We start from the raw sequence: 57671 nt of genomic DNA, 5'->3' as shown, positions 1-57671 counted from the left end.
TTAACGAGATGCCCGAAAGAAGAAAAGAGGTATTTATTAAACGTAAACAACATGGAATACCTGTAAAACAAATTGCTGAAGAATTGGGTGTTTCTGCCAAAACTGTCGAAAACCAGATTACCGAAGCTATGAACTACCTAAAGAAACGGTTTGAAGAGGAGCTCCCTGGCGGATTACTCTTTTTTTCATTATTCCTTGAAAATTAAATTCATTCTCATCTTTTTATTGGTTGATTTCCCCCGTTTTAGTTCGTTATTCTACGATTCTTTTGAACCCATCTCAGATTTTTTTCGAAAAAAGATCAGTTTAGGAATAGGGGTTTTTGAGAATTTGGGATAAAACAAGCAAACAGGTATAAACAGAGGAATTATTTAAGTGCTGCATGGAGAATAAAAAAACGAATAAGAAACCACTGGATAATTTTGCAAACGGAGATTATAGCCGGAGCGATTATCGTCGAGTATCCCAAATGTTTTCTCATCCGGATGATACTTTGAAAGATCAGATGCAGCATCATTGGGAACGAATTCCTGCTGATCAAGCTCTGGATGATCGTATGTCCCGAATACTTCGTCTTTTGAAGATGCAGACACTGATATCGACTCAATTGATAAAAAGACGTTCATTTATAAACTACTATCAGAAGGTTGCGGCAGTATTGTTGATTCCGCTTCTGCTTGGATTTGGTTATTGGTTATTGCAAACACCTGTAATGCAGTCACAGGCAATGGCAACGATCCATTCGCCGATGGGAGCGAGGACGGAATTTGTTTTGCCTGACGGAACTTCCGGCTGGCTAAATAGCGGTTCTGATCTATCGTACTGTGTCGATTTTTCAAAGAATAGGGAGGTAAAGCTAAATGGTGAAGCCTATTTCGATGTTGTTCACCAGCAAGGGGCGCGGTTTCGTGTAAAAACCGCAGAAATTACTGTTCAGGTATGGGGCACCTCTTTCGATGTTTCTGCTTATGAAGATGATCCTCAGGTAAATGTCATATTAGAAAGAGGTGTTGTTAAGGTGTTGAATGCTAATGAAAAGAACCTGTACACCATGAAGCCCGATGAAATGTTTAGTTATGATATTCAAAAAAAGAAAGCTGCAATTCGTTCTGTTGATGCAGCCGACCAAACATCTTGGACAAAAGGGTTGCTTAAGTTTAGAGGTGAGCCTTTGTCTGATGTCGTGAAAGAACTTGCCCGATGGTACAATGTCGATTTTGAAATTAGGGACAAACAACTACGTGAGTATAATTTCAAAGCTACTTTTAAAGATGAAGAACTGGATGAGATTTTACGCATGATTTCGCTTACAACGCCAATGAAATATCGAATTGTAGAACGTAAAACAAATGAAAACGGAGTCTATGAAAAGAAAAAAGTAATAATAGAAGCTAATTAGATAAGGGAAGTGGTACCAGCACTTCCCTTATAAAACGTAGAGTCACACTAAATTAATTTATTAACCCTACAAATGTAAATTTATGAAAAAAACTAAGAAGGCAAAGGCCAGGAATTGGTCTGTGCTAAAAAAAACGTTATTGTTTATGAGAGTAACACTAACCCTTCTGCTAGTTGGAGTTTTTCAGGTTTCAGCGATCAATAGCTATTCGCAACAAACCCGGATCTCCATGGACTTCTCCGACACACGTATTTCAGAAGTACTGAATGAAATTGAGAATCAAACTAATTTCTATTTTCTCTATAATCAGGATTTGATCAATGTCAACCGAAAAGTTAGTTTGAGTGTAGATAACCAGGAGGTTGGGACTATTCTCGATCAGCTGTTTGTGCATACCAGTGTCAAATATGCGATCCAGGACAGACAGATTATCCTGTCCAATATTGATGAAAATAAGCTGTCATCGCAGCAAATCGACGTAAGTGGATCAGTCAGAAATAGTGATGGAGAGTCACTTCCCGGGGTTGCTGTAGTTATTAAAGGTACCACCATTGGAACAATAACCGATATCGATGGATATTTTGTGTTGAAGGATGTTCCTAACGATGCTGTTCTTCAATTTTCTTTTGTAGGAATGAAGATGCAGGAAGTGCCTGTTAATAATGAAACGACACTCAATATTATAATGGAAGAAGATGCCATCGGGATTGAAGAAGTCGTGGCTATTGGTTATGGGACAATGAAAAAGAAAGACTTAACCGGATCGGTTGTGTCAATGAAGAGTGAAGAAATTACCATTGCTCCAACAAGTAACGTAATGGAGGCCCTGCAAGGAAAAATTGCAGGTATGGATATTGTCAAAACCAGTGGCAGAGTTGGAGGTGATGTTGATATTCTTTTAAGAGGTAGTCGTTCCATTTATGGAGATAATTCACCGCTCTTTATTATTGATGGAATTCCAGGAAGCTATAGCGAGTTGAATCCTTCGGATATTGAGAGTGTCGATGTTTTAAAAGATGCTTCTTCAACAGCGATTTATGGTTCAGCGGGCTCAAATGGTGTGGTTATGATTACAACTAAACGTGGAAGCGAAGGAAAAACTGTTGTGAATTTCGATGCTTATTATGGTTTTAGTGGTGAGCCCGAATATTTTCACGGAATGATTGGTGATGAATGGACTGGCTATCAAAGAGAAGCTTATAGATATTTGAATGGTCAGTATCCGGCTGATATGTCAGCAATATTGACAGACGCCGATAAATTACAAGCTTATAATCAGGGGAAATGGATTGACTGGGTGGATGAAGTGGCCGGAAATGTGGCAACCGATGAGAAATACAGTTTGTCAATCAAAGGGGGAACCGAAAAGACAAAAGTCTTTACGTCATTTTCATACAATAAACAAGAAGGATTGTTAAGCAATGAAAATTTAAATAAATACGCTATTCGGTTAAATATTGACAAAGAGATTCTGCCTTTTGCAACAGTTGGGTTAACGTCTAATCTGACTTATACGATTCGTAATAATGGTGTGAATAATACCTTTACAAAGGCTTTAAGTTCATTTCCGCTGGGAGATGCTTATGATGCAAATGGAAACATTAATTACGAATATGCCACCAATGAATATACACCACTTGGTGACTTCATTCCCGACCAATTTGTCAATAATACGCGTAGCACTTATTTCACCACCAATGCCTTTATTGAAATCAGTCCAATCGAAGGACTAAGTTTCCGATCTGTCGTAAGTACGACTCTTTCAAATTTTAGGCAAGGACAATATTGGGGAGCCCAGTGTAATGCTAACAGACCTTCATATGCGGGGTCTCCTCACGCTGAAATTGATAACAACTATGGTTATGGCTATACGTGGGAAAATATTCTGAATTACAAAACATCAATTGGTCAAAATCATACCCTATCTGCGACTTTAGTTTCTTCGTGGAATAAAAGTCAGAGTGAGTTTAACACGGCTGGTGGCAGTGGTCAGAATCTTGACTCCTGGAGCTTTTATCGTTTGATGTCTGCTGCCGCACCCAATGTTGAATCAGGTTATACTCAAACGCAGAAAAAATCGTATGCCGCACGTGTGAACTATTCATTTAAAGGGAAATATCTGATTACATTCTCTAATCGCTATGATGGTGTTTCCTGGTTATCTGCCGGACATAAATGGGATAACTTTCCGGCAGGTGCTTTTGGGTGGCGTATGTCAGAAGAGACTTTCATGTTGAGGTATAAGAATTGGCTAGATAATCTGAAGTTGAGGGTTGGTTATGGTGTTACTGGTAACTCTGGTGGAGTAGGGGCTTATGGTACAACAACAACACCTTATGCCTACTCTTCTTGGGGAGTATCAGCAGACGGCCAAATCGCACCTTTTACGCAATATACAGGTACTTATGGAAATCCTGGGCTAGGTTGGGAAAAATCATACAACTTTAACTTCGGATTGGATTTTTCATTTAATAATAGTCGGGTCAGTGGAAGTATAGATTGGTTCAATACAAATACCGATGGATTATTGTTTAAACGGAAAATGCCTATCACTAGTGGTGTTACTGGATGGGGATCACCACTTATTAGCTGGCAGAATATTGCCGAAACCAGCAACAAAGGAATCGAACTATCTTTAAGTTCCAGAAATGTTGAAACCAAAGATTTTTCGTGGAATAGCACACTCTCTTTTACTTGGAGTAAAGAAAAAATTGAATCACTTCCCAGTGGTGATTTAATTTCAGAAAATTTGTTTGAAGGAAGTCCTATTCACTCTCTGTACGATTATAAGTATGAAGGTATCTGGAGCTCATCAACATCAAAGGAAACATCGGATGCTTATGGGGTTAAACCAGGTTGGATTATGGTTGAAACAGTACCTCAGGTAGATGAAGAAGGAATAAGTGATGATGGCATTCATAAGTACAGCGAAGGCGATAAGCAAATCTTGGGACATACGAATCCGGACTACATTGTGGGCCTTAATAACTCGTTTGCCTATAAAGACTTTGACCTGACTGTATTTGCGATGGCTCGTTATGGGCAAACGATTGAAAGTGACCTGCTAGGATGGTATACTGCTAAATTGAGCAACCAAATTGCAGGTGCTGACTACTGGACCGAGGATAATCAGAACGCTTATTACCCGGTGCCAGGCAGTGGTGATGAACAAAGTGTGATGAGCGCTTTGCGTTACAGAGATGGTTCATTCATCAAAATTAAAAATATCACGCTTGGTTACACCTTGCCCCAAAGAGCTGTTCGAATTCCTTATTTGGATAAATGTCGATTTTATGTAACAGCATATAATCCATTCCTTTATGTGAAGGATGACCAGCTAAAAGGAACGGATCCGGAGACTGGTGGGGCTGATTCGTTCCCGTTATACAAACAATATGTATTTGGTGTAAACATTACATTTTAATAGAAACTGAATAAGAAATATACAATGAAAGATATACTATATAAAGGAATCGCAACAATTGTAATTCTAAGCATGTTTTTCTCATCATGCTCACTTGAAGAAGAGAATCCAGGCGGATTTACAATGGAAATAACAGCTTCAACGCTGGATGGATACCAAACCCTGATTAATCAATGTTATTTTGCTATGGAACGCTACTTCTATGGGACAGATAACTGGATGACTTTAACGGAAGGGAATACTGACCTTTGGACTTATCAGGCCAATAAATCGACCTCATGGACACAATGGTTTTGGTTTTATGCTGGTGCCGCTCCAAACACAACATATACCAATAACTGGTGGAATGGGACTTATGATGGTATTGGCTCTTGTAACAATGCTATTGCTTTAGCCGACTTAGCTCCTTTTCGTTCGGAAGATGATCGAAATAAAGTGGTTGCAGAGGCTCACTTTTTGCGGGCAATTTACTATTTCAATGCCGTTGAGCAGTTTGGTGAAGTTACGCTAATAACGGAGCCTGTATCTGATATTGATTTTCATCCAGAACGTACTGATCCATTAACTGTTTATAAAGAGGTAATCATTCCTGATTTAGAATTTGCCTTTCAATGGCTGCCAGTGGGTGATTATAGTACAACTACTCGCCCAACACAAAAAGCGGCATTGGGATTTCTGGCTAAAGTATGCTTGCAAACTGTCGAGTATGATGAGTCAAAAGAATATGCAGCGAAAGCACTGGAATATGCTAAAATGTTGATTGAGGACTCGGAGGCTGGAGGCACGCAGTACAATGCTTACATGTACCCAACTTACGACGAAGTTTTTGCCGAAGAAAACAACTGGGCCAATAAAGAAGCTCTTTGGAAACACCGATGGTACTCTGGTGAAGACGGACATGGTTCAAGTAATGGTAATTACAAATTGAATCGTAATAATGAGTATTTCTATTGTAAAGTAACCAATTTTGGGGCTCGTGTTGATAATCAGGAAGCGCGTTTGGCTTGGGGAGGATATCCTTCAGGCATATTTATGCCTTCTCAGCACCTGTTAAACCTATATGTGCAAAGGGACGGTTCATTAGACCCCCGGTTCCATAAGTCATTTCAAACAGAATGGGATGCCAATAGCGAATATACTTGGGATGAAGCCGCTGTAAATAAATATGACCGAGAAAGCTCCGTGTTGGGACAAACACTTGAAGTGGGAGATAAGGCTATCAAGTTCATCATGCCTCAGGACGATAATTATGAGGATGAAGCTGCTTCAAAATTATCAAAACCATATCTGGTTGTCGATTATAAGGATGTGTATCATGATGAAAACAACAACATCAACATGACCTATGCTTACTCCAATCCGTCAGAAGGGTATACTGCAGATGGTGCTTCAGAGAACCTGTTCAACTATTTCTATCCTTCGTTAACCAAGCATAATAGCAGTAACTATTATGTAGCTAACGAATCAAAAAAACGCAATGGGAACCTGAATGCGACATTTATGATGCGAATGGCCGAAGTTTACTTGATTGCTGCAGAAGCTGATATTTATGTTAATGGCGGTTCGGGAGCCTTAGCTTATATTAATAAAACGAGAGAAAGAGCAGGTGCCGACTTGTTAAGTGGAACTCCGAACTTGCAAGATGTTTTAGATGAGAGAGGTCGTGAGCTGTGTGGTGAATATTGTCGTTTTTACGATTTAAAACGAACAGGTATGTTTGATGATAAAACTTATCTGGAAGAAACACACCCTGATTTGGCTCAATTCTTCAAACCCGAATACGCGTTAAGACCAATTCCAACGACTTATTCCGCAACGCTCGAAGATGGAGGTAGTTATTATCAGAATCCAGGCTATTGAGTGTCGCGAACAATGCAAGTTGGAGCTGTGTAAGCGATGGGAGCAGGCCTCCCGGAACCGGCGTGCAGGCGCTGGTTCCAAACCACCTTTGAGCTGCTGCGGTTAAATGCTGTGGTAGTGAGCGTTAAAGGAAAAGGAATTGCAAAACCCGGGTTATTAATATTCCGGTTGGCTGAGAGAGGTTTTCAAAAAGGCAGGAACAGTTTGATTTTGTAAAATCAATGTTCCTGCCTTTTAGGATGCCTCTTTTCTTTTTCGATACCTTCGGTGGGAATTTTGAATATTAACCTTCACAAATAAAAATGAGTATGAGACTTATCCCGTTTAAGAATTGGTTGAAAAAGCTTGCATTGGCCATTTTGGGTCTTCACTGCTTGGGTACTCAAGCTCAGGAAAAACCGGAAACTGATGTGACAACGCCCTTGCACTTGATGAAACCCGACTATCCGATTCCTTATGGAATTCCTGAGCAAGCCGAGGTGAAGGTCGTGCTTGACCGTGTTTTCAATTACCTGAATGAAGTGACACCGGCAAAGGTGATTGACCGCAATACTGGTCAGGAAGTTCAGAACTTCGACAAGATCACCCGTGATGCCATGTTGCAGCAGGGAGACTTTCGTCTGACCAGCTACGAGTGGGGGGTAACCTATGCCGGCATGACCTTGGTTGGCGAGATTCCCGGCGATAAACGTTACACTGACTACACCGAAACGCGCCTGAAGTTGCTGGCGGACCTCACCGCCTTTTATCGAGAAAATCCGGATTTGGATGTTGATCGCCGTTCACCGGTTCATTCGGTATTGCCCGCATGCCCTGGATGATGCCCGCGCCATGTGTGCTGCCATGATCAAGGCTGAACGTGCCAAACAAGATGGCAGTCTGCGGCCGATGATTGAAAACTTTATCGATTACATTCATACCAAAGAATTTCGACTGGAAGATGGAACGCTGGCCCGAAACCGCCCGCACCTGAATACTTTGTGGCTCGACGACCTGTTTATGAGCGTTCCGGCACTGGCTCAGATGGGAAAACTGACCGGCGATGTGAAATATTATGACGATGCCGTGAAGCAGGTACTCCAATTTTCACAACGCATGTTTAACGCTGAAAAAGGACTGTACATGCTTGGCTGGGTGCAGGGCATGGATGTTCATCCTCAGTTTCACTGGGCCCGGGCAAATGGCTGGGCGGTGATGACCTTGGTCGAATTATTGGAAGTGCTCCCCGAATCCCATCCCGGCTATGCCGATGTGCTTGCCCAACTGCAAGCTCACATCGCAGGGTTGGCTTCCTATCAGCATGGAACTGGCTTTTGGCACCAGCTGATCGACCGGAACGATACCTACCTCGAAACGTCGGCTACGGCCATCTATGCTTACTCCATTGCCCGAGCCATCAACCGGGGCTACATCGACAAACAAGCCTACTCGGGCATGGCCTTCGATCCGGCTTTCTATTATTTTCGACCGGTTAATCCGTATGCTACCCATGGTTACGGACCGGTACTACTGGCCGGTGCCGAAGTCATCAGCTTACTGAAAAACTCATTTCCCAAAATGAACGACAGTGCCGTGATGTTTTATCCCGAAGAAATAGAAACCGATCAGCCGATTTTTGGTGTGGAATAAGCGGGAAGTGCAGGAGCAAAAACTTCAAAAGTACATAAGTTGGCATCGAGTGGCTGCATCGCTTCGATGGAACTTATGCACTCATGTACTTCAACCAAATCGTATGAGTATGAGAACTATTTGCCTTCTGACGTTCGGTCTGTTGTTGACGCTGGTGATTCAGGCGCAGGAAAATCGGGGCTATAAAGTCTTTCAGTTTCCGGCTGACCTGATTCCGGGTATCGATGGAAATGCGGACGATTGGGCTTTGGTACCCGATGACTATACCGTGGGAATGGATCAGCTTTGGGATGACAGTCGCAAACATGACGCAGCTAATCCCGAAAACCTGGAGGCGAGCGTGAAAATTGGCTGGCTGAAAGGGACGAACCGCCTCTATTTTCTGTATGAAGCCTACGACGATTACTGGGACTCTTAAAAGTCAAAAGAATACCAATCATCAAACATCGAGTGGGCGTTGATAAAGAAAGCAATAATCCGAACTAAAAAAGCGGATAACAAAAATCGGATAAAACAAGAATCATTTTTTTGGTTTGGAAATGGGAAAGCTTTAATATTGGCTGTTTGTAATTTAGTTTTTTCCGATTATTAAACAGTTAAGGTCACGGACCTATCTATTATTTTTGTTATCACTTCTCTCATAGTTTATTAGAAGACAGAAATACGACAACAATTATTGCTTAATACTTATTTTATGGCTACCGATCGATTTACCGAAGAATATATAAAAAGACACATTAATTTTCACACGTCCAGCGCGGTAGCGAACCGTGGTCGGCAATTGTATAAAAACGACAAAGTGTTTTTCGATGATTACATCGAAAAAACAGATAGTTGGAAGCTTACAGTTCAAGGTTCTCAAAAATACCAGGTTTCGGTAAGAGGAGTGAAGAGCAAAAATATACAAACCAGTTGCACCTGTCCTTTTGACTGGGGAAGCATGTGCAAACATTCGGTGGCAGCCTTGCTTTTCGTGTCAGCCAATCTTGCTGATCAATCAATGTTGCGAACCCAAAATCAATCGACAATTACCTTGCCCGTCAGCAAAAGAAATCCCAAAAATTTAGGATATGAAATTCCGGATTATCAGCACATTGATTTCGACTTTGTAAAGAAAAATACTTCTGCAATCGTTTTGTCGCAGCTGATGTATCAGGTCAATTATATTTTTTACAATTCCGTTGAGATTACAGCAGAATCCGTGACTTTCATTGCCTCCAATGCTGATGCCAGCGTGAGGTTTTTTAAGGAAGATGGAAAAGTTTATGTGTCGTCGCCCCAGGCAACGAAATCGTCGAAATTATCAGCTAGCGAAGCGCACTGCCTGAGAATGATTGCCAATTCGCCGCTGCCCCAATTGTTGGATGAAGTGTTTAGTGGCAGAATCCCGGAAAAACAAAAGGAATGGATGAAAAACTATGGACTGAGAGAAACTGCCGATTTCAAAGAGTATTTCTCTTACGCCTTCAGTGAAGAACGGGGCTTGGTGTATTACCCGTCGAGAAAGGGAGATGGATTGGTTCCGGTAACCGAAAACACCAACACGTATATTTCGGGTTTACTTGGAATACTGAATAACGATGAATCGTTTTTGGATGAACTTCCGGACAAAAAAGAACAACGGGAGTTGGGCTTCGTGTTAATCAAGGGCACACGATTTATCGGAGGCTATCCGAATTACTACGATGATTTTCATGATGAACAAAATGAACCGTACGAAATCGTTCCGATTGTGGGCAAAACACGGAAGAACGATCCATCTGCGCTGGCCACGCACATCAAAGAATACGATGGAGCCATGGATTATCAATTTATCATCAATAAAAGCGAAAATGCAGCAAAACTTCTGCAATTGATTGATGAAATGGACGAGCATGAAGACCATGATTTCAACCGGATGAAAAAGGCTTTCGGTCGTTTGCAAAACGAAAAGTTTGTGTATGGACTGGTAGAAAATGCCCATCAAATCAGAAAAAAGGATTTGGTTGACATTACACTTTCACCCGAGCCTTTCGACGTGGTTTTTGAAGTGTCAAAAGACAAGGAGTTTTTAAGTCTGAAACTGAAGCTGAAAGTTGGTGAGGAGCTGTTAGATAGAAAATCGCTGAAGTCGGAACCAGCAGACCATTATTTATATGTAAATGGCAATACCTACCATTTGATAAAAAGCGAAAAGGCGGCGCAGATAATCGGTGGTTTTCCCGATAAAGTTAAAATGGTTGCCACACACAAAGACGAATTTTACAACAATGTTGTAGCGCCTATCTCCGAAAATTTTGAAATAAGGTATAAACAGGGAACGTTTAAAAGCGAAACCATTGAGCTGGATTTTCATAAGAAGCAGTTGTTTCTTTCGGAACAAAATGACTATGTGGTTTTTACACCCCGCGTTGAGTATGATAACGATGTTTCGGCAAGCTTGAATACCATCGGCAACAGGCTCGTAAAAAATGGCGATGTCATTACCGAATACCGCCGAAACTTCGAACTTGAAAATGATTTTTTGGATTTGCTTGCTGAATTGCACCCCGATTTTGAAAGCCAGAAAAGCAGGAAGCTGTTTTACCTGCATTACAGCGACTTCACTAAAGATATGTGGTTTTACCGGTTTTTCGATCAATTGCAGACGCTTAACGTGGAAGTGTTTGGCTTGAAAGAACTGAAGAACTTCCGGTATTCGCCATACAAAGGTAAAATCACCACGTCGGTAAGCTCGGGGCAAGACTGGTTTGAAGTGGATCTGTCCGTCAGTTTTGGTGATAACCGCGTTTCTCTGAACGACATTAAGAAAGCGGTACTAAACAAACAACGTTACATCCAGTTAAAAGATGGCTCGGCGGGTGTTTTGCCCTCGGAATGGTTTCATAAACTCGAAAAATATTTCAGGCATGGAGAAATCAGAAAAGACAAGCTGGAGATTTCCAAACTGCGGTTTTCGGTGATTGACGAACTGTTTGACAAGCTTGACGACCCCGGCGTTTTACAGGAAATAGCAGAAAAGCGGCAGCGCTTAAAAAACTTCAATAATATAAACGAAACCATGGTTCCCAAACAGATAAAAGCTAGTTTGCGGCACTATCAAAAAGAAGGGCTGAATTGGCTCAATTTTCTGGATGAGGTGCAGTGGGGAGGCATCTTGGCTGACGACATGGGCTTGGGAAAAACCTTGCAGATGTTGGCATTTTTGCAACACCAATCAAATAAGAACAGGGGTGTCAACCTGGTTGTGGTGCCAACCACCTTGCTATTTAATTGGGAAAACGAGTTGAAGAAATTCGCTCCCAAATTAAAAGCGCTCTATTACTATGGAGCTGACCGCACAAAAAATACCGAAGATTTTACAAACTACGACCTGGTTTTTACCACCTACGGAATTCTGGTACGCGACATTCAAATCTTGAGTCAGTTCCGGTTTAATTACGCGGTGCTTGACGAATCGCAAGCCATAAAAAATCCGGCATCACATCGCTACAAAGCGGCTTGCCTGATCAATGCCCAAAACAAGATCGCGCTTACGGGAACGCCGATCGAAAACAGCACCTTCGATTTATTCGCACAAATGAATTTTGTCAATCGTGGTTTTCTGGGCAGTGTTCAAAAATTCAAAGAGCACTATTCAACACCCATCGATAAAGATGGGAATGAGGCGATGGCTGGCGAACTGAACAAGATCATCAATCCCTTTATTCTGCGTCGTGCCAAAGAAAACGTCGCATCGGAGCTTCCCGATAAAACGGAAAACATCCTTTATTGCGAAATGGAAACGGGACAGCGCCGTGTATATGATGCCTACCGCAACGAATACCGCAACCGCTTGCTCAGTAAAATTGAAGAAGATGGAATAGAGAAATCGAAAATGATGGTGCTGGAAGCGCTGACCCGCTTGCGCCAGATTTGTGATTCCCCGGTACTTCTTAATTCGGATGAAGTGACTGAAAGCCAGTCGGTAAAAATTAAGGAGCTTGTACGGCACATTACCAATAAAACGGGGAAACATAAAATCCTTGTGTTTTCGCAGTTTGTAAAAATGCTGGGATTGATCCAGGACGAGCTGGCCAAGCTGAACATTGAATACGAATACCTGGACGGGCAAAGCAGCAGCAAGCAGCGTGAGCAGTCGGTCAATCGTTTTCAGGAAAACGAAAATCTGCGGGTGTTCCTCATTAGTTTGAAAGCGGGTGGAACGGGACTGAATTTAACTGCCGCCGATTATGTGTACCTGGTTGATCCTTGGTGGAACCCGGCGGTGGAGAACCAGGCCATTGACCGTTGTCACCGGATTGGACAAGATAAGAAGGTATTTGCCTATCGCATGATTTGCACAAATACGGTGGAAGAAAAGATCCTGACGCTTCAAAATAAAAAGAAAAAAATCGCCGGCGACATCATCCAAACCGATGAGAGCATTCTGAAAAAAATGAATCAGAACGACATTAACGAGTTGTTTTCATAAACTTCCGTTACGTGGGTAACTGTTGTTCGCGTAACAAAATCAACAAGCTTTTTCTAAAAACTGCTAAGACTGCAAGCTGTGGTGGGATGTCTGATTGCCGCGATCGTCCTCAGACTTCCGATTGAAAACTTGTGCCTTTTTTTTCTAAATTGCACGGCAGTTTGCGACACCATGATTGATCTATCTTTAAATACAGGCCTTAAAAACGGAGATGCATCCAGTTATGATGTGTTGTACTCACTGACGGCTGCTCGTTTAAAGAACTACTGCAAGATTTTTATCAAAGATCAGGTGCTCGTTGAAGACCTGGTTCAAAATGCCTACGTGCGGTTGTGGGAAAAGCGACTCCACATCAAGCCGGATCGATCGGTGGAAAGCCTGCTGTTCACCATCATCCGCAATCAATGTTTAAATCATATTCGCGATCAAAAATTGGTAGCGGAATCTTTCTCCCTCGATGAATACTCGTGGAGCGAATTGCAACATTTGTATCAAATTGACTTTTCGGGAAAAGAAGATAGCACCTTGGAGGAACAACTGTTTGAAGCCCTGAAAAACGCGATTGACCGGCTCCCGGAACGTCAAAACCAAATCCTGGTCAAATGTAAGCTGGAAGGACGCAGGCAGCAGGAAGTGGCCGACGAATTGGGGATCTCACTAAAAGCCGTCGAGAAAAACCTGGCTAAGGCCAGGACTCATCTGCGGCAGGATTTACTGGCCCGTTTCCCCGAACTGTCCTTACTCATTCTGATGATCCTCCGGTAAGCTGGGTGAAAATATTCGCCCTAAGGGGGTAGGGATTCTTGATGCCCGGTGTATTGATGATGAAAGGGTATTCATTTATGGAGAAGAAAATACAATCCTATTTAGAAGGAAAACTTCCGGAAAACGAACAGGCAGCCTTGCTCGAGTGGCTTCGGGAAGAAGAGCACAAGCAGACTTTTGATTCGGAGAAAGCCCGTTGGTGGAAAGAACGGAAATTGAGCCGCGAAGGACGAATAGCCGACTTGGGGCAAGTTCGCCTTCGTGAGCGATTAAAGGAAAAGCAACAACTGAAGCGGTCGGCGCGGTTGCTGAACTGGTACCGGTATGCGGCTATTGCCTTGTTGGTGATGGGCTTATCCGGGGCTGCATTCGTGTACAATAACTATTTCAATACCGAACTTCAACTCACCCAAATTCATACGGAACTGGGACAAATGTCAACGGTGATTCTACCAGATGGAAGCAAAATTTGGGTGAACGCCGACACCAAATTAACTTACAATAACCAGTACGGGATTCAAAATCGGGCGATCCAGGTTCAAGGCGAAGCTTATTTTGAGGTGGCCAGAAATCTGAAGGATCCGTTTATTGTCGATTTGGGGGCCATTCAAGTGAAGGTGACTGGCACCCAGTTTGGCATTTCCAATTACGACGATCTGAATGAGATGAACGTGGTGCTGGAGGAAGGGAGTGTGGAAATCCAATCGGCTTCAGATGAATTGATAGTCAAACTAAAACCGGAAGAGCTGGCGGTTTTCAATAAAAAGACAAACACCATCCATACGATGAAAGTAAAATCAGCGCATTATACTTCATGGAAGGATGGAATATTAAATATCTTCGAGTTGCCACTCGATCAACTGGTTGTTAAGCTTGAGCGGAGGTATAACCAGAAATTTGAAGTTGATCCTTTGGTGAAGGATCTTCCCTATACATTTAGCATTGAAGGTGAGTCGCTTGCTGAAGTGATTCATCTAATTGAGCGGATTTCACCAGTCAAGGCACAGCAAGAAGGAAATGTTATCAAATTCAAGTATATGAAGCACTAAACTATTCAAAAAAAACAGGAAAGTGCGGGAACACTTTCCTGTGGTTAACTCTGTCATTGGTAGATGACAATTTTATAAACCTTTTAATTCAGTTTAAAATTATGAAAAAAAAATTAGGAATCTGGGGATTCTTGTCTCCATTTGTTAAATCTCAAACGGGAAGAATTATGCGGTTAACGTTTCTCTTTCTTCTGGCCGGGCTCCTGCAGGTAACTGCAAGTTCATTTGGTCAAAACACGAAGCTCAGTTTCGAGTTGCAAAATGTAGCGGTCCGGGAAGTGATGCAGGCCATCGAAACCCAAAGCAAATTTCGATTCGCCTATAGCTCTGAAATTATTGATTTGGAGCGAAAAGTGGATCTTTCGTTGAAAGATCAAAGTATTGACCAAACGCTGAAGGCTTTGTTTGAAGGTTCAGGAATTACTTATGAGGTATCCGACCGGTTAGTCATGCTTTATGGCAAGACGGACCGCTTGAATGCACAACAGCAAAATGTAACGATGACGGGTAAAGTCACCGACTCCTCAGGGGAACCGCTTCCAGGTGTAGCGGTGATCATTAAAGGAACTACCCAAGGCACCATTACCGACCTTGATGGAAATTATTCGATTTCAAATGTTCCCGTTACCGGCACTTTGGTGTTTTCGTTTGTGGGGATGAGGAGCCAGGAGATATCCGTTTCAGGGAAAAGTACAATCAATGTGGTGATGGCGGAAGATGCCATCGGGATTGAAGAAGTGGTTGCCATTGCTTATGGTACCCAGAAGAAAAGGGATATAACAGGTTCTGTACAAAATGTAAATGCAGAAGAACTACAAAGTATTCCTGTTGGTCAGTTTGCTCAAAAACTTCAAGGTCAGGTAGCAGGTGTTCAAATTAACCAAACAACAGGTCAGCCTGGAGAAGGAATGCTCTTTCGTATTCGGGGAGCAACTTCAATAAATGCTGACAATCAGCCCTTATTTGTAGTGGATGGCTTCCCCATTGTAGGGGGTATTAATAATATTAACCCCGATGAAATTCAATCTTATACGGTGTTGAAGGATGCTTCTGCGACTTCATTATATGGATCTAGAGCAGGGAACGGAGTTATTCTGATTACAACTAAACGGGCAAAAAAAGGGAGAACAGATTTCAATTTCAATGCTTATTATGGCGTTCAGAGCACTCCAGAGAGAGGTCGTCCGGATTTGATGAATGCGCGACAATTTGCACAATATCAAAAAGAATTCTTCGAAGATAAAATCCGTTACGAAGGATGGAAGAATGCTGATGGAGAGGCTGTTGTCCCTGTGCCATATCAAAATCCTTCACAGTATGGAGACGGGACTGATTGGTACGATGTGATGTTGCAGACTGCTCCAATTCAAAGCTATAGTTTAAGTGCGACGAGTCGGAAAGACAAGTTTGTTTCAGCTGTTGTCGGTTCTTATTTTAAACAGGACGGAGTTATGCTGAATACGAGTTTTGAACGCTTCTCATTAAGAGGAAATAGCGAATATTCGGTGAACGACCATATTAAAATTGGTTTTAATATAGCTCCTTCACTGCAAATCTCGGAGAACCAGAATACAGATGGGTTTCGCGAGATTATTGGAACAGCAGTTACCGTTTCTCCAATTTTAAGTCCATGGGATGAAAATGGCGACCTAAGATTGGAATTGAGTGCTCCGAACATGTTTGCACAGCCAAACTGGTATCGTGTTTTGACGGAGCAGGAAAATAAGCGGACTAAACTCCATTTGCTAACCAATTCATTTCTAGAGCTTGATATCATTGACGGACTGAAGTATAAGTTTCAGGCAGGAGTTGAACTGGAGAGTGAACATTTGAAATCATTTTCCCCATCTACAGTTGGAGGTAGATTAGGACAAGCGCCTCCTCAGCCTGCTGAAGGCGAATACAATACTGGTTATTATTATTCGTGGTTAATTGAAAACATTTTAACCTATTCAAAGAGTTTTGATAAACACAATGTCGAACTTTTGGCTGGTTATACATCCCAGAAATACCTATGGGAAGGTAGTGATCTTTCGGGTACAGATTATCCGGATGACGAAATTTCGTGGTTAGATGCTGCCGCAACAACAACTGGCGGTAGCAGAACAAGTGCTTGGACCATGCTTTCTTATATCAGTAGATTGAATTATAACTACGCGAATAAGTACTATTTTCAAGCAACTTTTCGCCGGGACGGTTCTTCCAGATTTGGAGCCAATAATAAATGGGCTACTTTTCCCTCATTCTCTGCTGGCTGGATTCTTTCAGAAGAAGATTTTTTTCAGAATATTAGTTCTAAGATAAACTATATGAAATTAAGAGCAAGCTACGGAATTACCGGAAATAATAATATTGGAAATTATTCACACATTGCCGGGGTTGCTGCTGCTAATTATGTATTCGGAGGAACGCTGCAAGCAGGCAAAGCGTTGACCGGATTAGGCAATTCTGAATTAACCTGGGAGGAAACAACTCAGTTTGATGTTGGTCTTGATTTGGGCTTTTTCAAAGATCGACTTTTTCTAAAATACGACTACTATAGAAAATCGACTGACAATTTACTTTACCAGTTAGATATTCCAATGGCTTCAGGATTCTCAAATGTTCAATACAACGTAGGACAAATCGATTTCTGGGGACATGAAATCTCGCTTGAGACGAAGAACATGGTTAATGATTTTAAATGGAGTACGAACATTAACCTCGCTTTCAACGAAAATGAAGTGAAGCAATTGGGAACAGAAGATGTTCCGATTGGTGGTTACGACAATGCAGGAGATATCAACCGTTTGGCTGTTGGAGAACCTGTCGGTGTATTTATGGGATATGTTTATGATGGCATATACATGACCGAGGAAGAATTTAATACACAGCCTAAACATGCTTCATCTGAGGTTGGTACTGTTAGAATGAAAGATATCAGCAGAGATGGAATAATTGATGAGAAAGACCGCACAATCATCGGTGATCCCAATCCGGATTTAGTCTTTGGTATCATGAATGAATTTTCTTACCGTAATTTTGATTTGAGCATTGTAATGAGCGGTGTTGTCGGTGGAGATATTATTGCTCGTTCGTATGAGAATACGAATAACCTGGATGGTGTTTTTAATGTTGAGACTAACGTTGCCGATCGCTGGAGGTCGTTGGAAAATCCTGGTGATGGAATTGTTCCCCGCACTAAGGCAGGAACAACCGAATTGTTCCGTTTTAACAATACACGATGGGTGTCTGACGGAACACATTTGGCCATTAAAAACGTGACTTTGGGATATACTCTTTCTCCTAAGAAATACATTAAACGAGCTCGGTTTTACTTGAGTGGACAGCAGCTTGCCATTATTACAAAGTACACGGGAGGAAATCCTGAAGTTAGTTCCGGTCTGAATTGGAATGGATTGGGTGTAGACAATACAGCCTATCCCGTACCAAGAACTTTTACAATTGGATGTAATCTAAACTTTTAATCAACTAATATGAAAAAAATAATATATACGGGAATCATAGCTTTAATGACTATTTCCTGCTCAGATTCGTTTTTGGAACTAGCGCCTGAGTCGTATACAAATTCTTCTGGCTTTTATAAAACAGAGAGTCACTTTGAAATGGCAGTCACAGGAACCTATGAATCACTTCGGTCGATAACAAACGACCGTGGACGGTGGTTACTGACTGATCAGCGTTCAGATAATGCCCACTATGATTATTATGCCGCAAACCGTGGCACCGGATCAGCAGTCTCTTTAGAGCACATTGCCGATTTTATTGACGAAGAAGATAACCGTCATGCAAACAATTTTTATTACAATTGCTACGAAGGAATTTCAAGAGCAAATACAATTCTTGATCGCATTGAAGGAGTTGAATTAGATGCTGATTTCGAAGCTTCAGTAATCGGGGAAGCAAAATTTTTAAGAGCGTTCTTTTATTTCGACCTTGTTCGCCTTTATGGCGGTGTGCCACTTTACTTAAATGAAGTGCAAACAGCTGATGAAGCTTTTTTACCGCGTGCTTCTGTTGAGGAGGTTTACGCTCAGATTGAATCAGATGTGACTGATGCAATCTCTAAACTTGATGCTCCTTCGTTTCCACAGGATGGAAGAGCAACACAGGGAGCCGCCAGGATGTTGTTAGCCAAGGTTTTAATGACCAAGCCATCACGTGATTTTGCAGGGGCTGAAACTCAACTACGCGAAATTATGAAAATGGGGTACGATTTGCTTCCTGATTATGCGGATATTTATGATCCGGCAAATAAAAACCATCGGGAGTCAATTTTTGAGGTGCAATATCAGGAAGGCGATCAGGGACAAGAAAGTAATTTTGCTTATCGTTTCTTCCCAAAAACAGGGAATGACCTTCTTGTTACCGGACTTGGTTCAAACATTCTTACCCGTGGTGGATGGAATATGCCGACACAGGAAATGGTTGATTCGTATGGCGAAGGAGATGAAAGATTGGCCAAATCAATAGCCGTTGCCGTTGGTTCGGCTGATGGAAATGGAATGATTGTCATTGAAGATGTATTAAATCCGGAAGATGCGGCAATTGATAATTATCAGCTGAAACGGTATTTCGTTAAGAAGTACCTTCATCCGCATTCAAAACCCTATAATATGGATGAAAACTGGCCATTTTACCGTTATGCCGATGCTTTGTTAATGCTATCTGAATGCTTGTTGGAACAAAGCAAAGGTGATCAAGGTCTGCCCTATTTAAATGAAGTCAGGTCGAGAGCTGGGTTAGAACCTGTAGGCACATTGACAGATGATGTAATTGCCAACGAGCGGCGTCATGAACTGGCTTTTGAAGCTCATCGTTGGTTTGATTTACTAAGAACCGATAAAGCGATAGAAGTTATGACAGCTTTTGGAGAACGTACAAAAGCGATGTATCCCTACTTGCAAGACCGGACATATGATATCTCATCAGATAAATTATTGTATGCGATACCATATCGAGAAATGCAGCTAAACGACGAACTGGAACAAAATCCGGGGTATTGAGTTTCACGAAAAATAAGAGATTCTGCAAAAGTAACTTTAAGAATAAAATTACTTTTGCAGAATCTTTAACAACGACCTAAATAAGTTATGCAACGATTGAACTAAACGTTTTAAAACATGTATGTAGAAGCTGTTAAGGCATATAGCCGGAATAGTTGAAAACGTTTTCATAAAGTGTCCTGTTTTTTCTACTTTTGGTGGTTAGAATTACAATTATCAAGAATTGTCTTCTTGGTTGAATGATAATCAAACGTGAAATATGAAATCAAAAAATCGAATATTGTTTTTTTTAGGAGTGCTAATTCTTCTATTCTCAAATTATAGTTATGCCCAAATTCAAATCCGGAATTTAACCTGTGAGCATTTAACCAATCCACTGGCCATTGATGTGCTAGAACCTCGTTTGAGCTGGCAATTAGCTGGCAATGAACGTGGGATTGAGCAAATGGCATATCAGGTTATTGTTGCTTCTACAAAGGAGAAACTGAATGACAATGAGGGTGACTTGTGGAATTCAGGAAAAGTGGAGTCCGATCAATCTATCAATGTTGTTTATGATGGCGTTGAATTGAAAAGCAAGATGGATTGCTTTTGGAAGGTAAAAGTATGGACCAATAAAGGCGAATCTTCTTGGAGTGAGACTGCCAATTGGTCAATCGGCTTACTTTTTTATAACCAATGGTGGGGACGATGGATTGGATTCGACCGCCCTTTCCCCTGGGATGATGACAGCTTTCATTCACGGCTTTCAGCACGATATCTCAGAAAGGAGTTTGAAGTAACGAAACCGATTAAACAGGCGAAAGTCTATCTGATGGGCTTAGGACTCTACGAGTTGTATTTCAATGGCCAAAAGATTGGCGATCAGGTATTGGCTCCGGTTCCAACCGATTACGATGAAAATGTCAAATATAATGTGTTTGATGTGACTGAGCAGTTGAAATCAGGCGATAATGCTGTTGGTGTTATTCTCGGAAATGGACGTTATTATACCATGCGTCAGCATTACAAACCGTATAAAATCAAGAATTTTGGATTCCCGAAGTTGATGTTTCATATGGAAATTGAATATGAGGATGGCACGAAAGCTTACGTTCTTTCAAACAATAGCTGGAAAGGAACTGCTGATGGACCAATTTTGTCGAATAACGAATACGATGGCGAAGAATACGACGCCCGCAAAGAAATGCCAGGTTGGAATAAGGTTGGCTTTGATGATAAAGATTGGCTGGAGCCTGAATATGTGCAAGTGCCAAACGGAACATTTGAAGCCCAAATGACTCCCAATATGAAGGTAATGGAGAGTATTAAGCCCGTTTCTGTGACTATGATTGGAGAAGATCGATATATTCTGGATTTGGGGCAAAATATCGCTGGTTGGATGAAAATGACTGTTCAGGGAGACGCTGGCGACACGGTTCAACTTCGATTTGCCGAGGTACTGCAAGATAATGGTGAACTGTTTACCGAAAACCTACGCGATGCAAAAGCTACTGATATTTATATCTTAAAAGGTGGTGATAAAGAAACCTGGGAACCTCGTTTTGTTTATCATGGTTTTCAGTTTGTTGAAATAACGGGCTACCCGGGAGTGCCAACGGTTGATGATTTTGTAGGGCAAGTGGTTTACGATGAAATGGAAACCACAGGTACTTTCGAAACTTCAAACCCGATTATCAATCAAGTATTTAAAAATGCTTATTGGGGAATTCGTGGTAATTATAAAGGCATGCCGATTGATTGCCCTCAACGAAATGAGCGTCAGCCATGGTTGGGAGATCGTTCCACCGGTTGTTATGGGGAGAGTTTTATTTTCGGAAATGAGATGCTTTACTCCAAATGGCTTGATGATATTGGCTATTCGCAGAAGGAAAATGGTGCGATCAGCGATGTTGTTCCGAACTTTTGGCGTTACTACTCTGATAACATGACCTGGCCGGGAACCTACCTGATGGTGGCTGATATGCTTCACCGACAATACGCCGATGTTCGTCCGATTAAGGAGCATTACCAGTCGATGAAAAAATGGATGGATTATATGAAAGACCGCTATATGAATGAGGATTACATTGTTACTCAGGATCGTTACGGTGATTGGTGTGTGCCACCTGTTACAATTGAAGCTGGCCGTGGGAAAAGCGCTGATAAAAAGCACCCTCGGGAGTTGATTTCAACCGCTTACTATTATTACTACCTCGGCTTGATGGAAAAATTTGCACTTCTCTCTGGAAACGGACGCGATGTTGCTAAATTTCGAGAGCTGGCTCAACATATTAAAGAAGGGTTCAATCAAAAATTCTATTTGACAGAAAAGGCTGGCTACGGCGAAAATAAATTAACCGACAACCTGTTGGCGCTTCAAATGGGGCTTGTTCCCGAAGAAAATCATGAGGCTGTTTTTAACACCATTGTCGATATTATTCTGAATAAAAATAATGGACATTTAAGTACGGGATTGATCGGAACACAGTGGTTGATGCGAACACTAACAGAAAACGGAAGAGCCGATATTGCCTATCAGCTAGCTACAAATACCACTTATCCCAGCTGGGGATACATGATTGAAAATGGGGCGACAGCCATTTGGGAACTCTGGAATGGAAACACAGCAGCACCACATATGAATTCGTACAACCACGTGATGATGTTGGGCGATTTGATTATTTGGGATTATGAGCATTTAGCAGGAATTAAATCAAGTACCGAGGATTCTGGTTTTAAGGAAATTGTGATGAAGCCTGAATTTGTTGAGGGATTGGATTTTGTGAATGCGAGCTATCAATCCGTTTATGGTGAAATTAGCAGCGAATGGCAAAAGGATAGATTGACAATTGAATGGAAACTGACTGTGCCTGCCAATACCATAGCCAAAGTTTATATTCCGGCAAAATCGGCTGCCGACATTACCGAAAGCGGTGTCGAACTATATCAGGCTAAAGGGGTGAATTATCAGTACCAGGAAGGAGATCGCGCATTACTTGAAGTTGGATCGGGGGAGTATCATTTTCAGTTTAAACGATAAGGTTTACAGGCAATTGGTTACCTAAATTCTTTCCGATACTCCGACGGTGTTTTTCCCATTATCTTTTTAAAATAGTGGTTAAAGTTCGCCAGATTGTTGTATCCGCAATCGTAGCCAATTTCAGTAATTTGTTTTTCGGTTTCGGCTAACATTTTGGCGGCATAGCCAATCCTGATTTTGATGACGTATTCCATAAAGGTGAGATGGGTTTTCTTTTTAAAAAAACGACAAAACGAGCCGGGAGCCATATTGAGTAACGAGGCAACTTCATTCAACTTAATTTCCTCCTGAATGTGTTGAAATACGTATTCGTAGATTTTGTTGATTTGGTTGAAGTCTTTGTCGAATGCGGTGTTCGAAATGGGCTGCTGCGAGAGGTACTCTCGTTTGTCACATTCAATTAATAAATTGAAAATACGTAATAAACTAATATAGCTATTCAATCCTTGTTGAGTCGTTAGCTCTTTTAAAATTGACTTGATCTTTGGGATTCGTGAACCATAAAAAAAGATGCCCGCTTCGGCTTGTTTCAATAGATCGACAATTTTTTCGAGTTCAGGCTTATTAAAGAAATCAGAAGAAATTAAATTTTCATAAAAATGAATGACAATGCATTTGGGTGGTTCCTGTTTGGTGGTTTTTAGTATTTCCCAGCAGTGGGGCAGGTTGGGGCCTAGTAGCACCAAGTCGTTTCGCTCAAAACTGGAAATGTTGTTGCCGACAATTCTTTTACCGACTCCTGACAGAATGAAATTCAGCTCAAAGTTTTTATGTGAATGGACACGAGGAGAGTTCTTTGTCAACTCCATCTCACGAGTGATGAAGGAATGCTGATGGGGAACATATATTTTTTCAAAAACGTATTCCATTTGTTAAATATTGACAATAATTTATTGAATGTATGAAAATATAAAATATAAAGGTGAAAATACAATGTAAATACGTTAAGATTTGATTGAAGATAATTAGCCGGATTTTATTTCTTTGTTTAGAGAGGAAGTCCATTTGTAAATGATAAGTTTTAAATGAAAAATTGTAAAACCATGAAAAAAAATAGTGTACTAGTTGTTCTCCTTAGCTTTATAGTTGTATTTGCCGGGTGTACTTCCCAAAAGGAGCGTACCTTCAAAGAAGGTATCGTTTTGGAAGAGTTTATTTACGAAACTGCACCGTTCCCCTCGAGCCATGCCGGAACTATTGTTGAAACCACCGATGGAACATTGGTTACCTCGTGGTTCGGTGGAACCTACGAACGCGACCCTGATGTTTGTATTTATGTAAGCCGAAAAGTTGATGGCGAGTGGACAGAACCTGAAAATGTAGCAGATGGTATTCAGAACGATACGCTTCGTTATCCAACCTGGAATCCGGTGTTGTTTCAGGTACCCAATGGCGAATTACAGCTCTACTATAAAATTGGCGCACACCCTAATAATTGGAAAGGATGGATGAAAACTTCGGAAGATGGAGGTGTGACTTGGTCGGAAGCGATAGCATTGCCGGATGGTATTATTGGGCCGGTAAAAAACAAACCGGTGTTAATTGATGGCAAGATCATCAGTCCGACGAGTACCGAGGAAGATGGCTGGCGAGTATACTTTGAGATTTCGGATGATCTCGGAAAAACCTGGCGTAAAACAGAGCTCATCAACGATGGCTATGATATTATTGCTATTCAACCCAGTATATTGGAATATTCTGACGGACGATTGCAGGCGTTGACTCGAAGTAAAAACCGGGCTATTCTGCAGTCCTGGTCTGATGATCGGGGCGAAACCTGGTCGGAGATGACCAAAACTTCGTTGCCACAGAACAACTCGGGAACCGATGCCGTAACACTTGCCGATGGTAGACAATTGTTGGTTTATAACCATGTATTGCCTCCCGACGAAAAGGTAAAAGGCGGACGTTCACCGCTTAATGTTGCTGTAACTCAAGATGGCGAACATTGGATGGCAGCGCTTGAATTGGAAAATGAACCGGAACAACGTTTTTCGTATCCGGCGGTTATTCAAACCAACGATGGAATGATTCACATTTTGTACACCTGGAAACGAGTTAAAATGAAACATGTGGTTGTCGATCCATCTAAAATGGAACTCACTCCAATTGTTGATGGGCAATGGCCTGAAAAATCAGAATAATAATAACTACTAAGAATATTTTTTTGAGTGAAATTAATTTCGACTTCATTTAATACAAATTGCATAAAGTATATGAAACCAAATTTTCCGATGCCATTAAAAGGAATAGTTCCTCCGTTGGTAACTCCTTTGATTGATAATGACACACTAGATGTTGACGGGCTGGAACGCCTGATTGAACGGACAATTGCAGGCGGTATACATGGGCTTTTTTTGTTGGGAACAACGGGAGAATTTGCCAGTTTATCGTACAAAATACGTGAAGAGTTGATTGAACGAAGCTGCAAGCTGGTCAACGGGCGAGTGCCTGTTTTGGTCGGCATTTCGGATTCAGCTTTCACCGAAAGTTTAAACTTGGCCAACAAGGCTGCGGAGTATGGTGCTGATGCAGTTGTGATTACTCCTCCTTATTATTTTAGCGCTAGCCAACCCGAGCTGTTGGAATATCTGGAGCGAATTATGCTGCACATGCCGCTTCCTTTATTCATTTATAATATGCCGGTGCACACAAAGGTTTCGTTTGCTCCCGAAACGGTAAAGGCAGCAGCCAATATTCCCGGAATTATTGGGATGAAGGACAGTTCTGCAAACCTGGCGTATTTCAATCAAATTAGCCATCTGTTGCAGGACCGTCCTGACTTTACGTTCATGGTTGGTCCTGAGGAGATCATGTCTCAGTTTGTTCTTTTAGGTGGTCATGGTGGTGTGAATGGCGGTGCAAATATGTTCCCTAAATTGTATGTCGATTTATACAATGCCTCTGCAGCTCGCGATTTCGATAAAATTATTCCGCTTCAGCAAAAGGTAATGCAAATTAGTAGTACTATTTATAGTGTTGGGCAGTATGGCTCCAGTTACCTGAAAGGCTTGAAATGTGCGCTATCTGTAATGGGCGTTTGCAGTGATTTTATGGCGGAGCCATTTCATAAATTCAATGCTCCTGAACGTAAAAAAATTGAAAAAGCATTGGATGAGCTAAATTACAAAGAGCTCTTGTAATCATGAAATAGCAAGGAAGACAATTGGAGCAATCGATACTTCAGTTGTCTCCCCTGTTTTCTATTATCGCAACAGCTGTAATCGGGAAACTGTTTGGATGTGTTCATCCGGTATTATTAAACCTAACATAGTTGATAACCGAACTAATAAAACAAATTGAATGAGTACGATTGACGTCATTATTTTTATTGCTTACCTCGTTGGAATAGTCTTATTCGGAAGTTCTTTTTATAAGAAGAATAAATCATCATCGGCATTTACTTTGGGTAATCAATCGATTCCAGGGTGGGTGATAGCACTGTCGATATTTGCCACTTTTGTGAGTAGTATTAGCTATTTGGCATTGCCCGGTCAGGCTTATTTAACCAACTGGAACGCCTTTGCATTCAGCCTGTCTATTCCATTTGCTTCGTACATGGCGGTTCGATTTTTTGTGCCGCTCTATCGCTCTATCAATAGTCCATCGGCCTACACTTATTTGGAGAAGCGTTTTGGGCCATGGGCAAAAAACTATGTTTCGGTTATGTATTTGCTCACCCAGTTGATGCGGGCCGGAACGATTTTGTTTTTGTTAGGTATTATGCTGCATACATTGCTTGATTGGGATATTTCAACCATTATTATTGTTACCGGATTTAGTGTTATGGTTTATTCCCTGCTTGGTGGTATTCAGGCTGTGGTTTGGACTGACGCGATTCAGGCAATTATTTTAATTGTTGGCGCGATTGTGTGCATTCTCACGTTGATGTTTTCGATGCCCGAAGGTCCGGGACAAGTTTTTGAAATTGCAGCGGCAAATGATAAGTTCAGCCTCGGAAGTTTTGGAGCCAGTTTAAATAGTTCCACTTTTTGGGTGGTGTTGATTTACGGTATTTTTATCAACCTACAGAACTATGGAATTGACCAAAATTACATTCAGCGTTATATGACTTCAAGTTCTGAAAAAGAAGCTAAAAAATCGGCATTGTATGGAGGTTTACTTTATGTGCCTGTATCTGCCATGTTTCTATTTATCGGATCTGCACTATACAGTTTTTACACCGCACAACCCGGATTGATTGATCCGAATATTCAGGCTGATAAAGTTTTTCCTCAGTTTATTGTCAATCAACTTCCAAACGGGTTAACCGGATTTTTGATTGCATCGGTTTTTGCAGCCGGAATGAGTACAATCTCAACCAGCATTAATAGCTCGGCAACCGTAATTTTAACCGACTATTTTAAGATTGACGGTAACTCGGGTGATGATAAACGCTCGATGCGAATTCTGTATTTGGCATCGTTTATTTTCAGCACCTTGAGTATCGGTGTTGCCATCGCAATGATCAATGTTCAGAGTGCGCTGGATGCGTGGTGGAAATTGGCCTCAATCTTTAGTGGAGGCATGCTGGGATTGTTTCTGCTTGGATACCTTTCGAAAAAGCTTACCAGCTTATCAGCTTTTATTGGAGTGATTGCCGGAGTTGTTGTAATTGGTTGGATGAGCCTTTCGCCCATCTTTTTCCCAGGCACTTCTCTGGAACCATATACCAGCCCATTCCACAGTTATTTATCAATCGTGTTTGGTACTGTAGCGATTTTTATTGTGGGATTTTTAATAGGAGTATTTGTTAATAAAAAGGTGATTACTGAGAAGACAAATTTGTAATGATCTGATTGTTTGTAGTGAGTTGTTATTTCTTAAACGCAGTGGTGTTTTTTCGATATCGGCAAGCAGATGTCTCAGAAGAAATAGATTTGAGACTGTTAAAAAATGTTAATTCAGATTGTTTTGTTTTAATCCATTTTTTATACTTTGCATTCCTAAAAAAGCTTGGATGTCAGATTTTGATCATATTTTTAGAAAATATCACAATTCACTCTATTTGTATGCTAATAAATTCGTTCGTAACGAAAGTATTTCTTTAGATATTGTACAAGATGTGTTTGCCTCGATATGGGAAAAGGGAAAGCTTGAATTGCATGATGAGCACCTGAAAGCTTATTTGTTTAATGCTGTTAAAAACAGTTGTTTCAACTATTTGAAACATGAGAGAGTGGTGCAGGATCATCAACAAAGGCATATTGAAAGAATTATGCAACTCGAACAGAAATATTACAAAAGCGGTGAACAGTCTTTAATTGAAAAAGAAAACCTGGACAAAATTTATAAGGCCATTAATGCTTTATCCGTTATCAATCGCGAAGTTATTGAGCTAAGTAGATTCGAAGGATTGAGAAACAAAGAAATTGCTAAAAAACTTAAGCTACCTGTTCGCACTGTTGAGACTCGATTATTTCGTGCGCTTTCCGAATTGAAAGAAAAATTGTCAAAAAACAATCTTCGTATTTTGTTGAATATTTGCGCGTTAATAAAAAGTTAAGTTTTTTTTGAATTTTGATGACGTAATTTCCCATCCTTGGTTGTGTTAGTAGTAAATGATGAAAATTTAATCATGACTACAGTAAATTCATCCGAAATACAACAAATGATCTCAAGGTACCTTAATGGAGATCTTTCGCGCACCGAACAAGAAAAATTAGTTAACTGGATTAAGGACAGTCCCAAAAATCAGAGACTGTTTTTTGAGCTGAAAGACGTTTGGGATGCAAGCCACAAAGGCTCCAATGAAAAGGTAAATGAACAGCTTTTAAAATTTTATCGAAAGCAAGCAACTCAAAAAAGAACAAAGTCAATATCTTCATGGAAGTCTGTTATTGCTGTTGCTGCCATTTTAGTATTTGGCTTAGTGATTGGAAGTGTGATGCAAATGCAATTTGGACAGGATAACAGTCAGTTGGAATCGTTTTATGTGCCCAAAGGCAGCCGTTCCGAAGTTACTTTAGCTGATGGCACGAAAGTTAATCTGAACTCAAACAGCTATCTTAAATTTGACACCCATTTTTCAAAAAATAATCGAATTGTGCACCTGGAAGGCGAGGCATATTTCGAAGTCAAATCAGACAAAAATCATCCATTCACCGTTCAAACCAATAATTTTGATATTGTAGTTACCGGCACCAAATTCAATGTAAGTAACTATCATGATGACCAGTTAATCGGCGCTACACTTGCCGAGGGTAAAATAGAACTGTTTACGGACGATCATCAACAATTTGAAATAAAGCCAGGTGAAAAAATATCTTTAGACAGAAAGACTAACCATTATGAATTGAATGACGCAGACGTTGAATCGGAAACAGCCTGGATAGATAATGAATTTATATTTAAAGAAATTCCTTTTCCCGACTTGATTAAACGGTTGGAAAGATGGTACGATGTTCGCATTTCATACAGCGGCAACGAATTGAATGAGATGATGTATTCCGGAAGTTTTAAAAACCAGGAAACAATCTGGCAAGTGCTGGATGCATTGAAACTGACTAGTCCAATTGATTACGAAAAAATAAGTTTTAGAAAGTTTGAACTAAACTATAAGCCTATGTAAAAAAATAAAGGCAGCGTGTCGCCACAACACGCTACCTAAATCAAAAAAACAATCAAGTTTTTAATTGTCTAAACATTTCAAATTTATGAAAAAAAAACGAAACAATGGGAGGATTGGCTCCAGTGCTGACGTCCCAAAAATCTATCGAATTATGAAGTTAACTTGCTTCTTTATTTTAGTAGCATTGCTTCAGGTTTCAGCTGCTACTTATTCGCAAAACACGAAACTAAGTATCGAAGGAAAGAATCTCTCAATCGAGAAAATATTGGGACAGATTGAAGATCAGTCTGAGTATTCATTTTTCTACAACAACAAGGAAGTCGATTTGTCAAAAATTGTAACTGTTGATATTAAGGACAAAGAAATTGATGAGGTTCTTGGTATGTTGATGAATGAAGCCGGCTTGGATTATACGTTGAATAATAAGCTAATCATTATTCATCAAAACGAAAAGGGAAAATTCTCCAACCTTTCGGTACAACAAGCCATTAAGGTGAGCGGAACAATAACCAACGAAGGGGGAGAGCCTATTCCCGGAGCAACAGTTGTTGTTAAGGGTACAACGGTGGGTACTATTGCTGATTTTGAGGGTTACTATACTCTTGGTGATGTTCCGGCTGACGGAACGTTGGTTTATTCTTTTGTAGGAATGAAATCTCAGGAGGTTCCGGTTCAAGGTCGACAAACGATCAATGTGGCAATGCAAGAAGAAACGATTGGCCTCGAGGAAGTTGTGGCTGTCGGTTATGGAACAATCAAGAAACGTGATTTAACCGGATCAGTAGGAAGTGTTGATTCTGAAACGCTAGTTGAAAAAGGAACAACAAGCCCAATGGAAGCCATTCAGGGAAGTCTTGCGGGGGTGCAAATTACTTCTTCTACCGGACGTATTGGCGATGGTTTTGATATCACCATCCGTGGAAAGAACTCCATGAGTGCTGATGCAAAACCATTGTATGTTGTTGATGGTGTGCCAACTGATGGAATTGACTTTTTGAACCCACAAGATATTGCTCGCGTCGATGTTTTGAAAGATGCTTCCTCAACGGCTATTTATGGATCTCGTGGTTCGAATGGTGTTGTTATTGTTACAACAAAAAGTGGCGGAGATGTAAAGAAAGATGTTTCTGTTTCTTACAGTGGATACTATGGTATTCGAAAAGCGGCTCGTTTACCTGAAATGATGAGCGGCGAAAAATGGTGGTATTATCACCAGTCGGCCTACCTCGCAACCGCCAAGACTGATCCGGTAACAGGAACGGTTACTGAAGCTACTTTGCAAGATGCCGTTGGTGCTGGAGGAAATAATAACTTGTTGTACGAACGTGCTGCAAGAAATGAAACAACTGATTGGTATGATGTTGTGTTGAAGGATGGGCAGCAACAAAATCATTATGTAGCCATTTCAGGAAAAACCAATAACAAGTTGGGGTATACATTTGGTATTGGTTATCAAAATGAAGAAGGAAATATCCAGAACGAATCAATTGATAAGTACTCATTTAAAATGAGTGTGAATCAGGATATTAGTGAGAAAGTAGATTTCGGTACTAATTTTTCTGCTTCGTTAACCGAACAGGAAATGGGAAGTGAATTCGCTATGCGTGAGGCCTTCCGCTTAAATCCATTTTTATCACCAGTTGATTCGGTAGGCAACTTGTATCCACAGCCAGGAAAATACAAAGATGCAGATGGCAATTGGTTGATTAACAAGACAAGTACATTTAATCCGGTATTGGAAATACAAAACTCCACCAACAATGTACGTCGCTGGAATGGAGTTGGAAATACTTACCTATCATACATGCCAATTGAATGGTTGACCTTAAAAAGTAGTTTTTCGTTTAATTACGATGCTAATCGCCAGGGACAAGCGTGGGGAGCATTAACCAACAATGGAATTTCAAACAATAACTTACCGTCAGCTCAACGCGACACGTATGAGAATTTTAGTTATACCTGGGATAATCAGTTCAATATTGAACGTAAATACGATAAACATTCTTTTAACTTATTAGGAGTGCAAAGTTTTTACTCAAGCGTCACTGAAACTTCAATGATGTATTCCAAATACATGCCTTTTGAAACAACATTCCATAACTTAGGGTCCGGTGAGCAAGGAACATACAATATCAGTTCTGCTTATATCAAACAAACCTTGACCTCGTATTCTTTCCGATTAAACTACTCTTACAACGATCGGCTGTTAATTACCTTATCCAATCGTTGGGATGGATCGTCTCTTCTTTCTGAAGGGAACAAATGGGAGTCTTTCCCATCAGGAGCTATCGCATGGCGTGTTAGCGAAGAGCCATTTCTCGCAAATTCGGATTTAATATCAAATTTGAAAGCCAGAGTTAGTTACGGTTTTACAGGAAATAACATTGTATCGCCTTATGCAACTTCAAATACACTGGATCGCCAGATGTACTATGACTATTTCGGTTCAGCGGCTAATGGATGGTTGCCTCAAACAATAGCAAATAGTAAATTGACATGGGAAAAAACCAGCGAGATAAATGTTGGTGTTGACTTTGGCCTTTTCAGTAACAGTCAGGTTTACGGATCGATCGACGTGTATAATCGGTTGTCTGATGATTTGTTAATGCCTCAACAGTTACCAAAGGAATCTGGATGGAACGAGATGGATGCCAATGTTGGATCAGTTCGAAATAGAGGTATTGAGGTTGCGTTAACAACGGTTAATATCGACAAGAATGATTTTTACTGGAAAACCTCATTTACCTTCACGTCTAATAAAAACACCATTGAATCACTTTATGGACAGGATAAAGTCGATGATGTTGGTAATGGATGGTTTATTGGTGAGTCGGTCGATGCTCAATACAATTATAAGTTTGATGGAATCTGGCAAGCCAGTGAGGCCGCTGAAGCCGCCATATACGGACAATCAGAAGGTCAGGCGAAAGTTGTAGACGTTAATAATAACGATGATATTGATCCCGCTGATGACCGTATGATCCTGGGGTCTTCTGATCCCTCGTGGTCAGCAAGTATGAACTCAAGTTTGAGTTATAAGAATTTTGATTTTTCGTTTTCATTATATGGCAACCAAGGTGTATTCGTTAACAGTGGTTTCCACAGTAACTTTGTTGATGTTCGCGACCGTGGACGTAATAAATTAGATATTGCTGATTGGTATATCCCTGCAAATGACGCTGGTCTTCCAGCCCAGGTATCGAACGAGTATCCACAACCTCGTAATGCCGGGACATACTGGAGAAATGATGGTGTTGGATACTATCGCGATGCTTCTTTTGTTAAAATTAAGAACATTGCTTTGGGCTATTCTTTAAAACCTCAACTAGCTGAAGAATTGCATATGAAAAGCTGCCGGATTTATATGAATATTTTAAATCCGTTTGTATTTACATCCTATGACGGTTATGACCCTGAATGGGCAGGTGCTTCCTACAATGATGGGGGAGTAGGCTCCGTAATTTATCAAATTGGTGTAAATGTTAACTTTTAAGAATTTTTGATATGAAAAAAATAATAATATTTCTCGGAATAATTGGATTGATTTTCACTTCATGTACAGACTATATTGAAGAGGAAAACCTTTCAAGTGTAAATGCCGCAGACTTTTATTCCACCTCGGAAGGTTTTGAGTCGCTGGTAAATGCAAATTACTCCTACTTAAGGGAGATCTATGGAAATGATGCATTCCTTTTTTGTGATGGAACAGATTTATATGGAATTGGTCGGGACCCCGGTGTTATTGAAATAGCAACCTATTCAGAGTTGAATCCTTCAACTGATGGAGTCGAATTGTTGTATAATAATTGCTATGAGGCTATTCAAATTGCCAACATGGCTCTATTCTACTCTGATAAAACGGAAAGCTACAGTGATTTAAACAAGCGTATCGGTGAAATTAAATATTTACGTGCGAATGCCTATTTCCTATTAGTGCAAACATATGGTGGTGTTAGTCTGGTTACAAACTATATAGCAGAACCAGAACTGGCCTTTGACAGGAGCACTGCAGACCAAATTTACGAATTCATCATCGTAGAACTCGAAGATGCATTGAATGCCGTTGATGCCGGATCGTACACTGGCAGGGTGAATAAGCGTGCTGTTCAGCATTTGTTGACAAAGGTACATTTGACCCGTGGCTACGAAAGCTATGGTGCTGCAGATGATTTTAGCAAGGCTGCCGCTTATGCAGATGCTGCAATAGGCGGGCAAACGCTTACCATTCCTTTCGAAGAACTTTGGACTCCTGGTAATGAAGGGAATGAGGAAGTTGTTTTCTCTGTTCAGTTCGATCCTTCTTCAATTGCTACTGATCCAACAGGTTTGGGTCATAAACAATGTAATTACTTCAGCTCGTATCTGGGAGGTTCAGAAGTTGCGGGAGATGCGCCATACAGAACATACAATCTTTGTCCGACACAGTTTACAATAGACTTGTTTACACAGGATGACGAGCGTTGGGCTGCTTCATTTATGGTAGAACTTTACAATCGATACTATGATTATTACGATGTAGAAGACCACAGTGGATTGAGTGTAAGAGATTATTATGTACCTAGATGGATGACAAGCGTTGAACTGGATGCCTACATTGCGGCTCACCCTGAAGCAACGATTCATCCATATGGAGAATATGTACCTTCAGTGAGTCGCAGTACCGACTATGCAACAATTCCACTTAAAAAGTTTGACGATCCAAAATCAGCTTTTGGTGGTAATGGCGATGGAAGAGTTGGAACACGTGATATTATCCTTTCGCGTTTAGGAGATACTTACTTATTGGCAGCGGAAGCTTATCTGAAGGCTGGCTCGCCTGGTACTGCTGTTGATAGAGTCAACGAAGTACGTCAACGCGCTGGAGTGCCCGATATAACAAGTTCAGATTTGGATATTGATTTTATTCTCGATGAACGTGGTCGCGAATTATTGGGTGAATATCACCGTTGGTTCGACCTAAAACGTACCGGAAAACTTGTAGAGAGAGCATCCGCTCATAATTATATGATCGAAGCCTCTAACTTCACAGGAGCTAATGGGGAGTTAAAAATCCTAAGACCTATTCCTCAGGAAGCAATTGATTTGAACCAAAATAAAGATTTTAGTCAAAATCCTGCATACAACTAGTCTGTAAATTCAAATACCGAAGATCAATTGATCTTCGGTATTTCCCACCTAACGAATCTATAAATACGATACTTATGAATAAAATATTATCCTATCTGATTGTCATACTATTTATTTCGTGCAACTCGAAGCCGAAGAAAGAAACCCAAACGAATGCAGCGGAAAAGGAAAAGTGGTCGGTTCGTATGGCCAATTCCGTAATGCACACGAGCGACACCTTATTATATTTTGAAAAAATTAATAACCCCGCTCGCAACTATAAAGACGGAGATTGGGATTACGACGTTGGTTATATGGGATCAGCGATTGCAAGACTTGGGAATATTGATCCTAAATATTCCAAATACCTGGCAGATTACATCAACTATTTTATACAGGAAGATGGCACAGTGAAAGGTTATGAGAAAGAAGAATACAACATTGACCGTGTTAACCCAGCTAAAAATTTGTTCAGTTTATATCAAAAAACCGGAGAAGAAAAATATAAAATCGCATTGGAGCAATTTGTTGATCAAATGCGTACACATCCGAAAACCAGCGACGGCGGTTTTTGGCATAAAAAAATATACCCTCATCAAATGTGGTTGGATGGTTTGTATATGGCTTCACCCTTTTTAGCTCAGTACGCCAAAGAATTTGATCAACCCGAATGGTTTGATGTGGTGGCTCACCAAATACTTTTAGTTTACGAAAAAACATATGATCCTGAAACCGGGCTTTTGTATCACGCCCAGGATGAAAGTAAAGAACAGGCATGGGCTGATCCAAAAACGGGCCGATCGTCGTATTTCTGGGGGCGATCAATTGGTTGGTATTTGATGGCCATTGTGGACGTGTTAGATTATTTGCCGGAAGATCATCCCGAAAGAGATCAGATTATAAAAATATTTCAACAGACAGTTGATGCTGTGTTGAAAGTGCGCTACCCGGAGGCAGGTGTCTGGTACCAGATTATGGACTTACCTAACCGTGAAGGCAATTACAAAGAAGGCTCGTGTACGGCGATGTTTACTTATTCGATTGCTAAAGGAGCAAAGAATGGCTACCTGGATGAAAGTTATCTGGATGTTGCCAATGATTGTTTCGATGATATGGTTGACGTATTCATTACTGAAGATGAAGATGGCTACATCAAAATGCAAAATATTTGTGGAGGTGCCGGCCTGGGCGGAAATCCATACCGTGATGGCAGTTTCGAGTATTATGTAACCGAAGATATTGTCGTTAATGATTGCAAAGGAGTCGCCCCTTTTATTGATGCAGCGATTGAATTAGATCGATAAGGATTAAATAAGAGTAAATATGGATCCTATCATTATTATCCTGACAGGCACAGTTGTTGTCTTGTTCTGCATCATTGTGCTCAAATTGCACGCTGTGGTGTCGCTGCTCCTTGCTGCTTTGGTAACCGGCTTGCTTACCTCTCCCGACTTGATATACGGCTATGCAACCCATAGCGGAATGACGAACCAAGAGGCTCAGGAATTCTCGAATTTGGTTATCGGAAAACGTCTGGCAAATGCTTTTGGAAATACGTCAGCTAAAATTGGAATTTTGATTGCGCTTGCCTCAATACTTGGGACAGCACTAATGCGAAGCGGAGGAGCCGAGCGAATTGTGAGGGGAGTATTGAGTTTATTCGGTAAAAAAAGAACTTCTCTGGCGTTGTTAAGTGGAAGTTTTACTCTGGCTATTCCGGTATTTTTTGACACCGTTTTCTATTTAATGATTCCGATTGTGAAATCGATGAGTATTCGAGACCCCAAGAAGTTTAGCATGTACTTGATGATGGTGATGGCAGGTGGCGTAATGGCTCATTCGCTTATTCCACCAACTCCGGGACCTTTGTTTGTTGCTGAAGAAATGGGGATCGACCTGGGAACCATGATTATTGGAGGGTTAGTTGTTGGATCAATTACTTCGCTTTCGGGCTATTTGTTCGGAAAGTGGGCCAGTAAACGATGGGTTTTGCCGATGCGAGATACACCCGATATAAGTATCGATGATTTGAAGCAGTTCTCAGCAAGGGAAAATAAAGATTTGCCAAGCCTTTGGTTATCGTTAATGCCAGTTGTTTTGCCTATTTTGTTGATTACTGGAAACACGATCTCAAAAATGCTTACCGAAGGAAAAGAGGTAATGTTATCTCCGTTTGAAAAAGGGGCGACGAACTTTTTTGCTATCGTTGGAGATGCCAATATTGCTTTAACTCTTGCCGCAGGAGTGGGGATTTACCTTCTCTGGGTTAGGTTGAAAGATGTGAAAAAGTTTCAGAAATTTATCTATGAATCGCTAACCAGTGCCGGCGTGATTATTTTAATTACTTCAGCAGGTGGTGCCTTTGGACAAATGCTTCAGCAAACCGGGATTGGTATCCGGATTGAAACTCTGGCTGCCAATTATCAAATGGCTTTACTGCCCATGGCTTTTATCATAACAGCGGCGGTACGGTCAGCTCAAGGTTCAGCAACAGTAGCAATGGTCACAGCAATTGGTGTTATGAGTGGATTAGGAAGTAGTGCAGGCTTGCAATTTCATCCGGTGTATTTGGCTTTGGCAATCGGCTGTGGATCAAAAATATTTGCCTGGATGAATGATAGCGCATTCTGGATCATTTTAAGAATGAGTGGCATGGATGAAAAGGAAACCATCCGACATTTTTCGTTACTTTTAACTGTCATGGCAATTTCTGGACTTATTGCCATCATGATTCTATCAAGAGTATTTCCATTAATATAAACTGAAAATGAATGAAAACCCAATCATAATAAAAACAGCGGAAGGCGACAATGTTGGCGTTGTGGCCAATATGAAGGGCTTGCCTGCCGGAACTATTTTGGATGATGGAACAGAATTGACGCAAAATGTTCCAATCGGACATAAAGTTGCTCTGGTTCCAATTGCCAAAGGCGAAAAGATAGTCCGATACGGGCAGATCATTGGATATGCTGCTGAATCAATTGCTCAGGGAGGTTGGGTTCAGGAAAAACAGGTTGAGCTTCCTATCCCTCCCGATTTGGATACGATACCTTTAACGTCTGCTCCATTGAAGGAGCTTGAGCCTTTGGAAGGATATACCTTTGACGGATACCGAAATGCAGATGGAAGTGTGGGAACCAAGAATATGTTGGGAATTACAACCAGTGTTCAATGTGTAGCCGGATTGACGGATTACGTTGCGAAGCGCATTAAAGAAGAGTTGTTGCCAAAATACCCAAACGTTGATGGAGTTGTTGCAATGAATCATTCCTATGGATGTGGAGTGGCTATTAATGCTCCGGCTGCCGTTGTGCCAATTCGCACGATCAAAAATATGGCGACGAACCCAAATTTTGGAGGTGAAGTTTTGGTAATTGGTCTGGGATGTGAAAAACTGATTCCGGAAACCCTTTTGCCAGCAAGGAGTAATGATTCAACTAAATTACCTTCTATTTTAGTGATGCAAGATGAGTCTTTTCATGGATTTAATGAAATGGCCGAAGGGGTGATGAAATTGGCAGAAGAATATTTGAAAAAGCTCAATAAGCGAAAAAGAGAAACTTGCCCGGCCTCGGATTTAATTGTTGGAATGCAATGTGGAGGGAGTGATGCTTTTTCCGGGATTACGTGCAACCCGGTGGCTGGCTTTGCTGCCGACCTTATCGTACGTGCCGGAGGCAGTGTGATGTTCTCTGAGGTTACCGAAGTGAGGGATGCTGTTCATCTTCTGGTTCCCCGAACGATTAATCAAACTGTTGCTGAAAAATTGCTGGATGAAATGAAGTGGTACGACGATTATTTGCTGAAAGGGCAAGTTGATCGAAGTGCGAATCCATCTCCCGGCAATAAAAAAGGCGGTTTAAGCAATGTGGTTGAGAAAGCCTTGGGGTCTATTGCAAAATCGGGAACAAGTCCTATTGTTGATGTGTTGGCTCCTGGAGAGAAAATTCGCAAGAAAGGGCTTACTTATGCAGCCACACCAGCCAGCGATTTTGTATGTGGTACTTTACAAATGGCCTCAGGAATGAATATACATGTTTTTATGACCGGTCGAGGCACTCCTTACGGATTATCTATGGTTCCGGTGATTAAAGTTGGCTCCAATTCAAAACTCAGCAACCGTTGGTTCGATTTGATTGATCTTGATGCCGGGCAAGTAGCCTTGGGGCAGAAAACCATTGAGGAAATGGGCTGGGAGTTGTTTCAGCTAATACTGGATGTAGCCAGCGGTAAAAAACAAGTGGCCTGCGACAAATTAGGCTTGCACAATGATTTGGTTCTATTTAATCCGGGTCCTGTGACCTAGTCTCCTCAAATTTGAAAATATGTTACAGATAAAAGATATAAAAGGAGTCATCCCGCCAATCATCACACCGGTTGACAGTAATGAAAATGTTGATGTTAATGGGCTGAAGCGTGTCATCGACCATGTGATAAATGGGGGTGTGCATGGTGTTTTTGCTCTCGGAAGCAATGGTGAGTTTTATGCGCTTGATCACCAAAATCAGGCGAAGGCGTTACAAGCGACGGTTGAGCATGTTAATGGACGTGTTCCGGTATATTCCGGAGCTGGTGCAATTACAACCAAAGAGTGTGTCGCATTGGCTAAAATGGCTGAACGGTCGGGAGCCGATGCCTTGACTGTGCTTACACCGATGTTTATCAATCCCTCGGAGACGGAGATGTATCAGCATTTTAAAACGATTGCAGAAAGTACGAAAATGCCGGTTTTGCTATACAACAATCCCGGAAAAACAACCAACAATATTTCAGTTCCTTTATTGAAAAAACTTGCTGCTATCGACAATATCGTTGGAATAAAAAACACCAGTCTCGATTTTTCCCAAACAGTGCAATACCTGCATGCAACAGCAGATAATGAAAACTTTAAGGTGTTGGCCGGAACTGATTTCTACATCTATTCTACTTTGACATACGGCGGAGTGGGCTGTGTTGCCGGAACGGCTAATGTTGCACCAGCTTTGGTGGTGGATATTTACGACAAATTTTTAGCGGGAGATCATGATGGAGCTCGACAAGCACAATTTAAACTGATGCCTCTTCGGACAGCATACAGTTACGGTAGTTTTCCCGTGGTGATGAAAGACTGTTTGAATCTGATGGGATTAAATGTGGGACATCCAGTCAAGCCAATTGATCATTGCACAGAAGAACGCATGGATGCGTTGAAAAAGGTTTTACGTGAACTTCAACTGTTAGATTCGTTTCTATGAATACGATGAGAGACGATGCACAAAAGATAATTGATGAGGCTATACAGGCTGTATTACCAGAGAAGGCTGTTGAGCGAGCATTGAATTCGATGTCGGTAAAGAATGGCGCTGTTATCGTAGCTATTGGAAAGGCTGCCTGGAACATGGCAAAGGCAGCAAAGCATCAGCTAGGTGCTAAAATCAGTGGTGGGATTGTGTTGACCAAGTATCATCATTCAAAAGGCGACATTGAAGGGCTGGATATTTTTGAAGCAGGACATCCGCTGCCAGATCAAAACTCAGTCATCGGAACTTCAAAAATACTGGAACTAGTCAGTCAATTAACATCCGATGATGAAGTCGTTTTTCTAGTTTCCGGTGGGGGATCTGCACTTTTTGAAAAACCATTGAATGGCGTCACACTAAATGAAATTGTTTCGATAACCGATCAACTTCTAAGTTGTACCGCCAGCATTGTGGAGATAAATACGGTCCGCAAACATTTATCGGCGGTTAAAGGCGGGCGATTTGCCTCACATTGCAATGGCGCAAAAATTCATGCTGTTGTTTTATCTGACGTGATTGGCGATCCGCTGGATGCAATTGCTTCGGGACCTGCTTATCCTGATCAGTCAACTTCGGAAGAAGCTTTGGCTATCATCGAAAAATATAATCTTCAGATTACCGAAAATATTCGAAAAGCACTACAAGAAGAAACACCAAAAGTAGTTGAAAACTGTGAAAGTGTAATAACAGGAAGTGTTTCTGAATTGTGCGAAGCCGCCGCCGCAACTGCTTCAGCTTTAAATTATCATCCCTATGTTTTGTCTTCATACATTGAAAACGAAGCAAAAGAAATTGGGCGCTTTTTGGGGTCGATAGCAAGGGAATTAAAAAAAGAAAATAAAAGCCAATATGCTTTTCAAGCTCCTTGTGCCATCATTTTGGGAGGCGAAACAGTTGTGGATCTAAAAGGAAAAGGGAAAGGCGGTCGAAATCAAGAACTGGTATTGGCAGCTGCTATCGAGATTGAAAATCTTGATGATGTAATTATTTTCTCGCTTGGTTCGGATGGAACCGATGGGCCGACAGATGCCGCTGGAGGAATTGTGGATGGACAATCTATTTCCCGGATGAAATCAGCAGGCAAAAATCCCGCATTGATGCTTGATAACAATGATGCATACCATGCTTTAGAAGCAAGCAATGATTTGGTAATCACCGGACCAACAGGGACAAATGTAAACGATCTAATCGTTCTGCTATGTCGTTGATAAAGAGGGCTAAAAGAATACTAAGTTGTAATTAAATAACAAAAAAATCAAAAAGTTATGAAAATAGGTTTTATCGGTTTAGGAATCATGGGAAAACCCATGGCGAAAAATTTAATTAAAGCAGGACACGAATTAGTGGTACTCGACATTAAAAAGGAATCTGTTGCTGAGTTAGTGGCTCTTGGAGCTGAAACTGGAGAAAATGCAGCTGATTTAGCAAAAAAGGTAAAAGTGATTGTTACGATGCTGCCTAATTCTCCACAGGTTAAAGAAGTTGTTCTGGGCGAAGGTGGCGTAATTGAAGGAGCTACTTCCGGATCGGTGGTGATTGATATGAGTTCGATTGCTCCATTGGCCAGCCGTGAAATTTCGGCTGCTCTAGCAGAAAAAGGTGTTGAAATGTTGGATGCCCCTGTAAGTGGAGGCGAACCAAAAGCTATTGAAGGAACCATTGCTGTTATGGTGGGAGGTAAAAAAGAAGTCTTCGATGCCAATTATGATATCATGATGGCCATGGCTGGTTCAGTAGTTCACGTCGGGGATATTGGAGCAGGAAATATTGCAAAGCTTTGTAACCAGGTTGTTGTGGCTCTAAATATTGCCGCAGTATCAGAAGCCCTTGTTTTAGCTCAAAAAGCAGGAGTAAGCCCCGACCGGGTTTACCATGCAATTCGTGGGGGGTTGGCAGGAAGTACAGTCATGGATGCAAAAGCTCCCATGATGATGGACCGAAATTATGAGCCTGGATTCCGCATAGACTTACACATCAAAGATTTGAATAATGTGTTGGAAACATCCCGTGGGGTAGGAGTTCCATTACCTCTAGCTGCGCAAGTAATGGAAATTATGCAGGCAATCAAGCAGGATGGTTGTGGTGTCGAAGATCATTCAAGTATCGTCAAGTTCTACGAGAAATTGGCGAACATTGAGTTGGGACACTAATCAGGAAGGTAATTTTGGATGGTGTATTATTCAGGGTACTTTCGGATCGAGAGAATTGTGTCTAAAAGTACTCTGAATTTTAATAAAATTTGCGTGTTGTCTTTCAAAGGCCTTATACGGTATTTTTTCAGTAACATTCTTTACAATACGAATATGCAGGGGAAGACACTAGTCTAGACTAATAAATATTGATAGCTAACTAATTAAACAAATGAGGCTAATCATTCTTGTATTCTTTGTAACACTTTATGCTTCACTAGCAGCGCAAAACTACACGAACCCAATTATTCCGGGGTTTAATCCTGATCCATCTATCTGTAAAGCAGGTAATGACTATTATCTGGTAACTTCCTCATTTGAGTATTTTCCAGGAATTCCTATATATCATAGCAGTGATCTGGTTAGTTGGAAAATGGTGGATCATGTTTTAAGTCGGGAATCCCAGATTAATATGGAAGGATATCCAGCCTCAGAGGGAGTCTATGCCCCAACAATACGCTATCATGATGGTACGTTTTACGTTGTCGTTTCTGTTTTAAGAAGAAATCCCAGAAGAGTGAAGAATATATTGATCACTACCGATTCGTTAATGAGTCGCTGGTCGGATCCGGTTGAAATTACAAATAGCTCATTGTGGGGGATAGATCCATCGCTATTTTTTAATGAAGACGGGAGGTGTTACTTTACGGCCAATCGAAAAGATCAGGTAGCACAACCCTATTCCAGTTACCGTGAAATCGTATTACAGGAACTTGATCTCCGACAAATGAAACTAACTGGTCCGATCGACATAATCGGAAAAGCTGCTGTTGTTGGAGGGGCAACCGCTGAAGGTTCACATATATACAAAAAGGATGGTCACTATTACTTGCTGATTTCAGAAGGAGGAACACGAACCAATCATGCTGTAACGATCAGCCGAAGTGAAAAAATCAGAGGGCCGTACGAACAGTGTACTTATAACCCAATTTTAACACACCGTCATTTGCAGGAAACCATATCGCTGAGAAATATTGGTCATGCAGATATCGTTCAGACCCCAGATAATGAATGGTGGATGGTTTGTTTAGGAGTAAGGTTTACGAATGATTGGTCTCTAATGGGACGCGAAACATTTCTTGTTCCAATGATTTGGCCGGACAATTCATTTCCCATTATTAATCCGGGAAATGGATTGGTGCAAATGGAGTATCCTTTGCCTGGAATAGCGAAAGAAACGAATAATCTTGCAAATACTTTTTTTGATGATTTTAGTACCTCGATATTAAAACCGGAGTGGACTTTCTTGAGAAATAACCCAACGTGTTATGAATTTACCGATAATCGACAATTGAAAATAGACTTAAAAAAAATGACCGTTGCAGACTTGTCTTCTCCGGCTTTCATAGGGAAGCGCATTGAGAATTCTGATTTTGAAACGACCATAAAACTATCCTTTAGTGCGACGTCTGAATCAGAAGAAGCTGGATTGGTGTTATTGAGCAACAATGAAAATTACTTCCGGTTTACCTTATCAAAATCGAATATCCAGTTAAAAGAAACCATCAATGGGAGGACGATAATTCTTGCTAAAGAACTGCTTGAATATGACAAGGAGGTATATTTAAAGGTTTTGTCGAAGAATAGTCTAATGGATTTTTATTATTCAATGGATGGGAGAGATTGGCATTTGATAAAAAGGAGAGTCAATACCTCCTGTTTAAGGAATTATAAATATACTGGCAATTTTATCGGCTTGTATGGTACATCAAATGGAGAAGAAACAACGAATCATTTTTTGGTTGATTGGTTTAGGTATCATCAGAAAATCCATGGAAAATATAATTAAAGCAGGATACGAATTAGTGGTTCGCGATATTAGAAAGATATCAGAATCCCTTGTTTTAGATCAAAAAGCCGGAGTGAGCCCCGATCAGGTTTGCCAGGCAATTCCTGGTGGATTGGCAGGAAGTACAGTCATGGATGCAAAAGCTCCGATGATGATAGATCGAAATTATGAGCCTGGATTCCGCATTGACTTACACATCAAAGATTTGAATAATGTGCTGGAAACATCCCGTGGGGTAGGAGCCCTATTGCCTCTAGCTGCGCAAGTAATGGAAATTATGCAGGCGATCAAGCAGGATGGTTGTGGTGTTGAAGATCATTCGGGTATCATCAAGTTTTATGAGAAATTAGTTAACATCGAGGTTGCCCGGTAAGTTGATCCTGTTGTGAAACATATTCAGATAGTGATATTTTGTTTATGAAAACGATATCATAAATAATGGTTCTTGTGAACTTCTTTTAACTGCAAATGAGTCCGGGTGTAGTTTGAAAAAAATGAAATCTTAGCATGGGCGATTTGAAGTCCTGAGGAATATCTATTTTCCTCAGGACTTTTTTTGTGAATTTTCCTACTGCCTTGTAAATAGATGGGATTTAGGGTTTTCCTGTGTTTGTAGATGGGATTTAGCTCTCGTTTTTGACTTTCATTGCGAATTGAATATTTCGTAAAAAATTGATTCTGAAAATTTCGAAACTAAATTATTTGGATATCTTTATGGAAACGTTTACATTAGTGGTGTTTTTTATCGTTGTTTTTGCAGAAAGATGATGATTGTTTTGAAGGTTGAAAATCCGGGATGCTCTTTTTTGCCTCTATTTATAGCTATTTAAGAGGCTAGTTTGCAAAATGATGATGATTGAAGCTGTTGTAAACTTCTTTCTTATTTGAATGTTAACGATATCACAGTTAGTTAGATTGAATAGTTAAAGAGAGACTAAATTGAAAAACGTTGATAGATAATTAATAATTTCTAATTACTAAATTTTAATGCTTATGAAAAAATTTACGTTGCAAATTTTTATGATCGCTTGTATGCTTTTTACTGCAGGCTTTTCTTATGGTCAGGCAAAACCAGAAGATTACCCTACGATTGGACAATCTTATGTGAAGAGTGTTGAGACTCAATCCGGAGTTTTTACAATAGACTTTAATACAACAGCACCTACGAGTACGTGGACTCAAGACGAGGATACAACTATTTTTTCTTGGGGAAAAGCTCGAACTGGTCGAGGATTTGCCGTAACTGTGTGGGATGGCGAAGGCAATTCATTGAATCCAAATGAAGACTTTAAAGTCAGAAGTGGAAGGTTTAGAAGTAATGAAAATCCTAACCATGTTGCTAGTGTTGATTCTATGCAAGCACTTCTTGCGAAGTGGGAGGAAGTGCATGCCGGAACTGACAATGCTGAAAAAAATACTCTTAATGCTCATTCTGTATGTGTCTTTGACGTAGATGGAGATACAGCAAACCAAGCATATGGAGTACACCCTGGAATTTATAAAAAAGTAGAAGCTGAATTTGTATTTAGGTGGGCTGACATGACTTTGAAATCTGATTTTCAGTTTACAATTGATACCTATGATGCAGGAAATACAAATGAAACAGCTACTTATTCTCTACGTGTAAAGTTTAGCTCAATCGATACAACTGTAGTGGATTTCTACGAAACAGGAAGTGGGTTAAAGCAAGTTAATCTTGCTGAAGCTACCGGACTGGATATTTCTGATTTTAATGGTCAAAGCGAAGTCCATGTTTATTTAGCTACAGAGGGAACGAATACTCCAATTGCAGAAGGTGTTTACGATCCTGTAATCGTAGTTGATGATATGACCGTTACTTTTGCTTTGCCTGTTTGGGTGGAACCGGCAGCTGGTGTTGATACTCCTGGAATTCCTTTTACAAATGAAGATGACCCATTGGTAGGACCTATTGGAGAAGAAACTACATTGGGCATTGCTCTTAAAACAGAAGGTCGTTTAGCAGACTTGACAATTGTAGATAATTTATACTTAAATGGTCAAGGGGATAAGGTGAACAAGAAGCTTACTTTTGCTGAGACTGGCGCTGTTAAAGCAAATGATGGAAGCGGAAACTATACTGTCGATGTCGATTATACATTAGAACCCGCTATACTAGATGCTGGAACCATGCAGTGGACAAATCAAAAGATCACTATTCCTGCCCCTGCTGAAGGATCAGTGGATGATGACTTGATGCTTTACTTTGACGCTACTCCTCTTGAAGATGCATATAGCGCGAGGTTAGAACTCAACAACGGAAATCGTATTTTTTATGATGTGTTTATTGAAGGTGCTGCAGCTCCCATAGTTCAAGAGTGGAATATTAGTGATAGTGATTTTAATGCTCTTGGAGAAGTTACAGAGTCAACCACTATTAATGGTTTGACTGTTTATGCAACATCCGATAAGAAAATCACGGTTGATGAGAACTCAAAATCGATCGATGGGATGGATTTTACCTCTCGTTTAAAGTTAGGAGGATCTGGAACATTTACTGAAGGAACGCCTGAGTCAAGAATACTTGCTTTTGACGTTACAGGAAATTCAACGATTACTGTTGCCGCTATGTCTTCAAGCAGCTCAAGCGACCGCGAATTAACTATTGCAGCCGGAACTTCTGACAACGTTATTGGAACATTTCCTGCGTTAGGCGCATCGATTGGTAAACAGGAGTTTGAATATACTGGAGGACCTACCACAATATACATTTTCTCACCATCAAGTGGCGTTAACGTATATTACATAAAAGCAGTAACTGCTGCTCCGGAAGCCGCTAAAAAAGTCGCTTACTTGAATAGCAATGAAAAAGTAATGGCTGAAACCGCGACTCAGTTGGATAATGATCCAATTATTCAGATGTTGATGGCTGATCCAAATATTGAATTAGATGTTATTCTTGCACCTACAGATACTGCCTCGTTAGACTTATCAGGTTATGATGCTGTTGTTGTACAAGAGGGTTGGAGCTCTTCGGGTGCTATTTATAACCCGGGTGCACCTCTTGGGTTAGCAAGTATTCCAGTACCATTTGTATATAATAAGGTATATGCAATGAAAGCGGGGCGTGGATTTGCAGACGGTGCTGCTGGTAGTGGTGGCGAAGAAGAAGGTACATTGTCCATTAAAGTAGAAGAAGCTAACCAGACAAATGAACTATTCAATGGTATCACATTCGATGCCGGTGTAGCGCAATTGTTTAATACAGGTGCTGATGATGACGGTAGTGATGGACGTAATAAAGGATTGCAATATGCAACTGATGTTGTTATCTCTGCTGAGAATACATTGCTTGCTTCAGGTGTAAATGATCCTGAAAATGCGACAGTCTGTATTAATGACATTCCTGCAGGTGCTACTGTCGGCTCAGAGACTCTTCAGGCACGGATGATCTCAATACCTAATAACACAGGTGCGATCAATAAAGATAATGGTACCAATCTAACTTCTGCTGGACTAACATTGTGGCGTAATGCTGTTTATTCAGCGGCAGGGCTGACTGTACCGACAACTCCTGTTGAGGCGTTTGAGGTTCCTGTTTCAACTTTGGCAACATTATCTGCCTCTGTTGGCGAAATGACCCCTGACTTTGATCCAAGTGTAACCACTTATCAGTTGGTTCTTCCTAAGGGAACAGCAGCTGTTACTTTGTCGGCTACAGCAACAGATGCAGAAGCAACGGTAACAGTTCCTGGAGAAACAGCAGTTACCGAGGGAAATGATATAAGTCTGGATGTAGTGGTTGTCAACTCATCGGAAAGCGATACAACTACCTATACGGTAAATGTTCACCTTATTGCAACGGCAGTAAATCAACTTGATGAGTCTGCTTCAGTGCGTGTTTATCCAAATCCGGCTTCTGATTATGCAAGAGTTAATTTCTCTGCTGATAGGAACGGAAGTGCTTTGTTTACGCTTTATTCTATCACAGGTAGACAAGTACTGGAGGCGAATAAATCCTTTACCAAAGGTATTAATGAGATGACTATAAGTACATCTGATTTTTCAGAAGGATTGTACATTTATAAATTGAAAATTGACGATAAAGTCTCTACAGGTAAATTGAATATAGTTAAATAGTTTTGAATTACTAGTTTGAAAATAAAAGTGGAGCATCTTGTTGATGTTCCACTTTTACAAATTTAAAAGCTGAGTTCACCAGTAATTTTATCATCCGAAAACTGACTGAGATTGAGAGGAATACGAGCAATCTAAGTTTAAAAGGAATCGAAAGTGTTTATTAGAGTAGAACGAGATATTGAAACTGATAAGAGCAAAACGACAGATCTTCGTTTTGATAACAAACATTTGAATTTTTCATGTGTAAATAGAAATTCCTCTGCGAAATATTCGCTTGGTTTAAATCATTCACTTGAAAGTGATAACGTATTAACAGACAGAGAACAGCCAATAGATAATGTTGAAACCTTAATAGAAACAATAAAATATTTTGAGCGGTTATTTGTAACTCAAAGGCGGCCTGACAGTATGCACAAGGTACTCAATCATCTTATTGAAATGATATGTGCCTCTCCAAATATATTCTGTCAACTGTCGACTTTCCAACAAAAGACCTTGTCCAACCAAAATTTGTTCCAACCAATCGACTGCGCTTCCTACTCCATTGAAAAAGCAATGGAAGCACTCGTATATAGCTTCGAGTTGATCGGTTGTAAAAACAAAAACAAAGTGCTTGAAGCAATCGCTCAGGAAGGAATTCGATTAATTACTCAAAATTTAGAACATGCCAGCTGCGAGAATGAGAGTCTTTATTCGAAGCAAAAAGTGATATTTGGTATTATTTTGGCACAAATTTGTTTTAAACTACAAGCATATAGTCCACTGTACGCTCTTGCTTATCCTGTTGCAACCACAGCAAAAATACCTATAGATCAAGCAAAACGTATTATGCTTCCACATTGGGTGGAATTTAATTTTGATGAAAAAAAAGATGATTATAATAAAGTTGTGGACTGCTTAGTGCATGCAGAGAGCAAAAAGAACTCGATAGAAGGACTACAGTTACTTAAGAATTTGGTGACAAAATACACCACTATTCATAAAATTAGGGAACTTCAGATTTGTAAAGACGAAATCGTAAGTATGGCTTACTTGGCGATGGATCGAACAAAGCTCTTAAATAACAATATACGCGACCTCTCATTTACAAATGTCATTTATTTGTACCTGAAGGCTTATTAGTGTGTATTGCATAAAATGCCAATAGAAAATTATATAAACAATCAAAAAAGGAATAAACGATGAAAGAAAAAATTTTTACACTGTTTTTATTCGTCTTGATCGGCGGAAGTATGAGTTTATATGCTCAGGTATTAAATACGGGAACCGGGGTAGAATGGGGAACGTTAGGAGCTAGTGAACCTCTGGTTCTTGATGAAGATTTTCAAGGGTTCGAATTTTTTCACTCTGATGAAATGCCGAATGACGGAAATAGTTCTCATTCTATTGATCCTATAAGTAATGATACTATTTTTGGATATAAAAATGATACTGTTGAAGCTGCCATTTTAGGTAGCTGCTGTACTACGGTAAAATATTACTACTACCAGTGTGCATTTGCGCCTGAATGGAAAACAGCTTATGCTTTTCGTGATTCGACTGATAATACAACAAATGTTTCGGATGGATTTGTAGAAATAAGTAGAGACTATCCATATGGTGCCGAGCCGTTTACAGTTCATGGGTGGTTTGTTGTTGACTTGAGGGCGATTGATTTTGTTGAAGTTATTCAATGGTCACATTCAAGCACCGGGGGTAATAAACGGGGTGTAATGTGTGAGTTCAGCCTTGATGACGGCGCGAACTGGGACACTTTACGTTATCAGCCTGGGAATACATGGGCTTTGAGTTTTACTAAAGATCCAACTACAGGAGTTAAAACATCAAACGGATATCGGTGTGATCCATCAGCTTATGGAATGACATGGGAAGACGGTATTTATACGTCAAATGTAATGTTGCGCTTTGCTGAAGCGGGAGGGCAAACTCCACGGATTCATGATCTGAAAGTATACGGTACGTTTGTACGTCCTACATCTTCGAAGGAAATAGATGTTGAGGAGCTCAACATATATAGTTTCAATAAAGAAATTAATATTTCAGAGCCAGCCAAAGTTGCGGTATATAATCTCAGTGGTTCGCTGGTAAAATCGGCAGACGAAGCAACTACTATTTCTATGGATGATATGCCTGATGGAATTTATTTGGTTAAAGCCCAGGCGGGAAATAAGTTAAAAACTTCAAAAGTATTGATTAAATAATTGACGACATAACAATTTATTTTGGAAGAGTGGCTTAAGGGTCGCTCTTCATTATAATTGATCGTTTACCATGAAGCAGAAACACATTCAAAAAAATAATGCAGAAGTCTAATTAAACAAACTTAGTCTTAATGAAAAAAACTATTAGGAAAAAGAAACTAGATCAAAAAATTAATCGGTTTCTTATCAGATCCATCCCTTTCATATTTTTAGTTTTCGCCCAGATACTTATTGTTTCTACTTCATTTGCGCAGAAAGATCAAATTACAGTGTCAGGAAGCGTTACTGATGAGTCAGGTGAACCCATGATTGGGGTTAATATTATTGTTAAAAATCAGATTCGCGGAACAATTACCGACATTGATGGTCATTACACCTTACAGGTCAGCCCAACAGACACCTTGCAAATCTCATTTATTGGCTTTGTTACAGAAACAATTCCAGTAGGTGGACGAGCAACTATTGATGTTGTGCTAGCTGAAGATGCAACTGACCTTGATGAAGTTGTGGTTGTTGGGTACGGTGAAGTAAAAAGAGCTAATCTTTTAGGTTCTGTTTCCAGTATCTCGGCGACAGAAATTGAAGATATACCTGCAACGAGCCTTACCAACTTATTGGAAGGTAGGTTAGCCGGAGTGTCTGTTTCTCCAGCTCAGCCCACAGGTAACCCCGGAGCATCAACCCGTATTCGGATTCGCGCTGAAACCACTTTTGGAAACTCAGGAGCAGGGGCGAAAGATCCATCTCCATTGTATATTGTCGATGGTTTTGAGGTCTCTCAGGAAGAATATGATATTCTTGATCCCTCGGAAATCGAAAGTTTTTCAGTCCTTAAAGACGCTTCTGCAGCAGTGTATGGAAGTAAAGGAGCTAACGGAGTTGTTTTGGTGAAAACCAAAAGAGGAAGAGAGGGGAAACTGAGGGTAAGCTATTCAGGTAGTTATGGTATTATGGATGCAACTCAGCAGACCGAGATGATGACCGCATTTGATCATGCTCGAGCTATTAATACCCGCAATGTTGATGATCCAACTGTTTTGGTTTCAGCTTCAGAATTAGAAAAGATGAAAAATTTAAACTATGATTGGTTGGAGGAAGCCTGGCAGCCTTCTTCAATTACACGTCATACAATGAACTTCTCAGGAGGTACTGAAAAAGTAAAATATTTTGCAGGAGGTACCTATGTATATACAGAGGGAAATTTCCCGGGACTAGGTGTTGGAAAATATTCCTACCGTCTTGGTCTTGATGCAAATATTACTGATCAATTAAAAATATCTGCTACCATTGCTCTTGATAATCGTGATTATAAACGACCCTACATTTCAGGTGCAGGAAATAATACTATGGAGGACTTATTTCAGGAGCTACTGCAGGCACCAAAATGGACCCCGTCATATATTGACGGATATCCGGTAGCAAATAACCTGGATTTTAATCCGTTATATTTATTTGAGACAAATAGCTATAAACAAACAGAGAATAAGGGAAATACTGTTAATATTCGTTTGTCGTATGAATTTGAAAATATAGAAGGATTGGCTGCGTCGCTATCATACAGTCGAAGGGAAGGTCATAGTTATTCGAAAGACTATCTGATTCCTTACACGCTGTATGAGTTTAAACTTCAGGATGACAATAAGTATATAATCGGGAATGAAATTAATACCCCAGTAACTGTTCAGAATAGTAATAGAATTTCTGAAACCTATGGGTTCAATCAAAACTATCAATTAAACCTGAATTTGAATTATAACCGTAAAATAGAAAAACACAATATTGCTGCCTTTTTAACATACGAACAGTCGGAAGGAAATTCCCATGACTTTAGAGCTTTGGCAGAAAATATTGAAACTTACGGTCTGGAAATTCAAGATGCTTTTCAAACAAAGTTTACAAATGGAGCGATGTATGAAAGCGGCGATCTTGGTGCTGTATTTCGCTTAAACTATTCATACGACGATAAGTATTTGTTCGAATCAACGTTTAGATACGAAACCACAACCAAGTTTGCACCCGGAGAAAGGGAAGGGTTATTCCCATCTGCATCAGTTGGTTGGGTGGCTACTCAAGAAGACTTTGTTAAAGATAAATTGTCTTGGGTTGATTTTTTAAAACTACGCTATTCAGTGGGATTAACCGGTTATGCCTCAGTATCTCCGTATGAATACAACTTAAAGTTTACGTTGTCTAACGATCGGTATTTATTTGGAAGTGAGACCCCTGTTGGAGGTATTGGTATTGGGGGACAAACAGATGTTGTGAGTTCGGGTGTAAGTTGGGAGAAATCATTGATGCACAACTTAGGATTAGATATGAAATTTCTGGATAGCCGTTTGAACGTTAATCTGGATGCCTACTACACCTACCAGTATGATATCTTAGACAAAAGAACAGTTGAATTTCCCGAAACTGCAGGTTTAGGTCAATTGCCGGGTGAAAACCTGGGGCGACTGGAAGCTTGGGGGTACGATATGTCGATCGGTTATCGAGGGCAAATAACAAATGATATTTATTGGAATGTAAATGCAATTTTCTCATATGCAACTAACCGTGTATTAGAAAGGCCTACCGAGTACGTTCCTTCTGATTTTCGGTATCCAATTGGTCAGAGTACATCGGCGGCAGGACGCGAAGAGGGATACATCTCACATGGGATTATCCGTAGTCAGGCACAGCTGGATGCAATTAATGCCGAATGGAACGAAAGATGGGGCTATGATTACCAGATTGAAGGTAAACCAGCCGGTTTGGGAGCCTTGCATTTTGAAGATATTGGACGTCCGGGAAATACCGGTGCAGGAGAACCACGTACTGTTTTTGAACCGGATGGAGTAATTAATGAGTTTGACATGACCTATGTTGAGCGAATTGGTGATAAGTTAACGTGGAGACATTTTTTACCTTCGAATGTGTCTATTGGCGGAGGATGGAAGAACTTAAAGGTAAGTATGCTATGGGGAATGGCTTATGGTGTCTCTAATCAGGCTGTAGATAAATTAGCTCGTACAGTTCCTACAACAGACGAGAATTCACCAGCTTTCTGGAAAGATTTCTGGACTCCGGAAAATCCAAATGCCAAGTATCCCAGCCCGTATTATGCCACATCAAATCAGTGGGTTTCAACATTCTGGATGAAGGATGTTTACCAACTTAGGTTGAAAAACCTTAACATCTCTTACAGTTTACCTAAAGAACTAACTAAAAAGTGGGGAGTTCCGGAATTACGAGTGTTTTTTGCAGGAACAAACTTGTGGTCTCCAATCAGTACGTTCGACTATAAAGAAGATGCTATAGCACGTTACAATACGTATCCGTTATTAAGAACGTTTAGCCTTGGGTTAAATTTCAAACTGTAATGAAAATTAAAATTCGACAAAGTATATTATGAAACGTAATACACAAAATATCAGATTAATTCCCTTGCTCCTATTATTTCTTATTGCTATAGGGTTCAATGCTTGTAAGGATGTATTGGAAAAGGAAGACCTTAATGTGTTGAACGAGGGGATTTGGGATGACCCCGCCCAAGCGCAGTTATATGTAAATAACTTATATGTGAAAAATATGCCGATTGACTATTTTGGAGAATACAGTCAGTTGAGTGATGAAACATATTCTCCGGAAGAGCAATTCAATGACTTAATGTATGGATTTAAAACTTCAAGCGATGTTAACGCGGTAACAGTCATGCATAAAGACAAATTTGAGTTGATACGCCATATTAATATTGCTCTTGAAGGCTTGGAAGGTTCTCCACTGGATGAGGAAATAAAACAAGAGTTGCGAGGGCAGGCTTTATTTTTTAGAGCGTGGCGGTATTGGGAGTTAGTGCAACTTTATGGAGGTGTTCCAATCGTTAAGACTGTTCAAGATCCCTATAATGAGGATCTTGATGTTCCAAGGAGTAAAGCTTCAGAATCAATCGATGCTATTATTGCAGATTTGGATGAAGCAATTGCGGTATTGCCTGTGGATTGGACATTGGATTCAGATGATGGGCGGATTACTAGTGGAGCTGCGGCTGCATTTAAAGGACGTGTTTTACTTAACTGGGCTAGTCCGTTGTTCAACCCGAACAATGATCAGAGTCGCTGGCAACGCGCATACGATGCCAATGTACAAGCTATTGATCTTTTGGGGCAGATGACGATTCCTCGGGGCCTGTATCCTGATTTTGATGGGATTTTTACCACCGATGTTTTGAGTAATAAAGAGGCAATTATTTATAAGCGCTTTAGTTTAAGTGCTGGAACTGACTATACTCATGGTTGGGAAAATAGTGTACGTCCTCCTTCGGGCGGCGGAAATGGTGGATTTTCTCCAACATGGGAGTTAGTTCAAGCCTTCCCTATGGCTGATGGTAAATTAATTAATGAGCCAGGATCAGGATATGATGAGACTTATTTTTGGCAAAATCGCGATCCTCGTTTTTATGCGACTGTTGCCTATAATGGTTCAGAATGGGATATGGCCGGTCGTGATGAAACAAATGTTTGGACTTTCAGAAACACGCTGGAGAATAACCGAGTACCTTCGTCAGGATTTTATAATAAGAAAGCTTCTGATCCAACTATTGCTCGCGAAGATATTTCACAAACAACTACTGCGTGGATTGAGCTGCGCTACGCTGAAGTATTGCTCAACTTTGCCGAATGTGCTAATGAGCTCGGTAAAACCGGAGAAGCACTTGAAAAAGTTCGTTCAATTCGGGAACGTGCTGGAATTGAATCAAACGGAGGAGATTATGGTATCTCCGATTCAGTTTCTAAAGAGTTATTGCGTCAAATCATTATGATTGAACGTCAAGTTGAATTTGCTTTTGAAAATAAACGTTATTGGGATATTCGTCGTCGATTGCTATTCCGAAATGATATGGGAGAATATGTAAAAAGACTTAATGGTACAATGAGAACTGGATTTACCTACCGTGCGCTTGCCGGTTGGAATGCTCCGATAACTGATGAAGCATCACCCTATTTCGGACAATTACGTATTGATACCGCTTTAGCCAATGGTTACCTGGATTTAAACGATGTGGAAAGTTTTAGTCAATATTTTTCGATTAGTCCCCGAACATTGGATATTTATCAAGGTGCAAATCAAAATATAAACTACCCTGAGTTGTATGACTTTTTCGCTATTCCAACTTCAATTATTGAAAAGAGCCCGGCTGTTGAACAGACTGAGGGATGGCTTAATGGTACTTTTGATCCTTTAGCCGAATAAGAGAGTTGGGGATGAAGATTACATACAACTTGTAAATCCTGCGAATATAATGTAGAATTAAATAGCTATATCGTTTATCGTTTGATCAAACGATAAACGATATAGCTATCGGGTTTTAGCAACTAATCGCATATGGTCAATTTGACCAATCAAAAAGCAAATATTGAATTACATTAATTAAAACAAAAAAAAATTGGATAAAATGAAGAAGTTAGGATTTTTACTAACCTTGTTTATGATTAGTTTCAGTCAAGTTCATGCACAATATCCGGATATTCCGGAAGATGTTCAGAAGGCTGCAAAGGAATTGATTGAAGAGACGTATCAACTTTCGGATGAGGCTTGGGAAAAAGCGAAACCAATTGTTGATAAACAAGCAGAGGAAGGCCGTCCTTATATTCCATGGGCAGGTCGTCCTAGTGATTTGCCGCAGGCTAAAATTCCTGCGTTTCCCGGTGCCGAAGGTGGTGGCATGTATACCATTGGCGGTCGAGGTGGAAAAGTAATTACAGTGACTAGTTTAGCTGACCATGGCCCCGGAACATTGCGCGAAGCTTGCGAAACCGGTGGTGCACGAATTATTGTTTTTAACGTGGCCGGTATTATCCGTCTTGAGAGACCGATTATTGTTCGTGCTCCATATGTCACAATTGCCGGACAAACTGCTCCTGGTGATGGTGTTTGTCTTGCTGGCGAGAGCTTCTGGATAAATACTCACGATGTAATCATCAGACACATGCGCTTTCGCAGGGGAGAAACCTGGGTTGGTCGCCGCGACGATGCGATTGGTGGTAATCCGGTTGGTAATATCATGATTGATCACGTTTCAGCAAGCTGGGGATTAGACGAAAATATGTCCATCTATCGCCATATGTGGAGTGACGGAACAGGTAAAAAAGATCTCAAATTACCAACTGTAAATATTACCATCCAGAATTCGATTTTCTCAGAGGCATTAGATACCTGGAATCATGCTTTTGGAAGTACACTGGGAGGAGAAAATTGCTCGTTCATGCGCAATCTTTGGGCGAATAACGCCGGTCGGAATCCTTCGATTGGTTGGAATGGAGTTTTCAATTTTGTAAACAATGTATTGTTTAACTGGGTACACCGCTCTGTTGATGGTGGCGACTATACTGCAAAATTCAATATTATCAACAACTATTTCAAACCAGGTCCGGCAACTCCAACTGACCGCCCGATAGGACATCGGATTTTGAAACCGGAGTCAGGTCGTAGTACCTTAACACATCGTGTTTATGGTCGTGCTTTTGTTGATGGAAATATTATAGAAGGAAACGAAAAAGTGACAAATGATAACTGGGCCGGAGGAATTCAGCTCGAAGATGTCCCGGATAAAAATAATCCTTATACGGAAGTGTTGTTATCTGACGATATCAGTAAGTATAAAGACATTGTTTATTGGGATGAGCCTTGGGAAATGCCTTATATGACAATTATGCCAGCCAGACAATCATTCGATTATGTGTTGGAAAACGCAGGTGCCACTTTACCGGTGAGAGATGCAGTTGATCAACGTATTTCAAGAGTTGTTCGTACCGGAGAAATAGAGTATGCCGATGATATTAGCTTGGACGGAATTCCAAAATTTAAACATCGTCGTTTGCCCGAGGACAGTTATAAAATTGGAATTATTACCGATGTTTCGCAAGTAGGCGGATACCCCGAGTACAAAGGAGAACCATACGTTGATACGGATAAAGACGGAATGCCTGATGAATACGAACAAAAGTATGCTGATTTGGGCTTTGATCCGAATGATCCGTCAGATGCCAACGAAGATTGCAATGGTGATGGTTATACAAATATTGAAACGTATATTAACGGGATCAACCCTCGATACAAAATTGATTGGACAAACATGAGTTTCAATTACGACACACTCGGTGAGAAGGGTGGAGTAAAATAAGCTGTACAGAATCTTTGGGTTAGTTTTAGGTAAATAGTTTTAGGCCGGTTTCATTTGTTGAAGCCGGCCCTTTTTTTGCTTCAATACTTTTACCAGCCAGGTAGCGTTGCTACTTTTTCTTTCGCTTAAACAATTGTATAATATCACTTAGCCCAATTGTTAAGCCTAAGTTTGTTGGGTTGGGATCATACGGATTCGTATCAATCCCTTTGTATTTAGGTGTAAGATAGCCAACCTGACGTATTTCGCGGTTGAGCTTAACGATGTTTTTGTTAAAATTTTGATAGTCTCTACGATAAGGCTCAGTTCCTACTAAATTCAATTGATACCTTCGGTAAGGGATGTAATGGTTGTTTTGTGTCGCTCGTTTTTGATTGGCGTAAATTACTTTGGCTTGCAGCGACATGTGATTGACCATCAAGGAATCCCCTTCATGCAAAAAAATCGTAAATCGACCTGTGCTGTCGGAGGTTACAATCTTGGTTGTTCGGTAATTTATAATGTGTGCGTTTTCAACAGGAATAGAATCTTCAGAAAAAATATAACCGCTAAAAGTGATGGTTTTGTCTTCTTCTGGCGATTTCGGTCTGACCGTGCCACACTTTTCGGTTTAAACCGTGCCACTTTGGGAGATGCTGCAATTATACAAAAAATTTAATCTTCATTCTTCAA

36 protein-coding genes (1 of these 36 running past the window's edge) are annotated in these 57671 nt (G+C 40.6%); 34 read left to right on the top strand and 2 right to left on the bottom strand.

Annotated features, from left to right (window positions below):
- The 13 genes from ACTB00_RS11490 to ACTB00_RS11430 form a co-directional block, all read left to right on the top strand.
- Positions 1 to 206 carry the final stretch of an RNA polymerase sigma factor gene (locus ACTB00_RS11490; RefSeq protein WP_463300063.1) on the top strand. The gene continues 388 nt to the left of window position 1, outside the view, so 206 of the gene's 594 nt are visible here — the last part of the coding sequence; its start codon lies beyond the left edge, outside the window; it ends in the stop codon at positions 204 to 206.
- 176 nt (positions 207 to 382) lie between these two features.
- Positions 383 to 1399, top strand: coding sequence for a FecR family protein (locus ACTB00_RS11485; RefSeq protein ID WP_463300062.1), 1017 nt, complete (start codon positions 383 to 385; stop codon positions 1397 to 1399).
- A 145-nt stretch (positions 1400 to 1544) separates the two neighbouring features.
- Positions 1545 to 4823 (top strand): TonB-dependent receptor, encoded by a 3279-nt coding sequence (locus tag ACTB00_RS11480; protein ID WP_463300061.1) that lies wholly within the window; start codon positions 1545 to 1547, stop codon positions 4821 to 4823.
- Positions 4824 to 4847: 24 nt separating this feature from the next.
- The gene (locus ACTB00_RS11475) at positions 4848 to 6683 is read left to right on the top strand and encodes a RagB/SusD family nutrient uptake outer membrane protein (RefSeq protein ID WP_463300060.1); all 1836 of its coding nucleotides are present in this window, start codon (positions 4848 to 4850) and stop codon (positions 6681 to 6683) included.
- A 302-nt stretch (positions 6684 to 6985) separates the two neighbouring features.
- On the top strand, positions 6986 to 7504 hold the full coding sequence (locus ACTB00_RS11470; RefSeq protein WP_463300059.1) for a hypothetical protein: 519 nt from the start codon (positions 6986 to 6988) through the stop codon (positions 7502 to 7504).
- Positions 7452 to 8312: a glycoside hydrolase family 88/105 protein gene (locus ACTB00_RS11465; protein WP_463300058.1), complete on the top strand. Its 861-nt coding sequence runs from the start codon at positions 7452 to 7454 to the stop codon at positions 8310 to 8312. Before ACTB00_RS11470 ends, ACTB00_RS11465 begins: the two co-directional genes overlap by 53 nt.
- A gap of 109 nt (positions 8313 to 8421) precedes the next feature.
- Positions 8422 to 8730 (top strand): hypothetical protein, encoded by a 309-nt coding sequence (locus ACTB00_RS11460; protein ID WP_463300057.1) that lies wholly within the window; start codon positions 8422 to 8424, stop codon positions 8728 to 8730.
- A 276-nt stretch (positions 8731 to 9006) separates the two neighbouring features.
- On the top strand, positions 9007 to 12765 hold the full coding sequence (locus ACTB00_RS11455; protein WP_463300056.1) for an SNF2-related protein: 3759 nt from the start codon (positions 9007 to 9009) through the stop codon (positions 12763 to 12765).
- Between the two features lie 171 nt (positions 12766 to 12936).
- A complete protein-coding gene (locus ACTB00_RS11450) occupies positions 12937 to 13530 on the top strand; it encodes an RNA polymerase sigma factor (RefSeq protein ID WP_463300055.1) in 594 nt (197 codons plus the stop codon).
- A gap of 77 nt (positions 13531 to 13607) precedes the next feature.
- Positions 13608 to 14579, top strand: coding sequence for a FecR family protein (locus ACTB00_RS11445; RefSeq protein ID WP_463300054.1), 972 nt, complete (start codon positions 13608 to 13610; stop codon positions 14577 to 14579).
- Positions 14580 to 14680: 101 nt separating this feature from the next.
- Complete coding sequence (locus ACTB00_RS11440; protein WP_463300053.1) at positions 14681 to 18046, top strand: TonB-dependent receptor; 3366 nt, start codon at positions 14681 to 14683, stop codon at positions 18044 to 18046.
- A 9-nt stretch (positions 18047 to 18055) separates the two neighbouring features.
- Positions 18056 to 19585 carry a RagB/SusD family nutrient uptake outer membrane protein gene (locus tag ACTB00_RS11435; RefSeq protein WP_463300052.1) on the top strand — a complete coding sequence of 510 codons (1530 nt, stop codon included), beginning with the start codon at positions 18056 to 18058 and terminating at the stop codon, positions 19583 to 19585.
- Positions 19586 to 19844: 259 nt separating this feature from the next.
- A complete protein-coding gene (locus ACTB00_RS11430) occupies positions 19845 to 22607 on the top strand; it encodes an alpha-L-rhamnosidase (protein ID WP_463300051.1) in 2763 nt (920 codons plus the stop codon).
- 17 nt (positions 22608 to 22624) lie between these two features.
- Here the strand turns inward: ACTB00_RS11430 and ACTB00_RS11425 are convergent, their stop codons facing one another.
- Positions 22625 to 23476, bottom strand: a complete 852-nt coding sequence (locus tag ACTB00_RS11425) for an AraC family transcriptional regulator (RefSeq protein ID WP_463300050.1) — start codon at positions 23474 to 23476, stop codon at positions 22625 to 22627.
- A 174-nt stretch (positions 23477 to 23650) separates the two neighbouring features.
- Here ACTB00_RS11425 and ACTB00_RS11420 point away from each other — a divergent pair, with 174 nt between their 5' ends.
- The 21 genes from ACTB00_RS11420 to ACTB00_RS11320 all read left to right on the top strand — a co-directional run bounded on the left by ACTB00_RS11420 (position 23651) and on the right by ACTB00_RS11320 (position 56999).
- Complete coding sequence (locus ACTB00_RS11420) at positions 23651 to 24751, top strand: sialidase family protein (RefSeq protein WP_463300049.1); 1101 nt, start codon at positions 23651 to 23653, stop codon at positions 24749 to 24751.
- Positions 24752 to 24823: 72 nt separating this feature from the next.
- Complete coding sequence (locus tag ACTB00_RS11415; protein ID WP_463300048.1) at positions 24824 to 25750, top strand: dihydrodipicolinate synthase family protein; 927 nt, start codon at positions 24824 to 24826, stop codon at positions 25748 to 25750.
- Positions 25751 to 25910: 160 nt separating this feature from the next.
- Positions 25911 to 27398, top strand: coding sequence for a sodium:solute symporter family protein (locus ACTB00_RS11410; RefSeq protein ID WP_463300047.1), 1488 nt, complete (start codon positions 25911 to 25913; stop codon positions 27396 to 27398).
- 169 nt (positions 27399 to 27567) lie between these two features.
- Positions 27568 to 28113, top strand: coding sequence for an RNA polymerase sigma-70 factor (locus ACTB00_RS11405; RefSeq protein WP_463300046.1), 546 nt, complete (start codon positions 27568 to 27570; stop codon positions 28111 to 28113).
- 72 nt (positions 28114 to 28185) lie between these two features.
- Positions 28186 to 29178, top strand: coding sequence for a FecR family protein (locus ACTB00_RS11400; protein ID WP_463300045.1), 993 nt, complete (start codon positions 28186 to 28188; stop codon positions 29176 to 29178).
- A gap of 85 nt (positions 29179 to 29263) precedes the next feature.
- On the top strand, positions 29264 to 32671 hold the full coding sequence (locus ACTB00_RS11395; protein ID WP_463300044.1) for a TonB-dependent receptor: 3408 nt from the start codon (positions 29264 to 29266) through the stop codon (positions 32669 to 32671).
- Positions 32672 to 32682: 11 nt separating this feature from the next.
- On the top strand, positions 32683 to 34305 hold the full coding sequence (locus ACTB00_RS11390) for a RagB/SusD family nutrient uptake outer membrane protein (RefSeq protein ID WP_463300043.1): 1623 nt from the start codon (positions 32683 to 32685) through the stop codon (positions 34303 to 34305).
- Positions 34306 to 34379: 74 nt separating this feature from the next.
- Positions 34380 to 35588 carry a glycoside hydrolase family 88/105 protein gene (locus ACTB00_RS11385; protein WP_463300042.1) on the top strand — a complete coding sequence of 403 codons (1209 nt, stop codon included), beginning with the start codon at positions 34380 to 34382 and terminating at the stop codon, positions 35586 to 35588.
- 19 nt (positions 35589 to 35607) lie between these two features.
- Positions 35608 to 37044, top strand: a complete 1437-nt coding sequence (locus tag ACTB00_RS11380; RefSeq protein WP_463300041.1) for a GntP family permease — start codon at positions 35608 to 35610, stop codon at positions 37042 to 37044.
- Positions 37045 to 37051: 7 nt separating this feature from the next.
- A complete protein-coding gene (garD, locus tag ACTB00_RS11375) occupies positions 37052 to 38590 on the top strand; it encodes a galactarate dehydratase (RefSeq protein ID WP_463300040.1) in 1539 nt (512 codons plus the stop codon).
- Between the two features lie 19 nt (positions 38591 to 38609).
- Positions 38610 to 39518, top strand: a complete 909-nt coding sequence (gene dapA, locus ACTB00_RS11370; RefSeq protein ID WP_463300039.1) for a 4-hydroxy-tetrahydrodipicolinate synthase — start codon at positions 38610 to 38612, stop codon at positions 39516 to 39518.
- Positions 39515 to 40771 carry a glycerate kinase type-2 family protein gene (locus tag ACTB00_RS11365; protein WP_463300038.1) on the top strand — a complete coding sequence of 419 codons (1257 nt, stop codon included), beginning with the start codon at positions 39515 to 39517 and terminating at the stop codon, positions 40769 to 40771. The genes dapA and ACTB00_RS11365 overlap by 4 nt, the downstream gene beginning before the upstream one ends.
- 57 nt (positions 40772 to 40828) lie before the next feature.
- On the top strand, positions 40829 to 41713 hold the full coding sequence (gene garR / locus ACTB00_RS11360) for a 2-hydroxy-3-oxopropionate reductase (protein WP_463300037.1): 885 nt from the start codon (positions 40829 to 40831) through the stop codon (positions 41711 to 41713).
- A 211-nt stretch (positions 41714 to 41924) separates the two neighbouring features.
- On the top strand, positions 41925 to 43541 hold the full coding sequence (locus ACTB00_RS11355; RefSeq protein WP_463300036.1) for a glycoside hydrolase family 43 protein: 1617 nt from the start codon (positions 41925 to 41927) through the stop codon (positions 43539 to 43541).
- The gene (locus tag ACTB00_RS11350) at positions 43525 to 43914 is read left to right on the top strand and encodes an NAD-binding protein (RefSeq protein WP_463300035.1); all 390 of its coding nucleotides are present in this window, start codon (positions 43525 to 43527) and stop codon (positions 43912 to 43914) included. Before ACTB00_RS11355 ends, ACTB00_RS11350 begins: the two co-directional genes overlap by 17 nt.
- Positions 43915 to 44534: 620 nt before the next feature.
- Positions 44535 to 47639, top strand: coding sequence for a T9SS type A sorting domain-containing protein (locus ACTB00_RS11345; protein WP_463300034.1), 3105 nt, complete (start codon positions 44535 to 44537; stop codon positions 47637 to 47639).
- Between the two features lie 153 nt (positions 47640 to 47792).
- Positions 47793 to 48761 carry a dehydroquinate synthase/iron-containing alcohol dehydrogenase family protein gene (locus ACTB00_RS11340; protein ID WP_463300033.1) on the top strand — a complete coding sequence of 323 codons (969 nt, stop codon included), beginning with the start codon at positions 47793 to 47795 and terminating at the stop codon, positions 48759 to 48761.
- Between the two features lie 59 nt (positions 48762 to 48820).
- Positions 48821 to 49840 carry a T9SS type A sorting domain-containing protein gene (locus ACTB00_RS11335; protein WP_463300032.1) on the top strand — a complete coding sequence of 340 codons (1020 nt, stop codon included), beginning with the start codon at positions 48821 to 48823 and terminating at the stop codon, positions 49838 to 49840.
- Between the two features lie 131 nt (positions 49841 to 49971).
- Complete coding sequence (locus tag ACTB00_RS11330) at positions 49972 to 53199, top strand: SusC/RagA family TonB-linked outer membrane protein (protein ID WP_463300031.1); 3228 nt, start codon at positions 49972 to 49974, stop codon at positions 53197 to 53199.
- 28 nt (positions 53200 to 53227) lie between these two features.
- Positions 53228 to 55069 carry a RagB/SusD family nutrient uptake outer membrane protein gene (locus ACTB00_RS11325; protein ID WP_463300030.1) on the top strand — a complete coding sequence of 614 codons (1842 nt, stop codon included), beginning with the start codon at positions 53228 to 53230 and terminating at the stop codon, positions 55067 to 55069.
- Positions 55070 to 55271: 202 nt separating this feature from the next.
- Positions 55272 to 56999: a pectate lyase family protein gene (locus ACTB00_RS11320; RefSeq protein WP_463300029.1), complete on the top strand. Its 1728-nt coding sequence runs from the start codon at positions 55272 to 55274 to the stop codon at positions 56997 to 56999.
- Between the two features lie 109 nt (positions 57000 to 57108).
- Here ACTB00_RS11320 and ACTB00_RS11315 read toward each other — a convergent pair whose 3' ends face one another.
- Positions 57109 to 57417: a hypothetical protein gene (locus tag ACTB00_RS11315; protein ID WP_463300028.1), complete on the bottom strand. Its 309-nt coding sequence runs from the start codon at positions 57415 to 57417 to the stop codon at positions 57109 to 57111.
- Between the last annotated feature and the right edge of the window lie 254 nt (positions 57418 to 57671).

This window comes from Sunxiuqinia sp. (assembly GCF_055140945.1).
This window is presented reverse-complemented; position numbering and strand designations above follow the sequence as displayed.

Coding starts and splice junctions, on each gene's coding strand:
- ACTB00_RS11485 (WP_463300062.1), top strand. CDS start 383: ATGGAGAATAAAAAAACGAATAAGAAACCACTGGATAATTTTGCAAAC.
- ACTB00_RS11480 (WP_463300061.1), top strand. CDS start 1,545: ATGAGAGTAACACTAACCCTTCTGCTAGTTGGAGTTTTTCAGGTTTCA.
- ACTB00_RS11475 (WP_463300060.1), top strand. CDS start 4,848: ATGAAAGATATACTATATAAAGGAATCGCAACAATTGTAATTCTAAGC.
- ACTB00_RS11470 (WP_463300059.1), top strand. CDS start 6,986: ATGAGTATGAGACTTATCCCGTTTAAGAATTGGTTGAAAAAGCTTGCA.
- ACTB00_RS11465 (WP_463300058.1), top strand. CDS start 7,452: ATGTTGATCGCCGTTCACCGGTTCATTCGGTATTGCCCGCATGCCCTG.
- ACTB00_RS11460 (WP_463300057.1), top strand. CDS start 8,422: ATGAGAACTATTTGCCTTCTGACGTTCGGTCTGTTGTTGACGCTGGTG.
- ACTB00_RS11455 (WP_463300056.1), top strand. CDS start 9,007: ATGGCTACCGATCGATTTACCGAAGAATATATAAAAAGACACATTAAT.
- ACTB00_RS11450 (WP_463300055.1), top strand. CDS start 12,937: ATGATTGATCTATCTTTAAATACAGGCCTTAAAAACGGAGATGCATCC.
- ACTB00_RS11445 (WP_463300054.1), top strand. CDS start 13,608: ATGGAGAAGAAAATACAATCCTATTTAGAAGGAAAACTTCCGGAAAAC.
- ACTB00_RS11440 (WP_463300053.1), top strand. CDS start 14,681: ATGAAAAAAAAATTAGGAATCTGGGGATTCTTGTCTCCATTTGTTAAA.
- ACTB00_RS11435 (WP_463300052.1), top strand. CDS start 18,056: ATGAAAAAAATAATATATACGGGAATCATAGCTTTAATGACTATTTCC.
- ACTB00_RS11430 (WP_463300051.1), top strand. CDS start 19,845: ATGAAATCAAAAAATCGAATATTGTTTTTTTTAGGAGTGCTAATTCTT.
- ACTB00_RS11425 (WP_463300050.1), bottom strand. CDS start 23,476: ATGGAATACGTTTTTGAAAAAATATATGTTCCCCATCAGCATTCCTTC.
- ACTB00_RS11420 (WP_463300049.1), top strand. CDS start 23,651: ATGAAAAAAAATAGTGTACTAGTTGTTCTCCTTAGCTTTATAGTTGTA.
- ACTB00_RS11415 (WP_463300048.1), top strand. CDS start 24,824: ATGAAACCAAATTTTCCGATGCCATTAAAAGGAATAGTTCCTCCGTTG.
- ACTB00_RS11410 (WP_463300047.1), top strand. CDS start 25,911: ATGAGTACGATTGACGTCATTATTTTTATTGCTTACCTCGTTGGAATA.
- ACTB00_RS11405 (WP_463300046.1), top strand. CDS start 27,568: ATGTCAGATTTTGATCATATTTTTAGAAAATATCACAATTCACTCTAT.
- ACTB00_RS11400 (WP_463300045.1), top strand. CDS start 28,186: ATGACTACAGTAAATTCATCCGAAATACAACAAATGATCTCAAGGTAC.
- ACTB00_RS11395 (WP_463300044.1), top strand. CDS start 29,264: ATGAAAAAAAAACGAAACAATGGGAGGATTGGCTCCAGTGCTGACGTC.
- ACTB00_RS11390 (WP_463300043.1), top strand. CDS start 32,683: ATGAAAAAAATAATAATATTTCTCGGAATAATTGGATTGATTTTCACT.
- ACTB00_RS11385 (WP_463300042.1), top strand. CDS start 34,380: ATGAATAAAATATTATCCTATCTGATTGTCATACTATTTATTTCGTGC.
- ACTB00_RS11380 (WP_463300041.1), top strand. CDS start 35,608: ATGGATCCTATCATTATTATCCTGACAGGCACAGTTGTTGTCTTGTTC.
- garD (WP_463300040.1), top strand. CDS start 37,052: ATGAATGAAAACCCAATCATAATAAAAACAGCGGAAGGCGACAATGTT.
- dapA (WP_463300039.1), top strand. CDS start 38,610: ATGTTACAGATAAAAGATATAAAAGGAGTCATCCCGCCAATCATCACA.
- ACTB00_RS11365 (WP_463300038.1), top strand. CDS start 39,515: ATGAATACGATGAGAGACGATGCACAAAAGATAATTGATGAGGCTATA.
- garR (WP_463300037.1), top strand. CDS start 40,829: ATGAAAATAGGTTTTATCGGTTTAGGAATCATGGGAAAACCCATGGCG.
- ACTB00_RS11355 (WP_463300036.1), top strand. CDS start 41,925: ATGAGGCTAATCATTCTTGTATTCTTTGTAACACTTTATGCTTCACTA.
- ACTB00_RS11350 (WP_463300035.1), top strand. CDS start 43,525: ATGGAAAATATAATTAAAGCAGGATACGAATTAGTGGTTCGCGATATT.
- ACTB00_RS11345 (WP_463300034.1), top strand. CDS start 44,535: ATGAAAAAATTTACGTTGCAAATTTTTATGATCGCTTGTATGCTTTTT.
- ACTB00_RS11335 (WP_463300032.1), top strand. CDS start 48,821: ATGAAAGAAAAAATTTTTACACTGTTTTTATTCGTCTTGATCGGCGGA.
- ACTB00_RS11330 (WP_463300031.1), top strand. CDS start 49,972: ATGAAAAAAACTATTAGGAAAAAGAAACTAGATCAAAAAATTAATCGG.
- ACTB00_RS11325 (WP_463300030.1), top strand. CDS start 53,228: ATGAAACGTAATACACAAAATATCAGATTAATTCCCTTGCTCCTATTA.
- ACTB00_RS11320 (WP_463300029.1), top strand. CDS start 55,272: ATGAAGAAGTTAGGATTTTTACTAACCTTGTTTATGATTAGTTTCAGT.
- ACTB00_RS11315 (WP_463300028.1), bottom strand. CDS start 57,417: ATGGTCAATCACATGTCGCTGCAAGCCAAAGTAATTTACGCCAATCAA.